This is a genomic window from Variovorax sp. V35 (assembly GCF_041154465.1).
Classification (GTDB): Bacteria; Pseudomonadota; Gammaproteobacteria; order Burkholderiales; family Burkholderiaceae_C; genus Variovorax; species Variovorax boronicumulans.
In genome coordinates, this window is the sequence record NZ_AP028666.1 from 5239948 (window position 1) to 5296817 (window position 56870).

The 56870-nt window shown below is 70.3% G+C and carries 47 protein-coding genes (2 of these 47 only partly in view); 25 read left to right on the top strand and 22 right to left on the bottom strand.

Features of this window, described 5'->3' with window-relative positions; genetic code table 11:
- The 4 genes from ACAM42_RS24085 to ACAM42_RS24100 form a co-directional block, all read left to right on the top strand.
- A protein-coding gene (locus tag ACAM42_RS24085) for a hypothetical protein (RefSeq protein ID WP_369629657.1) crosses the window boundary here: on the top strand, nt 1-178 show its 3' portion. It extends 1079 nt beyond the left edge of the window; only the last 178 of its 1257 coding nucleotides appear in the window; its start codon lies off the left edge, out of view; the stop codon is at nt 176-178.
- Nucleotides 179-279: 101 nt separating this feature from the next.
- Entirely contained in the window at nt 280-960 is a 681-nt protein-coding gene (locus ACAM42_RS24090) for a glutathione S-transferase family protein (protein WP_369629658.1), read from the top strand.
- A gap of 59 nt (nt 961-1019) precedes the next feature.
- A complete protein-coding gene (gene gloA / locus ACAM42_RS24095) occupies nt 1020-1433 on the top strand; it encodes a lactoylglutathione lyase (RefSeq protein ID WP_070062472.1) in 414 nt (137 codons plus the stop codon).
- Between the two features lie 25 nt (nt 1434-1458).
- Entirely contained in the window at nt 1459-2028 is a 570-nt protein-coding gene (locus ACAM42_RS24100; protein ID WP_369629659.1) for a DUF1697 domain-containing protein, read from the top strand.
- A 12-nt stretch (nt 2029-2040) separates the two neighbouring features.
- Here ACAM42_RS24100 and ACAM42_RS24105 read toward each other — a convergent pair whose 3' ends face one another.
- The 4 genes from ACAM42_RS24105 to ACAM42_RS24120 form a co-directional block, all read right to left on the bottom strand.
- On the bottom strand, nt 2041-2769 hold the full coding sequence (locus ACAM42_RS24105) for a haloacid dehalogenase type II (protein WP_369629660.1): 729 nt from the start codon (nt 2767-2769) through the stop codon (nt 2041-2043).
- A 2-nt stretch (nt 2770-2771) separates the two neighbouring features.
- Nucleotides 2772-3407, bottom strand: a complete 636-nt coding sequence (gene eda / locus ACAM42_RS24110; protein WP_070062470.1) for a bifunctional 4-hydroxy-2-oxoglutarate aldolase/2-dehydro-3-deoxy-phosphogluconate aldolase — start codon at nt 3405-3407, stop codon at nt 2772-2774.
- Nucleotides 3408-3448: 41 nt separating this feature from the next.
- Nucleotides 3449-5278 carry a phosphogluconate dehydratase gene (edd, locus tag ACAM42_RS24115; RefSeq protein WP_369629661.1) on the bottom strand — a complete coding sequence of 610 codons (1830 nt, stop codon included), beginning with the start codon at nt 5276-5278 and terminating at the stop codon, nt 3449-3451.
- Nucleotides 5279-5478: 200 nt separating this feature from the next.
- Nucleotides 5479-6030, bottom strand: a complete 552-nt coding sequence (locus tag ACAM42_RS24120; protein WP_369629662.1) for an OmpA family protein — start codon at nt 6028-6030, stop codon at nt 5479-5481.
- Nucleotides 6031-6165: 135 nt separating this feature from the next.
- Between ACAM42_RS24120 and ACAM42_RS24125 the strand changes: the two genes are divergently transcribed.
- Together ACAM42_RS24125 and ACAM42_RS24130 are read left to right on the top strand one after the other, a co-directional pair.
- Nucleotides 6166-6861, top strand: coding sequence for a gamma-glutamylcyclotransferase (locus tag ACAM42_RS24125; RefSeq protein WP_369629663.1), 696 nt, complete (start codon nt 6166-6168; stop codon nt 6859-6861).
- Nucleotides 6858-7397 (top strand): superoxide dismutase family protein, encoded by a 540-nt coding sequence (locus ACAM42_RS24130; RefSeq protein WP_369629664.1) that lies wholly within the window; start codon nt 6858-6860, stop codon nt 7395-7397. Before ACAM42_RS24125 ends, ACAM42_RS24130 begins: the two co-directional genes overlap by 4 nt.
- 17 nt (nt 7398-7414) lie before the next feature.
- Here the strand turns inward: ACAM42_RS24130 and ACAM42_RS24135 are convergent, their stop codons facing one another.
- Nucleotides 7415-7984, bottom strand: a complete 570-nt coding sequence (locus ACAM42_RS24135; RefSeq protein ID WP_369629665.1) for an NTP transferase domain-containing protein — start codon at nt 7982-7984, stop codon at nt 7415-7417.
- 29 nt (nt 7985-8013) lie between these two features.
- Here ACAM42_RS24135 and pdxH point away from each other — a divergent pair, with 29 nt between their 5' ends.
- The gene (gene pdxH / locus ACAM42_RS24140) at nt 8014-8670 is read left to right on the top strand and encodes a pyridoxamine 5'-phosphate oxidase (RefSeq protein WP_369629666.1); all 657 of its coding nucleotides are present in this window, start codon (nt 8014-8016) and stop codon (nt 8668-8670) included.
- Between the two features lie 7 nt (nt 8671-8677).
- Here the strand turns inward: pdxH and ACAM42_RS24145 are convergent, their stop codons facing one another.
- The 6 genes from ACAM42_RS24145 to msrA form a co-directional block, all read right to left on the bottom strand.
- A complete protein-coding gene (locus tag ACAM42_RS24145; protein WP_369629667.1) occupies nt 8678-9892 on the bottom strand; it encodes an OmpA family protein in 1215 nt (404 codons plus the stop codon).
- Nucleotides 9892-10275 (bottom strand): hypothetical protein, encoded by a 384-nt coding sequence (locus tag ACAM42_RS24150; RefSeq protein ID WP_369629668.1) that lies wholly within the window; start codon nt 10273-10275, stop codon nt 9892-9894. Before ACAM42_RS24150 ends, ACAM42_RS24145 begins: the two co-directional genes overlap by 1 nt.
- Nucleotides 10276-10408: 133 nt before the next feature.
- Nucleotides 10409-11359: an AEC family transporter gene (locus ACAM42_RS24155; RefSeq protein ID WP_369629669.1), complete on the bottom strand. Its 951-nt coding sequence runs from the start codon at nt 11357-11359 to the stop codon at nt 10409-10411.
- Nucleotides 11360-11402: 43 nt separating this feature from the next.
- Nucleotides 11403-13499, bottom strand: a complete 2097-nt coding sequence (locus ACAM42_RS24160; RefSeq protein WP_369629670.1) for a TonB-dependent receptor — start codon at nt 13497-13499, stop codon at nt 11403-11405.
- An 84-nt stretch (nt 13500-13583) separates the two neighbouring features.
- Nucleotides 13584-13979, bottom strand: a complete 396-nt coding sequence (locus ACAM42_RS24165) for a hypothetical protein (protein ID WP_369629671.1) — start codon at nt 13977-13979, stop codon at nt 13584-13586.
- Between the two features lie 19 nt (nt 13980-13998).
- Nucleotides 13999-14550 carry a peptide-methionine (S)-S-oxide reductase MsrA gene (gene msrA / locus ACAM42_RS24170; RefSeq protein WP_070062460.1) on the bottom strand — a complete coding sequence of 184 codons (552 nt, stop codon included), beginning with the start codon at nt 14548-14550 and terminating at the stop codon, nt 13999-14001.
- A gap of 103 nt (nt 14551-14653) precedes the next feature.
- On the opposite strand from msrA, the gene ACAM42_RS24175 reads away from it, so the two are divergent.
- The 4 genes from ACAM42_RS24175 (at nt 14654) to ACAM42_RS24190 (ending at nt 18027) form a co-directional block, all read left to right on the top strand.
- Nucleotides 14654-15331 (top strand): TetR/AcrR family transcriptional regulator, encoded by a 678-nt coding sequence (locus tag ACAM42_RS24175; RefSeq protein WP_070062459.1) that lies wholly within the window; start codon nt 14654-14656, stop codon nt 15329-15331.
- A 94-nt stretch (nt 15332-15425) separates the two neighbouring features.
- Entirely contained in the window at nt 15426-16103 is a 678-nt protein-coding gene (locus ACAM42_RS24180) for a protein-L-isoaspartate O-methyltransferase (protein WP_062469799.1), read from the top strand.
- 16 nt (nt 16104-16119) lie between these two features.
- Entirely contained in the window at nt 16120-16473 is a 354-nt protein-coding gene (locus ACAM42_RS24185; RefSeq protein ID WP_070062458.1) for a rhodanese-like domain-containing protein, read from the top strand.
- 24 nt (nt 16474-16497) lie between these two features.
- Nucleotides 16498-18027, top strand: a complete 1530-nt coding sequence (locus tag ACAM42_RS24190; RefSeq protein WP_369629672.1) for a TolC family outer membrane protein — start codon at nt 16498-16500, stop codon at nt 18025-18027.
- 16 nt (nt 18028-18043) lie between these two features.
- On the opposite strand, the gene ACAM42_RS24195 is transcribed toward ACAM42_RS24190, so the two are convergent.
- Together ACAM42_RS24195 and ACAM42_RS24200 are read right to left on the bottom strand one after the other, a co-directional pair.
- Nucleotides 18044-19435: a 3-deoxy-D-manno-octulosonic acid transferase gene (locus ACAM42_RS24195; protein WP_369629673.1), complete on the bottom strand. Its 1392-nt coding sequence runs from the start codon at nt 19433-19435 to the stop codon at nt 18044-18046.
- Nucleotides 19436-19442: 7 nt separating this feature from the next.
- The gene (locus ACAM42_RS24200) at nt 19443-20825 is read right to left on the bottom strand and encodes a phosphomannomutase/phosphoglucomutase (RefSeq protein WP_369629674.1); all 1383 of its coding nucleotides are present in this window, start codon (nt 20823-20825) and stop codon (nt 19443-19445) included.
- A gap of 110 nt (nt 20826-20935) precedes the next feature.
- Between ACAM42_RS24200 and ACAM42_RS24205 the strand changes: the two genes are divergently transcribed.
- The 3 genes from ACAM42_RS24205 (at nt 20936) to ACAM42_RS24215 (ending at nt 24073) form a co-directional block, all read left to right on the top strand.
- Nucleotides 20936-22540 (top strand): DNA-3-methyladenine glycosylase 2 family protein, encoded by a 1605-nt coding sequence (locus ACAM42_RS24205; RefSeq protein ID WP_369629675.1) that lies wholly within the window; start codon nt 20936-20938, stop codon nt 22538-22540.
- Nucleotides 22537-23034, top strand: a complete 498-nt coding sequence (locus ACAM42_RS24210) for a methylated-DNA--[protein]-cysteine S-methyltransferase (RefSeq protein WP_062469816.1) — start codon at nt 22537-22539, stop codon at nt 23032-23034. The genes ACAM42_RS24205 and ACAM42_RS24210 overlap by 4 nt, the downstream gene beginning before the upstream one ends.
- Nucleotides 23035-23110: 76 nt before the next feature.
- A complete protein-coding gene (locus tag ACAM42_RS24215; protein ID WP_369629676.1) occupies nt 23111-24073 on the top strand; it encodes a DMT family transporter in 963 nt (320 codons plus the stop codon).
- 7 nt (nt 24074-24080) lie between these two features.
- Here ACAM42_RS24215 and ACAM42_RS24220 read toward each other — a convergent pair whose 3' ends face one another.
- A complete protein-coding gene (locus tag ACAM42_RS24220) occupies nt 24081-24734 on the bottom strand; it encodes a DUF1345 domain-containing protein (protein WP_070062606.1) in 654 nt (217 codons plus the stop codon).
- Nucleotides 24735-24920: 186 nt separating this feature from the next.
- On the opposite strand from ACAM42_RS24220, the gene ACAM42_RS24225 reads away from it, so the two are divergent.
- Together ACAM42_RS24225 and ACAM42_RS24230 are read left to right on the top strand one after the other, a co-directional pair.
- Entirely contained in the window at nt 24921-25769 is an 849-nt protein-coding gene (locus ACAM42_RS24225) for a hypothetical protein (protein ID WP_369629677.1), read from the top strand.
- 115 nt (nt 25770-25884) lie between these two features.
- Nucleotides 25885-27492 carry a class I adenylate-forming enzyme family protein gene (locus tag ACAM42_RS24230; RefSeq protein ID WP_369629678.1) on the top strand — a complete coding sequence of 536 codons (1608 nt, stop codon included), beginning with the start codon at nt 25885-25887 and terminating at the stop codon, nt 27490-27492.
- A gap of 1 nt (nt 27493) precedes the next feature.
- Here ACAM42_RS24230 and ACAM42_RS24235 read toward each other — a convergent pair whose 3' ends face one another.
- The 3 genes from ACAM42_RS24235 to ACAM42_RS24245 are packed head-to-tail and all read right to left on the bottom strand — an operon-like array spanning nt 27494 to nt 31004.
- Nucleotides 27494-29038 carry a long-chain fatty acid--CoA ligase gene (locus ACAM42_RS24235; RefSeq protein WP_369629679.1) on the bottom strand — a complete coding sequence of 515 codons (1545 nt, stop codon included), beginning with the start codon at nt 29036-29038 and terminating at the stop codon, nt 27494-27496.
- 5 nt (nt 29039-29043) lie between these two features.
- The gene (locus tag ACAM42_RS24240; RefSeq protein WP_062469831.1) at nt 29044-30177 is read right to left on the bottom strand and encodes a DUF5938 domain-containing protein; all 1134 of its coding nucleotides are present in this window, start codon (nt 30175-30177) and stop codon (nt 29044-29046) included.
- Nucleotides 30178-30200: 23 nt separating this feature from the next.
- Nucleotides 30201-31004 carry an SDR family NAD(P)-dependent oxidoreductase gene (locus tag ACAM42_RS24245; protein ID WP_369629680.1) on the bottom strand — a complete coding sequence of 268 codons (804 nt, stop codon included), beginning with the start codon at nt 31002-31004 and terminating at the stop codon, nt 30201-30203.
- A gap of 241 nt (nt 31005-31245) precedes the next feature.
- Between ACAM42_RS24245 and ACAM42_RS24250 the strand changes: the two genes are divergently transcribed.
- From ACAM42_RS24250 to ACAM42_RS24260, 3 genes are read left to right on the top strand one after another with little or no spacing between them, the layout of a single operon-like run.
- The gene (locus ACAM42_RS24250) at nt 31246-31887 is read left to right on the top strand and encodes a TetR/AcrR family transcriptional regulator (protein WP_369629681.1); all 642 of its coding nucleotides are present in this window, start codon (nt 31246-31248) and stop codon (nt 31885-31887) included.
- Between the two features lie 7 nt (nt 31888-31894).
- Nucleotides 31895-32857 (top strand): TIGR03571 family LLM class oxidoreductase, encoded by a 963-nt coding sequence (locus ACAM42_RS24255; protein WP_369629682.1) that lies wholly within the window; start codon nt 31895-31897, stop codon nt 32855-32857.
- A 54-nt stretch (nt 32858-32911) separates the two neighbouring features.
- Nucleotides 32912-33616: a glutathione S-transferase N-terminal domain-containing protein gene (locus ACAM42_RS24260; RefSeq protein ID WP_062469843.1), complete on the top strand. Its 705-nt coding sequence runs from the start codon at nt 32912-32914 to the stop codon at nt 33614-33616.
- A gap of 17 nt (nt 33617-33633) precedes the next feature.
- On the opposite strand, the gene ACAM42_RS24265 is transcribed toward ACAM42_RS24260, so the two are convergent.
- The 3 genes from ACAM42_RS24265 to ACAM42_RS24275 all read right to left on the bottom strand — a co-directional run bounded on the left by ACAM42_RS24265 (nt 33634) and on the right by ACAM42_RS24275 (nt 36957).
- Nucleotides 33634-34884 carry a glutamate carboxypeptidase gene (locus ACAM42_RS24265; RefSeq protein WP_369629683.1) on the bottom strand — a complete coding sequence of 417 codons (1251 nt, stop codon included), beginning with the start codon at nt 34882-34884 and terminating at the stop codon, nt 33634-33636.
- 74 nt (nt 34885-34958) lie between these two features.
- Complete coding sequence (locus tag ACAM42_RS24270) at nt 34959-36638, bottom strand: cyclic peptide export ABC transporter (RefSeq protein WP_369629684.1); 1680 nt, start codon at nt 36636-36638, stop codon at nt 34959-34961.
- An 85-nt stretch (nt 36639-36723) separates the two neighbouring features.
- Nucleotides 36724-36957 carry a hypothetical protein gene (locus tag ACAM42_RS24275; protein WP_062469860.1) on the bottom strand — a complete coding sequence of 78 codons (234 nt, stop codon included), beginning with the start codon at nt 36955-36957 and terminating at the stop codon, nt 36724-36726.
- Nucleotides 36958-37119: 162 nt separating this feature from the next.
- On the opposite strand from ACAM42_RS24275, the gene fhuF reads away from it, so the two are divergent.
- From fhuF to ACAM42_RS24305, 6 genes are all read left to right on the top strand, one after another.
- Nucleotides 37120-37905 (top strand): siderophore-iron reductase FhuF, encoded by a 786-nt coding sequence (gene fhuF / locus ACAM42_RS24280; RefSeq protein ID WP_369629685.1) that lies wholly within the window; start codon nt 37120-37122, stop codon nt 37903-37905.
- A gap of 68 nt (nt 37906-37973) precedes the next feature.
- The gene (locus ACAM42_RS24285; protein ID WP_369629686.1) at nt 37974-39080 is read left to right on the top strand and encodes a GNAT family N-acetyltransferase; all 1107 of its coding nucleotides are present in this window, start codon (nt 37974-37976) and stop codon (nt 39078-39080) included.
- Nucleotides 39067-40386, top strand: a complete 1320-nt coding sequence (locus ACAM42_RS24290; RefSeq protein ID WP_070062440.1) for a lysine N(6)-hydroxylase/L-ornithine N(5)-oxygenase family protein — start codon at nt 39067-39069, stop codon at nt 40384-40386. Before ACAM42_RS24285 ends, ACAM42_RS24290 begins: the two co-directional genes overlap by 14 nt.
- A gap of 160 nt (nt 40387-40546) precedes the next feature.
- A complete protein-coding gene (locus ACAM42_RS24295; RefSeq protein WP_070062439.1) occupies nt 40547-41125 on the top strand; it encodes an RNA polymerase sigma factor in 579 nt (192 codons plus the stop codon).
- The gene (locus ACAM42_RS24300) at nt 41122-42150 is read left to right on the top strand and encodes a FecR family protein (RefSeq protein WP_369629687.1); all 1029 of its coding nucleotides are present in this window, start codon (nt 41122-41124) and stop codon (nt 42148-42150) included. Before ACAM42_RS24295 ends, ACAM42_RS24300 begins: the two co-directional genes overlap by 4 nt.
- A 205-nt stretch (nt 42151-42355) precedes the next feature.
- Nucleotides 42356-44803, top strand: a complete 2448-nt coding sequence (locus ACAM42_RS24305; RefSeq protein WP_369629688.1) for a TonB-dependent siderophore receptor — start codon at nt 42356-42358, stop codon at nt 44801-44803.
- A 95-nt stretch (nt 44804-44898) separates the two neighbouring features.
- Here the strand turns inward: ACAM42_RS24305 and ACAM42_RS24310 are convergent, their stop codons facing one another.
- Together ACAM42_RS24310 and ACAM42_RS24315 are read right to left on the bottom strand one after the other, a co-directional pair.
- Nucleotides 44899-52275, bottom strand: coding sequence for an amino acid adenylation domain-containing protein (locus ACAM42_RS24310; RefSeq protein WP_369629689.1), 7377 nt, complete (start codon nt 52273-52275; stop codon nt 44899-44901).
- A protein-coding gene (locus ACAM42_RS24315; RefSeq protein ID WP_369629690.1) for an amino acid adenylation domain-containing protein crosses the window boundary here: on the bottom strand, nt 52276-56870 show its 3' portion. Its footprint extends 3157 nt past the window's final position; 4595 of the gene's 7752 nt are visible here — the last part of the coding sequence; its start codon lies off the right edge, out of view; it ends in the stop codon at nt 52276-52278. It lies immediately after the preceding gene.

Here is a 56870-nt window from a genome sequence, read left to right on the forward strand (position 1 = left end):
CCAGTACCTGGCATTGCATTTCGAGCGCCCCCGCGGGCGCGATGCGTTGGCCGTCGCGGTCAGCGGCGTGCCGCATGCGCTCGGCGCCTGCCTCGGCACCACGGTGGCGCTGCCGTTCACCGAACTCAAGCCCCTTCTCAAGCCTGGGGCCGGCGCGTACCTTTTTCCTAAGCCGTAGCACCCGGGCGGCGCCCGAATGGGCTTTTCCAGAAAAGGTTGTTCAGGCCCGCAAGAATCGCGGCGACCCGACCACCCCTTTCTTCGAAGACGGAACGCCCCATGACCCAGGCCCTCACCCTCGTCAGCCACCTGCTGTGCCCCTATGTGCAACGCGCCGCGATCGCGCTGCACGAGAAGAACGTGCCCTTCGAGCGCGTCGTGATCGATCTCGCGAACAAGCCCCAGTGGTTTCTCGACATCTCGCCGCTGGGCAAGGTGCCGCTGCTGAAGGTGCAGCGCCCCGACGGCACCGAGGCCGTGCTGTTCGAGAGCAACGTGATCTGCGAGTACCTCGAAGAGACACAGCCCGGCGCCCGCCTGCACCCCGAAGACCCGCTCGCACGTGCGCAACACCGCGCATGGATGGAGTTCGGCTCGGCCATCCTCGCCGACCTGTGGGGCTACGAGACCACGCAGGACGCCGCCGTGTTCGCGCAGAAGCGCGAGGCGCTGGCCTCCAAGTTCGCACGCGTCGAAGCCGCGCTGGGGCAAGGCCCCTACTTCGCGGGCGAAGCCTTCAGCCTCGTCGACGCCGTGTTCGCGCCGGTGTTCCGCTACTTCGAGGTGTTCGATGCGATCAGCGATTCGCACCTGTTCGACGCGCTGCCCAAGGTGAACGCCTGGCGCCACGCGCTGGCGGCGCGCCCCAGCGTGCGCGCGGCGGTGGTGCCCGAGTACCCGCAGCATCTGATGGATTTCCTGAAGAAGTACCAGGCGCACCTGCTGACGCTGGCGGCTTGATCGCAAGAAGCAGAGGGCGACAATAGCCCCCTTCTCCCCATAACGACACGACCCACGAGATGCGACTTCTCCACACCATGCTGCGCGTTGGCAATCTCCAGCGCTCCATCGACTTCTACACGCAGGTGCTCGGCATGACGCTGCTGCGCACGTCGGAAAACCCCGAGTACAAGTACAGCCTCGCCTTCGTCGGCTACGGCAACGGCAACCCCGACCAGGCCGAGATCGAGCTCACCTACAACTGGGGCACCGAGAGCTACGAGCTCGGCACCGCCTACGGCCACATCGCGCTCGGCGTGCCCGACGCCTACGCAGCCTGCGACAAGATCAAGGCCGCCGGCGGTAACGTGACGCGTGAGGCCGGCCCGGTCAAAGGCGGCACGACGGTGATCGCCTTCGTGACGGACCCCGACGGCTACAAGATTGAATTGATCCAGCGCAACGAGAACGCCGCAGGCGGCGGCCTGCGCTGAGCCGTTTCGGGCCGCACCCCACGCCATGGCAAGCCCGAAGAAAAAGAAGAAAGACGCGCCGCTGACGCGCTACGTCGCCCTGCTGCGCGGCGTGAACGTCAACGGCATCACGATCAAGAGCGCCGACCTGAAGGCGCTGTTCGTCGACGAACTCGGCTTCGGCGCGGTGCGCACGGTGCTCGCCAGCGGCAACGTGCTGTTCGACACCGACGCGCCCGATGCCGCCGCGCTGCGCACGCGCATCGAGCAGGCGCTGCGCCAGTGCTTCGGTTATGAGGCGTGGATCGTGCTGCTCATGCAGCAGCGGGTGGCCGACATGGCCGCGAGCTACCCTTTCGAACGCATCGACGACACGCACCATCCGTACCTCGTGTTCGGCTCCGACCCCGCGATGCTCGACGAAATCATGGACAAAGCCGGCACGGTCGATGCCAAGGTCGAGCAGCTGGTGCGCGGCGACGGCGTGCTGTACTGGCAGTGCCCGCGCGGCGAAAGCCTGGAGACGCCGGTGGCCAAGCTGCTCGCGAAGACCCGCTACAAATCGAGCACCACCACGCGCAACCTGCGCACGGTGGAAAAGCTCATCACCGACTGATCAACAGCGCGATCAGCAGCCCAGCCGGTCGGCCAGCGCGACGATGTCGCGCACATGCAGGTTGTTGTCCGGCTGCGGCGACACGTCCTTCGGCTGGTTGCGGCCGAACTCGTGGGGCCGCTCGATGTACACCGTCTTCAGGCCGCACACGCGCGCAGCCGCCAGGTCGTCGTGGTGCGCTGCGGCGAGCATGACCTGCCCGGGCGTCGCGTCGAACACGCCCGCCACGCCGAGGTAGGTGCGCGGGTCGGGCTTGTAGGCCTTGAACACCTCGGCCGACAGCACGCAATCCCAGGGCAGGCCGGCGCGCTTGGCCATCTCGGTGAGCAGGCCGATGTTGCCGTTGGAGAGCGTGCAGATGGTGAACTTCTTCTTGAGCCGCGTGAGCCCCTCGACCGCATCGGGCCAGGCCGGCAGGCGGTGCCAGGCGCGGCTCAGGTCGCGCTTGGCGGCGCTGTCGAGGTGGTCGGCCAGGCTGAAGTCGTGCAGCACCTGTTCGAGCATGCTCAGGTGCAGCTCGTCGAGCAACGTGAAGCCGCCCTCGCCGGCCGCGATGCGTTCCATCACGGCCTTCATGGCGGGCTGGTAGCCGGCGCGCCAGGCCAGCGCAAAGGCCGCGCCGTCCACGCCGGGCAGCACGCGCTCGACCTCGGCCGCGATGCCGCTGTGCCAGTCGACCACCGTGCCGAACACGTCGAACGCGATGACCTTGAGGTCGCCCGCGTCGAAATCGGCCGACATGCTCAGCGCGGCAACTGGCTCGCGGCGCGCGCCAGTTGCTCGATGCGGGTCCAGTCGCCGTCGCGGATGGCGTCGGTCGGCACGATCCACGAACCGCCCACGCAGGCCACGTTCGACAGCGCGAGGAACTCGGCTGCGTTGCCCGCATGGATGCCGCCCGTGGGGCAGAAGGTGACGTCGCCGAACGGGCCCTGCCACGCCTTGAGCATCGGCAGGCCGCCGGCCTGCAGCGCGGGGAAGAACTTCAGCTGGGTGTAGCCGTCTTCCTGCGCCGTCATGATCTCGCTGCCGGTGGCCACGCCGGGCAGCAGCGGCAGGCCGAGGTCGTGGCAGGCCTTGCCGACCGCGCGCGTGTAGCCCGGGCTCACGCCGAACTTGGCGCCGGCCAGCGCCGAGGCCTGCGCGTCGGCCGCGCTGCGGATGGTGCCCGCGCCGGCGACGGCTTCGGGCACTTCCTTGGCGATGGCTTCGATGCACTGCAGCGCCTGCGGCGTGCGCAGCGTCACTTCGAGCATGCGGATGCCGCCTGCGACCAGCGCGCGCGCCAGGGGCACGGCGTCTTTCACGTCGTTCAGCACGATGACCGGAATGACGGGTGCGTCGCGCATCACGTCGAGGGGGGTGAGTCTGTCTGTCATCTCATGGCTCCAAAAATTTCTTGCGGCCCGCGTGGGCCCTGTCACATCCAGGTGCAGGCGCCCTCTTCGGCGGTCAGTGCGTTGCGGCGCATGCCGGCGAACAGTTCGCGGCCCAGGCCGTGCCCGTCCGCGATGCGTTGTGCGTCGGACAGCGTCGCGGTCTCGCGCGCGGCCCATTCGTCTTCGGGCAGCAACACGGCGAGCGTACCCGCTACGGCGTCGAGACGGATCAGGTCGCCGTCGCGCACCTTGGCCAGCGGGCCGCCGGCGGCCGCTTCGGGCGACACGTGGATGGCCGCGGGGATCTTGCCCGAGGCGCCGCTCATGCGGCCGTCGGTGACCAGCGCCACGCGGAAGCCCTTGCCCTGCAGCACCGACAGCGGTGGCGTGAGCTTGTGCAGCTCGGGCATGCCGTTGGCCTGCGGGCCCTGCCAGCGCACCACGCAGACCACGTCGCGCTCCAGCTCGCCGGCCGTGAACGCTTTTTGCAGCGCGGCCTGCGAGTCGAACACGCGCGCCGGCGCTTCGATCACATGGCGATCGTCGGGCACCGACGACACCTTGATCACGCTGCGACCCAGGTTGCCGCTGAGCAGCTTGAGGCCACCGGTGGCGCTGAAGGGGCTGGCCACCGGGCGCGTGACGGCTTCTTTCTGCAGCGGCGCAGCGGGCGTCCAGTGCAGCGTGTTCTCGCCGGCCAGCGACGGGATGTTGGCGAATTCGCGGATGCCGCCGGCGCGCACCGTGAGCACGTCGGCGTGCATCAGGCCGGCCTCGACCAGCTCGCCGATCACGAAGCCCGGGCCGCCGCAGGCCTGGAACTCGTTCACGTCGGCGCTGCCGTTGGGGTACACGCGCGTGAGCAGCGGCACCACGTCGGACAGCTGGGAGAAGTCGTCCCAGTCGATGAGGATGCCCGCGGCGCGCGCCACGGCCACCCAGTGGATCAGGTGGTTGGTGGAGCCGCCCGTGGCCAGCAGCGCGACCATGGCGTTGACGATGCAGCGCTCGTCGACCATCTCGCCAATGGGCGGGCAGTTGAAGGCCGCGTCGCTCGCCTTGCCGAGCACCGAACGCACGGCCTCGCGCGTGAGCGTCTCGCGCATGGCATCGCCGGGCTGGATGAAGGCCGTGCCGGGCACGTGCAGGCCCATGGCCTCCAGCAGCATCTGGTTGCTGTTGGCGGTGCCGTAGAAGGTGCAGGTGCCGACCGTGTGGTAGGCAGCCATCTCGGCCTCGAGCAGACCCTGGCGTCCCACGAGGCCCTGCGCCGCCTGCTCGCGCACCTTCGACTTGGCGGTGTTCGACAGGCCCGAGGGCATCGGCCCGGCGGGCACGAAGACGGTGGGCAGGTGGCCGAAGTGCAGCGCGCCGATCAAGAGGCCCGGCACGATCTTGTCGCACACGCCGAGCATCAGCGCGCCGTCGAACATGTCGTGCGTGAGGGCGACGGCGGTGCTCATGGCGATCAGGTCGCGGCTGAACAGGCTCAGCTCCATGCCGGGTGTGCCCTGCGTGACGCCGTCGCACATGGCGGGCACGCCGCCGGCGACCTGCGCGGTGGCGCCGTGGCGGCGGGCCTCGTGCTTGATGATGTCCGGGTAGCCCTGGTACGGCGCGTGGGCCGAGAGCATGTCGTTGTAGGCGGTGACGATGCCCAGGTTGGGCGCGCGCTCGGCCACCACCTTGAACTTGTCGTTGGCCGGGATGCCGGCCACGGCGTGCGCCACGTTGGCGCAGCCCATGCGGTCGGAGCCGCGGTCGCGGGCGCGGATCTCGGCCAGGCGCGTGAGGTAGGTGCTGCGCGTGTCGCGGCTGCGCGCGCGGATGCGATCGGTGACGTCGCGGACGGTGGGGTGTGTGCTGCTCATGGGGAAGTTGGCTCTTGCTGCGTGTCGCCGGCGCGACTGTGGGCCTGGAGGCCCATCGTACCAATTCGAGCGCGACGCCCCGATGAAATCCGGCCGCAGAACGATACGAAATTACTCAGGCATGCACCCGGTCGCGTGCAGGCACAAAAAAACCCGGCCATGCCGGGTTTTTCCTTGGGGGATGCAAAAGGCCGGATCGCTCAGTCGACCAGACGGACTTCGACGCGGCGCGCCTCGGCGTTGTTGCCCGATCCGGCGGTGACGGCGGGCTTTTGCAGGTCGATCTTCTCGGCCGGCACGCCCAGGCCCGCGAGCACCTCGCGCACCATCTGGGCGCGCTTCTTGGCCAGTTCCTCGTTCACGACGGCGTCGCCGGTGGTGTCGTGGAAGCCCGAGACCACCGCCTTGCGGCCACCCTCGACGCCCTTGATGACCAGGGCCAGCGCCTCGGCGGCGCCCGGTGCGAGGTCGGCGCTGCCGGTCGCGAAGTAGAAGTTCACCACGCCGCCGACCACGCGGATGCTCGCGCCGTCGGGGATCACCACGGTGACGGTCTCGGTGACTTCGGTCACCTGCACCGCGCCGCCCGGCGCCGCTGAAGCCGAAGCCGCGACAGCGGGCTTGGCCTGCGCGGCCGTCGCGCCCAGGCCCTTGTGCCAGAAGGCGACGCCGATCACGAACATGATCACGAGCGCGATCAATGCCACCAGGAAGCCGAGGGCGAAATTCTGCTGGCTGTCGTCGTTGTTCATGGAAGCGCGGTCTCCGTAGGAAAGGGGTCGGTAAATAATGGTGCGGTGAACCATGATCACGAAATTGTAGGCGCCACCCCCGACACCCCCGTGTCAGCCGGCGCGCCGGACCCCGGTCCGCCGGGTCTCGACCCCATGCCCCGTCCGCTGCGCGACCCGCAGCCGATGCTGGAACGCGCGATCGCCGACTGGGGCGGACGCGACGATCTCTGGCTGTTCGGCTACGGCTCGCTGATCTGGCGGCCCGAGTTCGGCTTTGCGGAACGGCGCGCGGCCTCGGTGCACGGCTGGCACCGCGCGCTCAAGATGTGGAGCCGCGTCAACCGCGGCAGCGTGCAGACGCCGGGCCTGGTGTTCGGGCTGCTCTCGGGCGGCAGCTGTCGAGGCGTGGTGTTCCGCGTGCCGAAGGCCGAGGGCCTGGAGACGCTCAAGCGCCTCTGGCTGCGCGAGATGCCGACCGGCGTGTACGACCCCAAGTGGCTGCAATGCGGCACCGCCGAAGGGCCGGTGCGCGCGCTGGCCTTCACGCTGTCGCGGCGCAGCCCCAACTTCACGGGCGAGCTCAGCGACGAGCGCTACCGCCACATCTTCGCGAATGCCGTGGGCCGTTACGGCAGCTCGCTCGACTACGCGCGCCAGACCCTGCTCGAGCTGCAGCGCCACGCGATCCACGACGCGGCGCTGGCCCGGCTGGTGGCGCTGGCCACCGAGCCGCCATTTCAGACACCCGCCGATTGCGGGACAGCCCCGGCTCCGGTATACGTTGCGGGGTCTTCGGACACCGCGTCCTCTCAACCCTCCACCCCGTTCATCAATAAGGAAAACCAATGATCCATCGCCGTCTCCTCGCCACTGGCACCGCCCTCCTCGCCACTGCCGTGCTCGCCGCCTGCGGCAGCATGGGCGGCAAGCCGAGCACCACGGTCGAGCTGACGCCGACCGCCGCCGTCACGCCCAACCCCGCGCGCGGCTCGGTGACGCTCACCGCCCTCGACCACGGCGTGCGCGTGTCCGGCGAGGTGCGCGGCCTGGCGCCGGGCAGCGAGCACGGTTTCCACATCCATGAAAAGGGCGACTGCGGCAACAACGGCAACGCCTCGGGCGGCCACTTCAACCCGGCCGGCGGCACACACGGCAAGTTCTCCGCGCCCGGCAGCCATGCCGGCGAGCTGCCCAGCCTCGTGGCCGATGCCAGCGGCGTGGCGCGCTTCAGCGTCGACAACCACGCGATCTCGTTGACCGACGGCACCGCCAACAACGTGCGCGGCCGTGCGCTCGTGGTGCACCGCGACCGCGACGACTTCACGACGCAGCCCGCCGGCAACTCCGGCCCGCGCGTGCTCTGCGCGGTCGTTGCCACGAACTAAGCAAAAAGTGTGAGTGGTCAGGCGCCCGCGCGCGCCTGCCAGAGCGCCTCGGCCCGCGCCAGGGCCTCGGGCGTGTCGATGTCGGTCACGACGCCGGCATCGTCCACGGCCAGATCGATGACCGAATCGATGGCACGCATCGCCCGCAGCACGGACGATGCGCCCAGATTCCCCTCCAGCGCCGCCAGCTGCGCCCCGCAGCCCGCCGCAAAGCCCACCGGGTGCCCGCGCTCGCCCCGGTACTGCGGCTGCACAGCATTCACCCGCCCGCCGAGCGCGGCGGCCACCGCCCGCAGCGTGGCGGGCAGCACCAGCGGCAGGTCGCCCGGCAGGATCAGCCAGCCCGCCGCGTCGGGCGTGGCGCGCACGGCGGCGGCGATCGAATCGCCCATGCCGGGGTGACCCGCGTCTTCCAGGTGCCACGGCAGGCCGCTCGCGCGCACCGCGTCGAGCGTGCGCTCGAGCACCGGCCGGCCCGCGAGCAGCGCCTTCAGCTTGGAGCCCGTGCCGCCGGCCGCGATGAAACGCTCGCCACGGCCCGAGGCCAGCACGATCACGGTCGGGGAGTTCGCCTCTGTCGTCGTCATGGGCCGAGTATGTGCGCAACAATCCCGGCATGACTTCTTCTCCTCTTTCCAAGGACGCGCTGGCCGCGCTGCGCAAGAGCTACGAGCGCGCCGAGCTCGACGAGACCCGCAGCGCCCCCGACCCGCTCCAGCAGTTCGAGCGCTGGCTCACCGAAGCCGTCGACGCGCACATCCCCGAGCCCAACGCGATGACGCTGTGCACCGTGGGCAGCGACCTGCGCCCGTCCAGCCGCATCGTGCTGATCAAGGGCTACGACGCGCGCGGCATCGTCTGGTACACCAACTACGACAGCCGCAAGGGCCGCGAGCTGTCGGGCAACCCGTATGCGTCGCTGCAGTTCCACTGGGTCGAGCTGGAGCGCGTGGTGCGCATCGAGGGCCGCGTGGAACGCGTCAGCGCCGAGGAGAGCGACGCCTACTACGCCAGCCGACCGCTCGATTCACGCATCGGCGCCTGGGCCAGCCCGCAGAGCGAAGTGATCAGCGGGCGCGACGTGCTGGTGAAGAACGCCGCCGTGTACGCCGCCAAACACCTGCTCTCGCCGCCGCGCCCGCCGCACTGGGGCGGCTTCCGTCTGGTGCCCGACCGCTGGGAGTTCTGGCAGGGCCGCAAGAGCCGGCTGCACGACCGGCTGCGCTACCGGCTCGAAGGTGCGGACTGGGTGCGCGAACGGCTCGCGCCCTGAGCCTGCCTCAGGCCTCGCAACCAGCTACCTTGAATTCGACGCGCCGGTCCAGCGCGTCGCTCGCATCGTCGGCGCCCGTGCCGACGATGTTCTCGCGAAAGCCCATGCCGGCTTCGCGCAGCTTCCTCGACAGCGGCGGCGCCTCGCCCACCAGTCGCGCCTTGACGCTGGTTGCGCGCTGCAGCGACAGCCGCTCGTTGACCGCCTCCGAGCCCGTGCGGCTCGTGTGGCCCGTGACCACCACGCACGAATCGATCTGCGCAGCCTGCCGCGCGATCTGGCGCAGCCACATCGGGTAGGCCGCGCTGATCTTCGGGTCGGCCAGGAAGTCGGTCGAGCCCGGCTTGAACAGGAACTTGACACTCAGGTTGTTGCTCTCGAGCCCCAGCCGCGCCAGCGTGCCGAAGGTGCGCTCGGCATCGGCCGTGCGGCCCAGCTGCGACTGCGTGAGGTACAGCCCGCTGTAGATGCGCAGCTGCTGACCATCGGACCGCTTCGACGCGGCCTCGTAGCGGCTCAGGGCCTCGCTCATGCGGCCGGCCTCGTAGGCGGCGGTGGCCTCCTGCAGCACCGTGGCGGTCGGCAAGCGCTCCAGGTACAGCGCGTCGGCGGCCTGCCCGGCCGGCGTCTCGGCGGTGCGGATGTAGCCTTCCACGCCGCGGTCCTTGCCGTTCACCGGGCTGTCGCGGAAGAAGGCGGTGGGCCGCGTGTCGAGCGAGGCATCGCTGATGCGCGCCACCGACTGCGCGATCACCATGCCGCTCTTGATCTCGGTCATGGCAAGGTTCAGCCGGTACGGCGCGCCCGAGGCGTCCTTGTCGCGCACCAGCGTGCCGTTGAGCACGTACTGCGCGTTGCCGATCTCGTTGGCGTTGAACGGCGTCACGGTGAACTGCTTGAACTGCGCCTGCATGCGCTGCACGATGCGCTGCTCGGCCACGCGCGTCACCTCGGTCTGCTGGCCGCTGGCGCCTTCGAGCAACGGGTCGATCACGATGCGCCGCTGCGTCAGCGTCGATTCCACCTTCGCCAGGAAGGCCGGCAGTTTCTGCGTCTGCACCATGAGGTCGTCGACCGCCTGGGTGACGGCCTGATCGAAGGGCATGGCGCTGCTGGGCGCGGGGCGGTGCGCGCAGGCGGCGGCCAGCAGCGCGGCGGTGCACAGCGCCAGCACGCGCCACAGGGTTCGGGGGACGGCGGTGTTCGTGTGGGTCGTGGTCATCAGCACTGGCTCCTCAAAATGGTCATGTCCTGGTCCGACAGCGGCTCGCCCACGGCGGCGCGCATGTTGATCTCGCTGCAGCGTTTCGATGGCGCAGGGCGCCGCTCGGCCGGTTCGCGATGCACCTCGGGCGCCGGGGCCGGCGCTGCGGTGGCGGTGATCTGCGGGCGTGGCTTCGGCGCCGGCCGCACGACGGCGGGCTTGGGCTCCGCTTCCCTGGCCGGCGGTGCCTCCGCCGGCACAGGAACGGCCAGGCAGGGCGTGCGGCACGGCTTGGCCTCGCCCGCCGCATGCGCGCGCGCGCCGTGCAGCGCGATCATCGTCGCGACCACCGCCGTCACTGCAAGGGCAAGGGGCGAAACACGCGCCGGGTAGATCGTCATCAGCCGGCAAATGTAGGGGCGCGAACGCCGCTCGCCAGCCCACCAAACGGCCACCCCTGCCAAACGGCATAGGGCTAGCGCTGTCGCTCAGTCGGGCAAAAGTTCGCGAAAGGCGCGGAAGAAATGGGGGCCGTCAGGGCAACCACTGCACCCAGGTCATCACCAGGGTGAGCGTGCCCAGCGCCAGCACGGTCGACACGGCGACGCTGGCCGTGACCAGGTCTTCGGCGCTGCGGTAGCGCTGCGAGAACAGGAACACGTTGGCGCCGATGGGCAGCGCCGCCGCCACCACCATCACGGTGAGCGGAATGCCGCGCACGCCCAGCAGCCAGCCGATGAGCGCCACCAGCAGCGGGTGCACGAGGTTCTTCACCAGCGCCTGCGCCAGCGCGCCGCGCCAGTGGCGCCCGATGGGCGTGAGCGCGAGCGTGATGCCCACCATCACCAGCGCGACCGGCCCGAAGGCCTGGCCCAGCAACTGGATCGGCTTGTCGATCACCTCGGGCATCACGAGGCCCGTCTGCGCGAACAGCAGGCCCGCGATGATGGGCAGCGGCACCGGATGGATGATGGCGTTGCGCAGCGCGCGCCCCACGGTGCGCGCCATGGAGCGCCGGTCGGCGCCGCTCACCGCCGCGTGCTCGCGCGCCACGGCCAGCTCGAGCACCACGGTGGCGCTGGTCATGAGCACGAGCGAATGCAGCGAGATCAGCGTGAGCAGCACCACCATGCCGGGCTCGCCGTAGGCCAGGCCGATCAGCGCGATGCCGATCATCACGGTGTTGCTGTAGGTGTTGGCCAGCGCGAGCACCGCGCCCGTGCGGTTGAAGCCGCGCCACGCGAGCGTGGCCGCGAACAGCAGGCCCGAGGCGATGAAGTACGCCGCCACGGGCTTCAGGCTCAACTCCTGCACGTGCACCGTGCTCATGGCGCGGAACAGCAGCGCGGGCGCGAGCAGCAGGAAGATGAGGTTCGACAGGTCTTTCACCGCATTGCCGCCGATCCACCGGCGCCGTCCGGCGAGGTAGCCGGCGGCAATGAGAAGAACGACGGGCAGCAGGGAAGAAATGACGAACGAATTCACCCGGCGAGGATAGCGCGCGCCCGCCGCTCAAAAGGTCGGAACGTCAGAACGTGACGCGCAGGCCCACCTTCAGCGAACGCCCCGGCAGCGGCGCCTTCGGGAACACCGTGGTCGTCAGGATCGAGGTCGGCGTGTAGGCCAGCGTGTTCCCGATGTTGTCCATGCGCGCATACCAGGTGAGGTTGGCGCGCTGCACCTTCATGCGGTAGCTGATGGACGCGTTCCACAGCGTGTATGCGTCCGTCTCGCGCGCGCCCACGCTCGGCACCCGGCGCTGCGCCGCGTTGTAGTCGAAGCCGACGCGCGCGGTCCATGGCCCGTTGCCGTAGGCCAGCGTGGCGCCCAGGCGCAGCGGCGCGATGCGCGGCAGCGGCTCGCCGGTGTCGAGGTTCTTGGCGCGCACGATGTCGCCGCGCCATTCGAGGTCGAGCGTGCCCGCGTCGGCCATGCGCGCGAAGCCGTCGGCGCCCAGCAGCCGCAGGTTGCCGTTGGCCTCGATGCCGGTGAAGCGCGCGCGCATGCCGCCGTAGCGGTACTCGGCCAGCGTGTCGGTCGCTTCGGGGTCGGTGACGACCTGCCCTTCCTCGTCGAGCGTGCGGCCCGACGCGGTCAAGCCGATGTAGTTGCGAAAGCGCGTGACGTACGCGTTCACGCGGGCCGTGTTCGGGCCCGACTTCCACTGTGCGCCCAGGTCGAAGCCGGTGGACTTTTCCTTGCCCAGGTTCGGGTCGCCCACTTCCCAGGCCGCCGTGGCCACGTGCGGTCCGTTGGCGAGCAGTTCGTAGTCCTTCGGTGCGCGCTCGGTGTAGGCCAGGTTCGAGGTCAGCTGCCACTGCGGCGTGAGATTGACCAGCGCGCCGAACGCCGCGCTGTGCGGGTTGAAGGTGCGCTCGCCGATGGCGAAGCGCGTCACCGACAGGTCGTCGGGGTAGCCCAGCGAGCGCACCGTGACCTTCTCGGTGCGCGCGCCGAAGCTCAGGCGACCCCACGAGGTGCCGAGCTCTTCGTGCAGGAACAGCGCGTTGGAGCGCGTGCGGCTGTGCGGCGCGAAGGCCTCCGAGCCGTCGGCGGCGAAGCGGTTGGTCTCGCGGCTGAAGCCGATGAGGCCTTCGAGGTTGCCTATCTTTTCGTGCCGCGCTTCGATGCGCAGGTCGTTGCTCAGGTTCGAGAAAGTGGTGCCGACTTCGGCGCCTTCGAACTCGGTGTGGCGGTAGTCGGTGCGGCTGACCTTCGCGTGGATGCTGCGGATGAAGCCACCCGGGCGCCATTCGCCTTCCAGCGCGTAGCGGTCGGACTTCATGCCGATGGTCACGTCGTCCTCGGCCACGGTGCCGTAGTTGCTGCGGTAGGTGCTGGCCGAGGCGCCGATCCAGCCCTGGCTGAAGAACAGCGTGCCGCCGACCGCGCCGCCGTGCGCCTCGTTCTGGGAGTTGCAGATGCGACGCGCGAGCGACAGGCGCCCGGGCTTGCTGCATTCGAGGTCGACCGGCACCGCCACATCTTTCGAATCGCGGTTGAAGGCGTCGACGTGCAAGGCGAAGCGGTCGTTGCCGCCTTCGAGCAGCACGCCGCCGCTCTTTTCCTTGTTGCCGCTGGCGTAGCCCAGATCGGCACGGCCGCCGAAGCCGTTGATGGGCTCGGTGGGGATGCGGTTGTCGATCACGTTGACCACGCCGCCCACGGCGCTGCCGCCGTACTGCAGCGCCGAGGGGCCGCGCAGCACCTCGATGCGCTCGGTCACCAGCGCGTCGATGGGCACCGCGTGGTCGTAGCTCAGCGCCGAGGCGTCGGGCGCGCCACCGCCGTTCTGCAGGATGCGGATGCGGTCGCCGTCCTGCCCGCGGATGCTGGGTCGGCTGGCGTTGGGGCCGAAGTAGCTGCTGCTCACGCCGGGCAGGTTGTTCAGCGTTTCGCCGAGCGTCGATTCGGAGCGCAGCAGCAGCTGGTCGCCCGACAGCGAGGTGGTCGGCGCGATCAGGTCGCTCGCGCCCAGCGGGTTGCCGGTGACGGTGACTTCGCGCAGGCTGGTGGCGTCAGCGGCTGGGGCGGCGGCGGTGTCGGCGGTCTGGGCCAGGCTCGCCACCGAGGCGAGCGAAAGAACAGCAGCGCCGATGGCGTTGCGACGGAATTGGGGGGTCATGAAAAAGGAACACTCGTTGAATCGGGGAACGACCGGCCGCCCTCACCCGCCCGAAGGGGGTGCGGCAACCGGAACACGGGGGATTCAGCGAGTGGAAGGCGGGCCGCGCGCGTCGAAGAGCGCGACCCAGCGGGCGATGGCTTCGCCCTGCAGGTAAGCAAACGTGGCCGCCGGCAGCAGCATCGGCAGCACCACCAACGGCACGCCGGGTACGCCCGTGCCGTGCGCGAGCTGGTCGTACAGGCGGCAGTCGGCGTCGTCGTGCACGCCGAACAGGCTGGCCAGCGTATGGCCGGTGACGTGCCGATGTTCGGCCTGTGCCGTTGCGGCTGCTGCAGCGGCGGGCAGGCCCGGCACGTGCAGCGAACGGTGCATGAGCCCCATCGTGCCCGCGAACCAGAGCGCGAACGCCAGCGCGACGACGAGCGCGCGGGTGGCGCGCGTCATGCGGGTCGGGGTCTGGCGCAGGGTGGCGGACACGGGGCGTGAAAGAAGAGGCTCAGGCCTTGACGCGCGAAGCGAAGGTCTTCTGAAACTTCTCGACCTTCGGGCCGACCACGAACGCGCAGTAGCCCTGGTTCGGGTGGTTCAGGAAGTAGTCCTGGTGGTAGGCCTCGGCCGTCGAGTAGTTGGCCAGCGGCGCCACTTCGGTCACCACGGGCGAGCTGTAGGTCTTGCTGGCCTCGATCTCGCGGATGACGGAGTCGGCCACCTCTTTCTGGGCGTCGCTCGTGGTGTAGATGCCGCTGCGGTACTGGGTGCCGACGTCGTTGCCCTGGCGGTTGAGCGTGGTGGGGTCGTGCACCACGAAGAAGATCTCGAGCAGCTCGCGCAGGCTGATCTGCGCCGGGTCGAACTCGAGCTTCACGACCTCGGCATGGCCGGTGCGGCCGGTGCAGATCTGCTCGTAACTCGGGTTCAGGGTCTGGCCGTTGCTGTAGCCCGACTCGACGTCCAGCACGCCCTGCACCCGGTCGAACACCGCCTCGGTGCACCAGAAGCAGCCTCCACCGAGCACGATGGTTTCGGTGGGCGACGGTGAGGAAGACATGGCGCGGCTCCGGGTGGGTTGGAAAAAGCGGGGACCGGTATTGTCGCGGCTTGACGGGCCGGATGCCGGTCACTACATTACTAACCCGTCAGTCATTAACACCATGGCCTCCCCCCGTTCCCTCGTCGACAAGTTCTGCCCGCTGCCGTCCAAGCGCGAGCGGCGCAAGGAGGCGCGTCCGGGCGAACTGCTGGCGGCGGCGCTCGACCTGTTCGTCGAAAAGGGCTTTGCCGCCACCCGCTCGGAAGAAGTGGCGGCCCGCGCCGGCGTGTCCAAGGGCACCCTCTTTCTTTACTTTCCGAGCAAGGAAGAGCTGTTCAAGGCCGTGGTGATCGAAAACCTCGGTGGCCGTTTCACAGAGTGGAACGCCGAGTTCGAGGCCTTCGAGGGCACGACGGCCGAAATGCTGCGCTACTGCATGAACGTCTGGTGGGAGCGCGTCGGCCTGACCAAGGCCTCGGGCCTGACCAAGCTGATGATGAGCGAAGGCGGCAATTTCCCCGAGCTGGCGGAGTTCTACCGCGAGCAGGTGGTGCGCCCCGGCCACGAACTCCTGCGGCGCATCCTGCAGCGCGGTATCGACCGCGGCGAGTTCGTGCAAATGGACATCGACCACGCCATCTATTCGGTGGTCGCGCCCATGGTGTTCCTCATGCTCTGGAAGCATTCGGCCATGGTCTGCGTCGACGGCGTGAGCACGCTCGACCCCGAAAAATTCATCGCCACCCAGTGCGAAACCGTGCTCTACGGGCTCTGCGTGCGCCCCGGGAGCCCCGCATGACGCCCGCCGGATGGCCGACTGGCGCGGTGGCGTCATCGACGCGACCTAAAATTGAAGGTTTGTCCCGTCCAGAGCCTTCAAGGAAAGCCACGCCATGAACCCCACGCCCACCCTCGAGCGCTTGCGCTTCAACATGATCGAACAGCAGATCCGTCCCTGGGACGTGCTGGAGTCGGACATCCTCGAGCTGCTGGCCGAGATTCACCGCGAAGACTACGTGCCCGACGCGCACCGCACGCTGTCCTTCTTCGACATGGAACTGCCGCTGCTCGACGGCTCGGTGCCCGGCGAATTCATGCTGTCGCCCAAGGTCGAGGCCCGCACGCTGCAGGACCTGCACATCCAGAAGCACGAATCGGTGCTCGAGATCGGCACCGGCTCCGGCTTCATGGCCGCCCTGCTCGGCGCCCGCGCGGCCCAGGTGCTGTCCCTCGAAATCAACCCCGTGCTGGCCGCCCGCGCCGCCGAGACGCTGCGCAGCAACGGCGTGACCAACGTCGAAGTGCGGCACGCCGACGGCGCCGTGCCCCTGGCCAGCGGTCCGAGCTTCGACGTGATCGTGCTCAGCGGCTCGGTCGCGCGCATTCCGCAGAACCTGCTCGGCTCGCTCAAGGTCGGCGGCCGCCTGTCGGCCATCGTCGGCGACGAGCCCATGATGCGCGCTCATTTCGTGACCCGCACCAGCGAAAGCAAGTGGGAGACGATCCAGCCCTGGGACACCGTGGCGCCGCGCCTGCTGAACTTCCCCGAGCCCTCGCGCTTCGCCTTCTGATCGAGCGGCCCACCGAATGATCGATCAAGTCCGCCCCGCCGACCTGGCCGCCTGGTTCGCACAGGACGCCGACGCCGCCCCCGTGCTGCTCGACGTGCGCGAGCCCTGGGAGCTGCAGACGGCGAGCGTCGCGCCGCAGGGCTTCACGCTGGTCGCGATCCCGATGAACGAGATCCCCGGCCGGCTGGCCGAACTCGCCGCCGGCGACGGACAGCCCGCGCCCCGCATCGCCTGCCTGTGCCACCACGGCGCCCGCAGCCAGCGCGTGGCCGCTTTTCTGCACCAGAACGGCTTTGACTCGCTCGCCAACGTGGCGGGGGGCATCGACGCCTGGTCCGCGCAGCACGACCCGAGCGTGCCGCGCTACTGATTCTTTCCCTCCCAAGGACGTTCAATGCCTCCCAGGCCCCGGCTTCTGCCTCTTTCCGCAGCCCTCGCAAGCGCCATTGCGAGCCTGCTCGCACTGCCGGCCCAGGGCCAGACACTGAACGAACTCTACGATTCCGCGCGCGGCTTCGATGCCACCTACCAGGGCGCGCGGGCCCAGTACGAGGCCAACCTGGCGCGCGCCGCGCAGGCCAAGGCGGGCATCCTGCCGGCCGTCGGGCTCACCGCGGGCGTGAACCGCAGCAACCTGGACATCGACACCCTGACCGGCACCGGCCGCGGCAGCAGCGCCTCGCGCGACTTCACCACGCAGAACGTCGGCATCAACGCCACGCAGCCGCTGTACCGCCCCGCCAACTGGGCCGCCTACGAGCAGGGCAAGCGCCAGGCCGAAGTGGCGCAGGCGGTGCTCACCATCGCCGAGCAGGACCTCATCGTGCGCGTGAGCCAGGCCTACTTCGACGTGCTCGCCAGCCAGGACAGCCTGGCCCTGGTGCGCGCGCAGAAGGTGGCCGTGGCCGAGCAGTTGGCCTCGGCCAAGCGCAACTTCGAGGTCGGCACCTCCACCATCACCGACTCGCGCGAGGCCCAGGCCCGCTACGACCTCGTGATCGCCCAGGAAATCGCCGCCGAGAACGACCTGCAGGTCAAGAAGGTGGTGCTCGACCAGCTGGTCGGCCGCCCGGGCAGCGTGCCCGTGCCGCTGGCCGCGCCGGTCGTGCTGCCGACCGCGCAGCCCGCCGACATCAACGCCTGGGTGGCGCAGGCCGACGAGGTGCATCCGGCGATCCGCCAGGCGCGCCTGGGCCTGGACGTGGCCGGGCTCGAGGTGCAGAAGGCGCAGGCCGGCCACAAGCCCACGCTCGATGCCAACCTGGGCTACAACGTCACGCGCAACCCGACCGGCACCAGCACCAGCACCGTGGGCACGCGCGTCAACGCCGCCACGGTCGGTGTCACCTTCAACCTGCCGCTGTTCGCGGGCTTTGCCACCGAGAACCGCATCAAGGAAACGCTGGCCCTCGAAGACCAGTCGCGCAGCGTGCTCGAGGGCACGCGCCGCAGCGTGGCGCAGGCCACGCGCGCGGCCTACCTCGGGCTGGTGTCGGGTGCGGGGCAGGTGAAGGCGCTCGAAGCGGCCGAGTCCTCCAGCCAGAGCGCGCTCGACGCCAACAAGCTGGGCTACCAGGTGGGCGTGCGCATCAACATCGACGTGCTCAACTCGCAGAGCCAGCTGTTCCAGACCAAGCGCGACCTCGCGCAGGCGCGCTACAACGTGCTGCTGGGCAACCTGAAGCTGCGCCAGGCCAACGGCACGCTGACCACCGACGACATGAACGCGATCAACGCGACGCTGGCACGCAATGGCAGCACACCTGCAGTGCCTGCCGCGACGACGGGCGCGCCTGTGGTGCCCGTGACGCCGCCGGCCATTCCGGTGGTGCCGCCGGTGCCGGTGCAGCCGTTCAACCCGCCCGCGCCGACGATGCCGTCGGCACCGCCGCCGCCGGTGATCCTGAATCCGCCGGTGCGCTGACCCGGCAACGGGCCGCTCAATCCAGCGTGGGCTCGGCCCGCGCCGCTTCGGGCGGCGCGCCGTCGTCGCCGGCCACAGGTGTCGTCACCGGCTCCGCCGCCTGCGCAATCGCCAGCACCGCCGCCGCCGTCCGTTCGGCTGCACCGCGGTTCGACGACGAAAACGCCAACGCGGCCTGCGCCATCACCGCACGACGCTCGGGGTTCTCGACCAGCTTGAGCGCGGCCGTCACGGCCTGCTCCATGCCCTCGACGCGCAGCGACGCGCCCGCCGCGAGCGACAGCTGCGCCGCCTCGGCAAAGTTGAAGGTCGAGGGGCCCATGACCACCGGGCAGCCGCAGGCCGCCGGCTCGATGAGGTTCTGTCCGCCCAGGGGCTCGAAGCTGCCGCCGAGCAAGGCCACGTCGGCCAGGCCGTAGTACAGCGCCATCTCGCCCAGCGAATCGCCGAGCCAGATCTCGGCCTCGGCCGGCTGGCCGGCCGCGCTGCGGCGCGCCACCGCGAAGCCTTCGGCCTCAATGAGCGCCGCCACTTCGTCGAAACGCTGCGGATGGCGCGGCACGATCATCCATTGCACGTCGTGCACGCGCTTGGCGATCGAGCGGATCGCGCCCTGCTCGGGCGGCACCGGCGAGGTGGCGCCGAAGCGCTTGAGCACCTCCAGCAGCAGCCGCTCCTCACCGTCGCGCGAGCTGGCCAGCACGACCATCGGCCGGGGCAGGTGCTCGCGCAGCGACACGGCCGTGGCCAGTTGCCGCGCGTCGGGCGTGGCGTCGAACTTGAGGTTGCCGTAGATCCCGGCCACCTTGGCGCCCAGCGACACCAGCCGGTGCGCGTCGGCCTCGGTCTGCGCCCAGACGGCGGCGAGCGCCGAGTACGCCGGCCGCGCCAGCCCGCTGAGCCGTTCGGCCGCGGCGCGCGATTTCTCGTTGAGCCGCGCATTGGCCAGCACCAGCGGAATGCGGCGCTCGGCGCAGGCGGCGGCCATCTCGGGCCAGACCTCGGTTTCCATCAGCACGCCGATGCGCGGCTGGAAGCGGTCGAGAAAGCGGGCGACGGCGCCCGGCGTGTCCCACGGCTGCCAGACCTGCGTGTCGCCGGGCTCGAGCAGCTTGGCGCCCTCTTCGCGGCCCGTGGCGGTGCCGTGCGTGAGCAGGATCGGAATGCCCGGGTACTGGCGCCGCAGTTCGGCGATCAGGATGGCGGCGGCGCGCGTCTCGCCCAGCGAGACGGCATGCACCCAGCACTGGGCAAAGCCGGTGGTGGCGTCGTCGTAGTGGCCGAAGCGCTCCTCGACGGCCACGGCATAGCCGGGCTCGGCGATGGCGCGGCGGCGCAGCTTGCGGCGGACCAGCGGTTGGACGGCGGTGGTGAAGACGCCGTAGAGGCGAAGCAGCAGGGAACGCACAGGTTCTTCAGTGGGCAGCAGCGGCCAGCGTGGCGTCGGGCTTGACCGTTCGCAGCACCGCAAGCATCTCGGTCTCGATGCGTTGGAGCGCCGCCTCGGTCTGGCCTTCGAAGCGCAGCACCAGCACGGGGGTGGTATTGGAAGCGCGGATCAGCCCGAATCCATCGGGCCAGTCCACGCGCAGGCCGTCGATGGTCGAGACCTGGGCGGGCGCGTCGAAGCGCGCGTTCTGCACGAGCTGGGCGACCAGCGCGTGCGGCTCGCCTTCGGCGCAGGCGACGTTCAGTTCAGGGGTCGAGAAGCTGGTGGGCAGCGCATTGAGCACGGCGTTCGCGTCCGGGTGCTTGCTCAGGATCTCGAGCAGGCGGCAGCCGGCGTAGGTGCCGTCGTCGAAGCCGTACCAGCGCTCCTTGAAGAAGATGTGGCCGCTCATCTCGCCGCCCAGCGGCGAATCGATTTCCTTCATCTTCGCCTTGATGAGCGAATGGCCGGTCTTGTAGATCATCGGCGTGCCGCCCGCGGCCACGATGGCCGGCGCCAGGCGCTGCGAGCACTTCACGTCGTAGACGATGGTGCCGCCGGGCACGCGCGAGAGCACGTCCTGCGCAAAGAGCTGCATCTGGCGGTCGGGGAAGATGTTCTGGCCGTCCTTCGTGACGATGCCCAGCCGGTCGCCGTCGCCGTCGAAAGCCAGGCCCAGCTCGGCCTGGCCCTTGGCCAGTTCGGCCATCAGGTCCCGGAGGTTGTCGGGCTTGCTCGGATCGGGGTGGTGGTTGGGGAAGTTGCCGTCGACCTCGCTGAACAGCTCGACCACGTCGCAACCGATGGCGCGGAAGATGGCCGGCGCGGTCGCACCCGCGATGCCGTTGCCCGAATCGACCACGATCTTCATGGGGCGTGCGAGCTTAATGTCGCCCACGATGCGCTGCACGTAGGCGTCGGTCACGTCGACCTTGCGCACGCTGCCGCCGGGGGCCAGCGTGGCGCTGCCGTCTTCCATGGTCTTGCGCAGGCCCTGGATCTCGTCGCCGTAGATCGCGCGGCCGGCCAGCACCATCTTGAAGCCGTTGTAGTCCTTCGGGTTGTGGCTGCCCGTGACCTGGATGCCGCTGGTGCACAGCGTGTGGGCCGCGAAGTACAGCATCGGGGTCGTGACCGCGCCGATGTCGATCACCTCGACGCCGGTGGCGACCAGGCCGTCGATCAGCGCGTCCACCAGCGCCGGGCCCGACAGGCGGCCGTCGCGGCCCACGGCCACCGCGGTCTCGCCGGCCGCGCGTGCTGCGCTGCCGAAGGCACGGCCCAGCGCCTCGGCCACTTCGACATCGAGACTGAGGGGCACGACGCCACGGATGTCATAGGCCTTGAAGATCGATGCGCTGAGCTGCATGAAGGGCGGGGTCACTGTTGGTTCGGAGTCGGGCATTGTAGGCAACGCGTTGTAGACATCGATGTCCGAAAACGGCCAGTTGAAACGAGTCGAAACCGTATCATTTCCCCATGTCTACCGCCCACGCCCCCTCCGAAGTGCTCGAGAGCGACGCCTGCTACCTGGCGATGAAGACGCACGACGCGCGCTTCGACGGCTCGTTCTTCACGGCCGTGACCTCCACCGGCATCTACTGCCGGCCGGTGTGCCGCGTGAAGCTGCCGCGGCGCGAGAACTGCCGCTTCTTCCGCCACGCGGCCCAGGCCGAAGCGGCGGGCTTTCGCCCTTGCTTGCGGTGCCGGCCCGAACTGGCACCGCGCGCGGCCAGCTGGTCGACCGAAGATGCCTCGCGCATCCTGGCGCTGCAGGCGGCGCGGCTCATCGACGAGCCCGATGCCTGGTCCGAGGAAGGCCCCGGCGCGGCACAGATCGCGGCCCGCCTGGGCGTGAGCGACCGCCACCTGCGGCGCATCTTCGAGGCGCAGTTCGGCGTGTCGCCGCTGCAGTACCTGCAGACGCGCCGCCTGCTGGCCGCCAAGCAGCTCATCGCCGACACCCGCCTGCCGATGACGCAGGTGGCGCTGGCCAGCGGCTTCGCGAGCGTGCGGCGCTTCAATGCAGCCTTCGTGGAGCACTACGGGCTCAACCCGAGCGCGCTGCGCCGCGCGGGCGGCACCGAGGGCGGAGAAGGCAAGGCGATTGAAGTGCGGTTGGGCTTTCGCCCGCCCTACGACGCGAACGCCATGCTCGGCTTCTTCGCACGGCGCGCGCTGCGCGGCGTCGAGACCGTGCACGCCGCCGACGGCAAGGAGCCCGCCAAGGGCAGCACCCCCACCTACGTGCGACTGGCGCGCACGCTGCGCGTCCAACAAGGCGGGCAGGCGCATGCCGGCTGGCTGCAGCTGCGCTTCGACCTCGAACGCGAGCAGGTGCTGCTGGCCGTGAGCGATTCGCTGGCCGCGGTGCTGCCGATCGTCATCAGCCGCGCACGCGCGCTGTTCGACCTCGACGCGGAGCCGATGGCCATCAACGCCGCGCTGCATGCCGCCTTTCCGCACGGCGACGGGCTGCGCGTGCCGGGCACGGTCGACGGCTTCGAGCTCGCGGTGCGGGCGGTGCTGGGCCAGCAGATCACCGTGGCCGCGGCGCGCACGCTGGGCTCGCGGTTGGTCGAGGCCTTCGGCGACGCCATCGACACGCCCATCGAAGGCCTGAGCCGCCTGTTCCCCACGCCCGCCGCGCTGGCGGCGGCCAGCGGCGACGCGCTCGGGCAGCTGGGCATCGTGCGCCAGCGGCAGGCCGCGCTGCAGGCCATCGCGCGCGAAGTGGCCTCGGGCCGGCTGGCGCTGCATGCGGGCGCCGACGTGCCCTCGACCCTCGCGGCGCTGCAGGAACTGCCCGGCATCGGCGCCTGGACCGCGCAGTACATCGCGATGCGCGCGCTGCGCTGGCCCGACGCCTTTCCCGCCGGCGACGTGGCCCTGCAGAAGGCGCTGGGCGTGACCACCGCGCGCGCCGCGGGCGAGGCCTCGCAGGCCTGGCGCCCCTGGCGCAGCTACGCGGTGCTGCGGGCCTGGCACACGCCGCCCGCGCCCGCCGAACCGGCACCGGCCGCCGCGCCGACCGCCACTTCTTCCGACCTCGCAACGGCAGGCCCCGTGCCTGAAAGACCATGAAATTCAAACGCACCGTCATCTACACCTCGCACACCGACACGCCGCTGGGCGGCGTCACGATGGCCGCCACCGACCAGGGCCTGGCCGGCGTCTGGTTCGACCACCAGCGCCACTGGCCCGACACCACGGGCTGGCAGACCAAGGACGACCACCCCGCGCTGGTCGAGGCCGCCGCGCAGCTGCGCGACTACTTCGCGGGCCGCCGCAGCCACTTCGACATGCAGCTCGACCTGTCGCACGGCACCGCCTTCCAGCAGGGCGTGTGGCAGGCGCTGCTGGCCATCCCGGCCGGCGAGACCACGACCTACGGCGCGCTGAGCCAGCGCGTGGGCAACCCGGCCGCGGTGCGCGCGGTCGGCGCGGCGGTCGGGCGCAACCCGATCAGCGTGATCGTGCCCTGCCACCGCGTGCTGGGTGCAGACGGCTCGCTGACCGGTTACGCTGGCGGGCTCGAGCGCAAGACGGCCTTGCTCGAACTCGAGACCGGCAAGTAAGACAGAAGAAAACACCGCCCATGGCGCAGCGCCACATCCCCTCGATGTGGCGCCGCGCCAATCCCCAAAGAGACGCATGACCACAACGAACAACAACAGCACCGTCGCCCCCTCGCCTTCGCCCGCCCCCGCCGCGCTCGCGCCCAAGGCGTGGCTCGTCGATCTCGTGCTTCTGGGCGCGCTGTGGGGCGCCTCTTTCCTGTTCATGCGCATCGGCGCGGCGGAGTTCGGCGCGCTGCCGACGGCCGCCGTGCGCGTGGCCATCGCGGCGCTGTTCCTTCTGCCGATCGCGCTGCTGCGCGGCCAGGGGCCGTCGATCGCGAAGCACTGGAAGGCCAGCCTCACGGTCGGCATCTTCAACTCGGGCATGCCCTTCGCGCTGTTCTGCTTCGCGCTGCTGACCATCAACACCGGCCTGGCGGCGGTGCTCAACGCCACCACGCCGATGTTCGGCGCGCTGGTGGCCTGGGCCTGGTTCCGCGAGCGGCCGAACGGCTCGCGCCTCGTCGGCCTGGTGATCGGTTTCGCGGGCGTCGCGATGCTCGCCAGCCGCAGCGCCGGCCTGCATGCCGGCGCCAGCAACCATGCCGCGCTGTGGGCCGTGCTGGCCTGCCTGGCGGCCTGCCTGTGCTACGGCATCTCGGCCAGCGCCACGCGGCGCCACCTGTCCGGCGTGCCCGCGCTGACCACGGCCACGGGCAGCCAGATCGGCGCCAGCCTGTTCCTCGCGCTGCCCGCGATCTGGCTCTGGCCCGCGCAGATGCCCAGCCTGCGCGCCTGGCTGGCGCTGCTGGCCCTGGGCATCGCCTGCACGGGCGTGGCCTACATCCTGTTCTTCCGGCTCATCGAGCGCGCCGGCCCGGCCCGCGCCCTCACCGTGACCTTCCTCGTGCCGGTGTTCGCGCTGTTCTACGGCGCCGTGTTCCTCGGCGAGCAGATCACGCAGTGGATGCTGATCTGCGCCTTCGTGATCGTGTGCGGCGTGGCGTTGTCGACCGGCATCGTCAAGCTGCCGTCGCTGCGCAAGGCCGCGGGCTGAGTTTTCTTCAAACCACGCCGGCCACCACGTTCACGGACAGGGCCAGCACGAGCATGTTGAAGGCGAAGGCAAGCACGCTGTGGACCAGCGTGATGCGCCGCATCTCGTGCGAGGTGGCCTGCACGTCCGACACCTGCGAGGTCATGCCGATCACGTAGGCGTAGTACATGAAGTCGAAGTAGTCGGGTGCTTCCTTGCCCGGAAAGTCGAGCCCGCCGTCGGAGGCGCTGTCCTTGCGGTCGATGTAGTAGCGGTGCGCGTAGTGAAAGGCGTAGATCGTGTGCATCATCAGCCACGAGCCCGCCAGCGCCACCAGCCCCAGCGCCACGTGCGCGCCGCGCGCCCAGCCGCTGAGCTGGCGCACCTGCTGCAGCAGCATCGCGATGGCGACCACGCTCACGCCCACTGCCACCAGCATCGACACCAGGATCACGACGTTGGGCTGGTCCAGCTGCTGTGCGCGCTCGCGCGTGCGCTGGGCATCGAAGGTCTCGGCCAGCCACCAGCTGAGCACCTGGTACACCGCCACGCCCGCGCACCAGCCGGCCAGCGCGCGCGCCGTGAGGCCCATCGGCCAGGGCACGAGCGCCACCGCGACGGCCGCCGCGGCCCCGTAGAGAAGACGTTGGGGACCGGTGGTGGTGGAAAGGTGTTCGCGCATGGGCGGACTGTAGCGCCGCGGCATGCATCGGCGCGCGATCGGCAATTTCCTACAGGCACATCGGCCAACGGCGCATGCGCAGCGCGGTGCCGCGTCACTAAGGTGATGCGGTTTCAGGGAGCCTCAGCCCGGAGGCATCGCGCCATGCACATGCCCGAGGCATCTTTCACCCGAAGGATTTCTTTCATGCTGTTGCTTCGTTCGCGTCCGTTCGACCGGACCGCGAGATTCGGCGCCCTGGGCGCCCTGGCCGGAACCGGCGCCCTCTGCCTTCTTTGCTTCGCGCCCTTTGCTGCGGCCGAGCCCTCCCCGGCGCTGGACCGTTTCAGCTTCTCGGTGGGGGCCTTCAGTGCCGACCCCAAGTTCAGCGCCTCGGTCGAAACCCCCTATGGCGTGCTGCGCTCGAACGAGCTCAAGCCGGGGCGCGTGACCATGCCGCGCATCTCGGCCGATGTGCTGATCGGCGACAGCCAGGGCCTGTCTTTCGACTACTACCGCTACAAGCGCGACTACGAAGGGCAGGTGGCCGGCAATACCTCGTTCGGCAGCTTGGGCTCGCTGAGCGCCATCGGCAACGCGAACCTCTCGGCCCAGCTGGACTTCGCCAAGCTCGCCTACAAGTGGTGGCTCGGTTCGGGCAACACCGTCTTCGGGCTGGGCGCCGGCGCGGCCTACTACCGCGCGACGCTCGGTGCCAGCGCGCTGGTCGGCGTGAACGGACAGGTGCGCTCGGTCAGCGAGCGCTCGAGCGATAACGCCATCGCGCCCCTGCTCGAGGTCGGCGTGCGCCACGCGATCACGCCCGACCTTCGGTTGTTCGCCGACGCCTCGGGCGTGTGGAAAAGCAGCGGCCGCTTCCACGGCAACATCTACAACGCCGCAGCCGGCGTGGAGTGGTTCCCGGTGAAGAACGTGGGCCTGGTGCTGTCGTATGGCGTGACCAACATTGACCTCACGCGCGAAGGCGGCTTCGCCGATTCGCGCCTCAAGGTGCGGCTGCAGGGGCCCTCGGCCTTCCTCAAGGCCCGCTTCTGACGCGGCCCCGGCGGGCGGCCGGCGCCGCATAGCCACTCTTCGCAAGACCGGCAGGCGGTGCCGGTCTTAGTCTGCGCTCCGATCGAGCACCCCCAACGACCGGAGACACGCCCCCATGCCCGCCGCCCGCCCCGAGCCCACGCCCTCCTCCTTCCAACGCATCGCCCGCATCGCGCTGGGCGACGTGATCCACCGCAGCACGCGGCGCTTCGGCGCGCGCACCGCGCTCATCGAAGGCGAGCACCGCATGAGCTACAGCGAGCTCGACGCCGCATCGAACCGCTTCGCGCACCACCTGCTGGGCCTGGGCCTGGCCAGCGGCGAGCGCGTGGCCATGCTGTGCAACAACTCGATCGAGATGGTGGTCGCGCTGCTCGGCATCCAGAAGGCCGGGCTGGTGTGGGTGCCGATCAACACGGCGCTCGCGGTCGACGCCATCGGCTACATCCTCGAACACGCCGAGGTGCGGCACCTCGTGATCGACACCGTGCTGCACGCCAAACCCGAACTGCGCCAGCTGCTCGACACAGCGGGTGTCTCGCCGCTGCTGTGCGTGCTCGACGGCGACACGCCGCCGCCCGGCGTGCCCACCGTGGCGCAGGCCATCGCGCAGGGCCCCGCCACGCTGCCCGACGTGGCCATCGACACCAACCAGCTCGCGCTCATCATGTACACCAGCGGCACCACCGGCCGGCAGAAGGGCGTGATGCATTCGCACGCCTCGGTGCACTCGGTGCTCCAGAGCAACATGCTCGAATGGGGCGGCGGCCCCGCGCACCACGACGTGTGGAGCAATGTGCTGCCGCTGTTTCATTGCGGGCAGCACACGGTGCTGATGTCGGCGCTCGCGGTGGGCGGCACGAACGTCATCCTGCGTGGCTTCGACCCCGGCGCGATGCTCGCCGCCATCGAGCGCCACAGGATCACCGTGACGGTCGGGCTGCCCATGATGTACGGCGCGCTGCTGGCGCACCCGCAGCGCGAGTCGCGCGACCTGTCGAGCCTGCGGCTGTGCGTGTATGCGATGGCGCCGATGTCGCGCACGCTGCTGCTGCGCCTGCTCGATGCGCTGTGCCCGAACTTCGCGCTGGCCTCGGGGCAGACCGAGATGTACCCCGGCGCCACCATCTTCGAAACGCACCAGCAGCGCGAGCGCTTCGGCTCGTACTGGGGCGTGGGCACCCTGGTGAACGAGGTCGCGGTGATGGGCGACGAGGGCGAGCTGCTGGCGCCGAACCAGGTCGGCGAGATCGTCTTTCGCGGACCGAACGTGATGCTCGGCTACTACAAGGACCCACAGGCCACGGCGCACGCGCAGCGCTTCGGCTGGCACCACTCGGGCGACCTGGGCAAGCTGGACGACGACGGACAGCTGATCTTTCTCGACCGGCTCAAGGACATGGTCAAGTCGGGCGGCGAGAACGTGCCCTCGCTCAAGGTCGAGGAGGTGCTGCTGCGCCACCCGGCCGTGCTGAACGCGGCAGTGGTCGGCCTGCCGCACGAGCGCTGGGGCGAGGCCATCACGGCCTTCGTCACGCGCCGGCCCGATGCGCCGGCAGAGTTCTCGGAAGCCACGCTCACGGCGCACTGCAAGGAACACCTCGGCGGCTTCGAGGTGCCCAAGGACATCGTCTTCCTGCCCGCGCTGCCGATGACCTCGACGGGCAAGATCCAGAAGTTCGAGCTGCGCCAGACGCACCAGGGGCACTACCAGCGCGACTGAATCAGGGTGACGACAGCTTCTGCAGCAGCGACGCCCGCACTTCCTTCTTGAGCACCTTGCCGACCTTGGAGCGCGGCAGGTCGGCCCACACCTCGACCTGCTTGGGCGCCTTCACGCTGCCGATGCGCGACTTGACGAAAGTCTTGATCGCCTCGGCGTCCACGCTGCGGCCCGCATGCAGCTGCAGCACGGCCACCACGCGCTCGCCCCACTTCTCGTCGGGCAGGCCGACGACGGCGCTGTCCTGCACGTCGGGATGCTGCATCAGCACCTGCTCCACCTCGGCGGAGTAGACGTTGAAGCCGCCCGAAATGATCATGTCCTTCGCGCGGTCGACGATGTACAGGAAGCCGTCGCCGTCGAGGTAGCCAATGTCGCCCGTGTGGTGCCAGCCGTGGCGCGAGGCCTCCTGCGTGGCCTTCGGGTCCTTGTAGTAGCCGCGCATCACGAGCGAGCCGCGCACCACGATCTCGCCGCTTTCGCCCGTGGGCAGCAAGGCGCCCTCGCCGTTCATGATGCCGACCTGCACCAGCGGCCCGGGCCGCCCCGCCGAGGCCAGGCGCTGGCGCGCCACAGAGCCATCGGCATTGAAGTGGGCGCGCGGCGGCATCATCGAGACCATCATCGGCGCCTCGGTCTGGCCGAAGAGCTGGGCCATGACGGGGCCGATCTTGTCGAGCGCTTCTTCGAGCCGCGCGGCCGACATGGGCGCGGCACCGTACCAGAAGCACTGCAGCGAGTCGCGCTTCGTCTGCGCCAGGTCCGGGTGCTGCAGCAGCATGTAGATCAGCGTCGGCGGCAGGAAGGTGTGGGTGACGCGCCGGCGCTCGATGAGCGCGAGGAACTCGCTCAGGTCGGGCTTGGGCATGATGACCACGCGCCCGCCCAGCGCCATCACCGGCAGGCACAGCACGCCGGCCGCGTGCGTGAGCGGCGCGAGCGCCAGGTACACGGGCCGGCCCTCGAAGGGATAGCCCATGAGGGTCAGCGCCGACATGGCCTCCAGGTTGCCACCCGAGAGCATCACGCCCTTGGGCTGGCCGGTGGTGCCGCCGGTGCCGGCGATCATGGCCACGTCGTCGGGCGGTGCGATGTCGATCGGCGCATCGTCCAGCCCGTCGAGCCACTCGTCCATGGCTGGCGCGAAGGCCTGCCGCTGGTCGAGGCACACCAGCGCCTTCAGTTTCGGCAGCTGCGCGCGCATCTGCTCGACCATGGGCGCGTAGTTGCTGTGGAACACGAGGCAGGCGCAATCGAAGGCATCGAGCACGAAGGCGTTCTCGCTGGCCTCGTTGCGCGGGTTGATCGGGCACCACACGCCACCGGCGCGCGAGATGCCGAACACCGTGGCGAAGGCCAGGGCGTCGTTGCTCGAGAGCACCGCCACCTTGTCCCCGGGCTGGATGCCCGCGCGCTGCAGGCCGCGCGCCACGCGCCAGCTGATGCGTTGCACCTGGCCGTAGCTCAGGTCGGCGTCGCCCATGGTGAGGCACGGCGAATCGGCGCCCTGCTGGGCGCCTTTGTCGAGGTAGTCGACGAGGCGCATGCGCGTCAGCCCATCCGCGTGAGCACGGGTTCCTGCACCAGCCCGAAGCTGCGCAGCGCGCCCAGCAGCTCGCGGTGCCCGAAGGCCTGGCAGCCCGAGGCAAAGCCGGCGCGGCGCGGGGCCTGCTGCAGCAGCGAAGCCGCTGCGTAGGCCTGCAGCAGGCCGGTCTGCTTGTAGTTGCAGTTGCCGAAGATCACGCAATGCGCGCGCCCCAGCGGACCGGAGGCATGCACCGAATCGACCGACTTGTTGATGCGCGGGTTCTCGCGCGGCGGCATGGTGTTCATCACGCCCGCGGCCGTCTGGGCCAGCGCGGCATAGCGGTCTTCGTCGTTCATGCCTTCGGTGGCCTTGAGCGCGGCGGCCACGATCTGCGGCACGCCCAGCATCAGCGGCTTGTTGAAGACGCCGCCGAGCACCTTCACGTTGGCCACGCGCGGGTCGCGCTTGAACCACACCGGGTGCGAGGTGCCGCCCCAGGGCAATGCCAGCGCGGCTTCATGCTGGCCGGGAATCGACAGGTGGTACAGGCCCGCGTCGGGCTGCCATTCGACGTACTGGTTCTGCTCCAGGTAGAAGGCCTTGGACGTGGCCGCGTTCACCAGGATGGTCTGCGTCGACGCGATGGTCGGGCTGCCGCCCCAGAACACGGCGATGTCGAGCGTGTCCAGGCCGGGCGTTTCCAGGCACAGCTGCGCCGCGATTTCGCCGGTGGTGTACATCTGCGCCAGGCCGGGCGACAGCAGCAGGCCGGCCGCCGCGAACTTGGCACCGTATTTCTGGTCGAGCGTGATGAGCCAGTCTTGTTCACCGGTGGTGTCGGTGTAGTGGCAGCCGGCGGCCAGGCAGGCATCGACCACCTCGGGACCGAACTTGGCGAACGGGCCCACCGTGTTGAGCACGACCGAGGCGCCGGTGAAGAGCTCGGTGAGCGCCTCGACCGTGTGCGCGACCTCGACCACTTCGTAGTCGGCGGTCTCGATGCCGGGCACGTTCGACTTCATCGCCGCTTCGAGCTTCTCTGCGCTGCGGCCTGCTGCGATGAAGGGGATGTGGTACTCGCGCAGGTACTCGCAGACCAGGCGCCCGGTGTAGCCGGAGGCGCCGTAGACGATGACGGGTTTCTTCTTGCTGCTCATGTTTCTTGCTCCTTGTTGATCGCTCACATGCCCATGCCGCCGTCCACCGCGAGGCCCGCGCCGGTGATGAACCGGGCGGCGTCGGAGCAGAGGAAGACCACCACGTCGGCCATGTCGCCGATCTCGCCGAGGCGGCCCAGCGGCGTCTGGCCGATGACATCGCCCACGGCGGCCTCGACGCTGGGCGCGAGCCCCGCGGCCACGATGTCGTTGGCGAGCTTCATGCCCATGTCGGTGGGCACGAGGCCGGGGTAGATGCAGTTGACGCGCACGCCGTAGCCCAGCTTGCCGGACTCCATGGCCGCCACGCGCGTGGCGCGGTCGACCGCCGACTTGGTCGCCGAGTAGCCGGCGATGGCGGGAAAGGCGATGGTGGCCGCGACCGACGCGATGTTGACCACCGCCCCGCCGCCGCCCGCGCTGCCGCCGGGGCGCATGGCGCGAAAGGCGTGCTTCATGCCCAGCAGCGTGCCGGCCACGTTCACGTCGAGCATGCGGCGCAGGTCGTCGCCGTCGACATCGACCACCAGCGAGGTGATCTCGATGCCGGCGTTGTTGACCAGGATGTCGAAACCACCCAGCGCCTTCACCGTGGCCTCGGTGGCAGAGGCCCAGTCGCCGTCCTTCGTGACGTCGAGCGGGACGAAGCCCACCTTCGCCCCTTCGGCGGAGAGCCGCTGTGCAGTCTCCTTGCCCAAATCGGCGAGCACGTCGCCGATCATCACCGACGCACCCGCTTGCGCCAGTGCCTGTGCGATGCCCGCGCCGATGCCGCGCGCACCACCCGTCACCAGGGCCTTGCGCCCCGTCAAGTCGAACTTGGCCATCACTTGTCTCCTGTGGATATGTGTATGAGATGGAGCGGCCATGCTAGGAATCGACTTGACGAGTGTCAAGAATTTTTTTGACGGCTGCCCAAATTTCGTAAAATGCCTTTGGAATGCACGTACGAGGGATTTCCCACGCCGCGTGCTATGGTTTGCAATCACCAGGAAACACAGCGGCCGGCACTCTGCGGCCTGGCTAGAAATGACCACTCATTCACGGGTAAAGAAGCACGCCGGACGGATGCAGAAGGCACCGGCCGACAAGTTCGAGCAACGCCGCGCCGAGCTCGGCGAAGCCGCCCTCACCACGCTGGCCACGCTCGGCTACGCGCGCACCAGCCTGCGCGAGATCGCGCAGAACTCCGAGTTCTCGCATGGCGTGCTGCACTACTACTTCAGCGACAAGGTCGACCTCATCGTCTGCAGCGTCAAGCAGTACAAGGCGCGCTGCGTCACGCGCTACGACCACGCGGTCGACACCGCCACCACTTACGACGAGCTCATGGAAGGCTTCCTGCAGAGCCTGGGCGACACGCTGCTGGGCGAAGGCCACGTGCACCGGCTCTGGTACGACCTGCGTTCGCAGGCGCTGTTCGAAGCGGCCTTCCACGACGACGTGGTACAGATCGACAAGAGCCTCGAAGACATGATCTGGCGCATCATGAGCCGCTTCGCCGAACTCTCGGGTCAAGCCCCCGGCCTGCCGCCCTCGGCCTGCTACGCCCTCTTCGACGGGCTGTTCCTGCAGGCGCTGCTCAAGCACCTCTCGGGCGACACCAAGGCCATCGCCGACATGCAGGCTGACGTGCGGCAATCGATCGAGCGGCTGTTCACCGCCCCCGCCGCAACCACCGCGCCGGCCTCCCGCAAGCGGCGCGCCTGACGCCGCCATGGCGCCGTTCAACACCGCCTACCGGCAGACGCTGCTCGCCGGGCGCCTCACCCTGGGCTTGATGACGCCGCTGGCGCGCCCGCCCGACGCGATGGCCGACCCCGCGTCCGAACTGCAGCTGGCCCGGCTGGCCGACACGCTCGGCTTTGCTGCGCTGTGGACGCGCGACGTGCCCGTGATGGTGCCGCAGGGCGAAGAGACCGCGGTGCTCGACGAGCCCTTCCTCTGGCTCACCGCGCTGGCCGCCGCCACGCAGCGCATCGCGCTCGGCACCGCCGCCGCCGTGCTGCCGCTGCGCCATCCGCTGCACGTGGCCAAGGCCGCGCTCTCGCTCAACCGCCTGTCGAACGACCGCTTCATCCTCGGGCTGGGCTCGGGCGACCGCGAGGCCGAGTTCGCCATCTTCCAGCAGGACATCGCGCTGCGCGGCGACGTCTTCCGCGAACGCTGGAACCTCGTGCGCTCGGCGCTCTCGCCCGATGCACAGGAGCGCGCCGCGCTGCACGACGCCACCGGCGGCCACGACCTCATGGCACCGCCCGCCGCGCGCATCGGCATGCTGGTGGTGGGCTCGGCGCGCCAGTCGCTGCAATGGACCGCCGCCCACGCCGACGGCTGGGCCACCTACCACCGCGACGAGGCACGCCAGCAGGGCCGCATCGGCCTGTGGCAGACCGCGCTGCGCGAACGCGCGGGCGGCGAGGCCAAGCCCTTCATCCAATCGTTGCAGCTCGACCTGCTGGACGATGCCGACGCACCCGCCGAGCCCATCGAACTCGGCCTGCGCGCCGGGCGCCATGCGCTCGTCGACTACCTCGACCGCATGGAAGACGCCGGCGTCGCCCACGTGCTGCTGAACCTCGTGCGCAGCAGCCGGCGGCCCGCGCAGGACGTGGTCGACGAGCTCGGCCGCGAGGTGCTGCCGCGCCTGCAAGGCCATGCGCGCACGCCGCCCCCCTGACCCGTGCAGAATCCGGCGCTCGCCGTTGTCGCCCCTCTTCCAAGGACTTTCCCCATGACCGATCTCTCGCACTTCCCCATCACGAAGAAATGGCCCGCGCAGCACCCCGAGCGCCTGCAGCTGTACTCGCTGCCCACGCCCAACGGCGTGAAGGTGTCGATCCTGCTGGAGGAAACCGGCCTGCCCTACGAGCCGCACCTCGTGAGCTTCGAGACCCAGGACCAGATGTCGCCAGAGTTCCTGTCGCTCAACCCGAACAACAAGATCCCCGCCATCCTCGACCCCAACGGCCCGGGCGGCCAGCCGCTGGCGCTGTTCGAATCGGGCGCGATCCTGCTGTACCTCGCCGAGAAGACCGGCCAGTTCATTCCGAAGGATGCGGCGGCCCGCTACGAGACCATCCAGTGGGTGATGTTCCAGATGGGCGGCATCGGCCCGATGTTCGGCCAGCTCGGCTTCTTCAACAAGTTCGCCGGCAAGGACTACGAAGACAAGCGCCCGCGCGACCGCTACGTGGCCGAATCGAAGCGCCTGCTCGGCGTGCTCGACAAGCACCTCGCCGACCGCGCATGGATCATGGGCGACAGCTACACCATCGCCGACATCGCCACCTTCCCGTGGGTGCGCAACCTGATCGGCTTCTACGAGGCCGGCGACCTCGTGGGCTTCAGCGAGTTCAAGAACGTCGCGCGCGTGCTCGAGGCCTTCGTGGCGCGGCCGGCGGTGGTGAAGGGCCTGGGCATTCCGAAGCGGGGCTGAGGCCCCGACAGCAGGCCCTAGTTTGCGCTCAGGTCCATGAGCATCCGCGACAGCAGATAAAGCCGCGGCACCACGCTCTCGACCTCGGCGTACTCCTCCGGCGTGTGGATGCCGCCACCCACGATGCCAAAGCCGTCGAGCACAGGCACGCCGACACCGGCCACGAGGCTGGCGTCGGCGGCGCCGCCGCTGCTCTCGATGGTGAGCTTCTTTCCGATCTCGCCGTAGATGCCCTCGGCCATGCGCACGAGCTTGTCCGATGCGGGCGAGCGCGGCATCGGCGGCAAGCCGCGCACGAGGCGCACGCGCACCTCGGTCTCAGGGATGAGCTTGTTCTGCGCGATGCGCGTGAGGTCCTTCTCGACACGGTCGAGCTCCTCGGGCGTGGCGGCGCGCACGTCGCCCTTGGCGCTGGCCGACGCGGGGATCACGTTGGTCGGTCCGTTGGCCGTGAGCACCGTGAAGTTGACCGTGGTCTTCTTCGCCGCATCGGCCACCTTCGACAGTTGCAGCACCTGGTGCGCGACTTCCATGGCCGCGTTGCGGCCCGCTTCGGGCGCGACGCCCGCGTGCGACGCGAGCCCCTTCACCTCGATGAGTGCCGTGGCCGAGCCCTTGCGCTCGACCACGAGGCCGTCGGCCGGGCGACCCGGCTCGAGGTTCAGCGCCACGTCGTGCTGCTTGGCCACGCGCTCGATGAGCGCGCTGGTGCCGACCGAGCCCGTCTCTTCGTTGGTGTCGATCAGGAAGGTGATCTGGCCGTAGTCCTTGAAACCGATCTTCTGCAGGATCTTCAGCGCCTGCAGGCCGGCCACGACACCGCCCTTGTTGTCCATCACGCCAGGGCCGTAGGCGCGGCCGTCCTTGATGTAGAAGGGCTTGGCCGCGGCCGTGCCGTCCTTGAACACGGTGTCGATATGGGCCAGGATCAATATCTTCTTCTTGCCCTGCCCCGTCAGCGTCGCGACCAGGTTGGTGCCCGGGTGCGGCTCAGCGGGAAAGCTCTCGATGCGCGCGTCGAGCTTGCGCAGTTCGTCCGCCACCATCTCGCGCACCTTGGCCAGGCCTTCGGTGTTGGTCGAGCCGGAGTCGATGTTGACCATGCGCTCCAGCAGCTGCAGCGTCTCGTCCTTTTGCTGCGTGGCGGCGTCGAGCACGCCCTGGTGCGGCTTCTGGGCCAAGGCGTTGACGGCGAGCAAGGCACTGGCCAGCACGGCGCCCTGGCAGGCGGCGCGCGTCCATGAACGCGGGGTGGAGCGAAGGTGCATGAGGAGGCCTGTTCTTTCTGTTGTGGAGGTTCGTTCGAAGCGAACCCCACACTAGCACCCGCTTCGCGAACGGGTCAAGCCGCGAGGCTCGGCGCCGGCGCCTCGGTGGCCTGCGCGATGCGCCCGGCCTTCATGTGGACGATGCGGTCGGCCACATGAAAGTAGCGGTCGTCGTGCGAGATGACCACCAGCGAGTGCCCCTTGGCGCGCAGCTCGGGCAGCAGCTCGGTGTAGAACAGGTGGCGAAAGGCGGGGTCCTGGTCGGCGGCCCATTCGTCGAACACCAGCACCGGCCGGCCTTCGAGGTAGGCATGCACCAGCGCCAGCCGCTTGCGCTGGCCGGTCGACAGGTCGGTGGTGCTGAAGGCGCCGTCTTTCACCGACACCTTGTGCGCGATCTCCAGCCGTTGCAGGTAGGGCAAGGCGGTTTCGGGCAGCGCCTGGTGGCCGCCCTCTTCGCCGGCCACGAGGTCTTCGAACAGGTAGAAGTCGGAGAACACGGTGGTGAAGAGCTGGCGGTAGTCGTCGCGCGTCTGCGGCGTCACGGCCTTGCCGTCGAGCAGCAGCTCGCCATCCACCGGCGCGTACAGGCCCAGCAGCAGCTTGATGAGCGTGGTCTTGCCCGAGCCGTTGTCGCCGACGATGAAGACGATCTCGCGGCGGCCGATGCGCAGGTCCACCGGGCCGAGCACGAAGGGCTCTGCGCCCTCCACCGCCGGGAACGCATAGCGCGCGCCACGCAGCTCGATGGCGTCGTGCAGCACGGGCGTGGCGGGCGGTGCGTGCAGGTCCAGGTGCGGCTCAGGCGTGGCGAAGCGGGCCGACAGGTCACCGATGCGCTCGAAGGCCACCTTCGCGCGCCCCAGGTGCGGCAGCGCCGCCACCACCTGGTCGAGCGGGCCCTTCAGGAACAGCAGCACCAGCACGAAACCGCTGAGCACGACCGGCGCGGTGTCGCGGAACGCGGCCCAGCCGAGGATGAGTGCAATCAGCAGAAAGAACAGCGCCGAGCCGAAGGACGAGGCCAGCACGAAGATGTTGATGGCGCGGCGGTTGATGTCGTGGATGCGTTCCACCGTGTGCGCCACCTGCTGCTCGTACACCTTGGCGCGGCGCGCGCGGTGCATGCGCAGCTCCTTCGCGCCTTCGCTGATGCCGCGGTAGGCCTTGTGCAGCGCCTCTTCCTGCTCGCGCGCCTTGAAGAAGCCCGAGATGCCGCGCGCATGCGCCAGGCTCTGCACGGTGATGCCCACGAGCAGCGCCGCCAGCAGCAGGCCGAACAGCGGCGGCGAAAGCCACGCCAGGTAGCCCAGGCAGCCGAGGGAGACGGCCAGCGCGATCATGGTCGAGGCCAGCATGAAGGCCACGTCGCTGATCATGTCGACGTCCTGCGTGAGCACGGGCATCAGGCGGTGCATGCGGTAACGCTCGAGCGCATCGATCGGCGCCGCGAGGATCTTCAGCGCCAGGCTCTTGCGCACTTGCGCCACGAGCCGCTGGCCGACCACGTTGTTCGACATGTCGGAGGTGGCGCGCCCGACCAGCGCCACCACGCACAGGCCGATGAAGGTCAGCAGCAGTCCGCCGGCCAGGCCGCCGGGGCGATGCAGCACCTGGTTGATGGTCGCCAGCAGCGCGACGGTCGCGATGCCCGCGCCGATGCCGGTCACGGTCGACAGCGCGATCCACGGGAAGTAGGGCCGCAACAGCCGGACGAGTTCGGACGCGGGGGCGCTGGCGGGTGTGAGGTTCATGCGGCGGACGGTTCGTTGCAAAGGGAGACGGGCTCCCTGCAATGACGTTCGGCGCGCCTGCTTGTTTAGCAGGAAGGCGCAGCGCCTATTGCAGCAGCGGCTGCGCCCCCGCCTCGCGCGCGGCCTCCACCACCGAGGCGCCCGCCAGCGCCCACAGCGTCAGGGCCTCGTCAAGCGCGCGCACGTGGCCCGGGTCCTGGCCGAGCCAGGCCACAAGCTGCTCGGCGCGCTCGGGCGACGGTGCGTCGTGCAGCTCGCGAAAAAGCCGCCAGGCCATGCTGAAGGCCGGATCGGAGGGACGGTGTCTCGGGAAGCTCATGGGGATTCGCACGCCTGCACTGCTGTCGATGAGTGAGTAGACGCTCCGTGGGGCAGGCTGTTTAGGCACGGGCCTCGTGCGGACTAAATTTCTGGCCCGCCGGCGCGTCTTCTGCTGCATGCCTGTGCGCCTTCTTCTTCACGCCACCTTCGGCCCCGCCCCGTGATCCCGCTGCTCGCGCCGATCTTCCAGGGCGAGTGGGCGCCCTACGGCGAAACGCTGGCCTGCGCCCCGCACCCGCCGCCCAACGCCGTGCGCGTGGCCGACCTGCTGGCCGATCCGCCGCGCCTGCTGGCGCTGCTGCGCCTGAAGGCGCGCACGCTGAACATGCCGGAGCGCGACCTGCGCGCGGTCGCTTCCGCCTGGAGCATGAACTACCTGCACGCGCTGCTGCCGCCCGTGGCCGCCGCGGCGAGCCTGCTGCAGCACGGTTTTCCGGTCAGGCCCGAGCAGGTCTGGGTCAGCCTCGATGACGAAGACGGCGACCCGGAGTGCTTCCACATCGTCGAGCTCGGCACGCCGCGCCCCGGCACCGACACGGCGGCGCGCTACGACGTGCTGCTGTGGACGCACCTCGCGCCCCTGTTCGCGCGGCTGACGCAGCTCACGCGGCTGGCACCCAAGATCCTCTGGGGCAACGCCGTGCGCTACCTCGAGCCGGTGCTGGAGGAAGGCCTGCGCATGAGCAGCCAGGCGCCCGCCGTGGCCGCCGATCTCGAGCACCTGCTGCACCGCCCGACCTGGCCGCAACCGTGCGGCACGCTGCGCGACAACCCGATGTTCATGCCCGCGCGCCGCGGCGTGCGCGTGGCCGATCGCAGCGCGCCGCCGGTCACGCTGCACCGCCAGTGCTGCCTCTACTACCTCGTGCCGCGGCTGGGCTACTGCGGCGCGTGCCCGCTCTCGCCCGAGTTCGAGCGGGAGCGCTATGCAAGCACCGCCGACTAAACATCCGGCCGCAGCCCGCGTCTTCCTTCTGCATCCCACACACATCGACCACACCCCGGAGGTTTTGCTTGACCGCCCACGACACTGCATGGCGCTTTCACGCGCATCCCGAAGGCCGGGTGCTGAACGTCCGGCTGGAAGGCACCGTGCTCAAGGTCACGCCGCACGACGGCGACCGCCACAGCAGCACCTGGGCCCTGCGCGCGCAGCCCGACACGCCGCGCCTCGAATGGCTGGGCGCTTGCGCGGGCGAGCCTGACGAAGCGCACCTGCTGGCGGCGATCGAGGCGGCCTTCCAGCGCCACCCGGCCGCGCGGCAGCTCGCGCTGCAATCGCCGCTGCCGACCGGCACGCGGCTGGTGGACGCGGGCATCGTCACGCCGGCCGAGGGCGCGCTGCCCACGGTCGCGCGCGAGGCCTTCTGGCAATGGCCGCGCGCCTGGCTGCCGCAGCCGCGCGAGCCTTTCGCGCAGCGCTTCGTCGTCACGCAGGGCAAGCGCCACCCGCTGCGCCCCGCCAAGCCGCAGGGCACGGTGTACCGCCGCCACATCCCGTGGCTGAACCAGACGCTCACGCTCGACACGGTCGACATCGAACGCGACCTGCCTGCCTTCCATCGCTGGATGAACGACCCCGTGGTCGCCCATTTCTGGGAAGAGGAAGGCGACCTCGCGCGCCACCGCCAGTACCTGGAAGGCATCGCGGCCGACCCGCGCGTGACCGGCCTCGTCGGCCGCTTCGACGGCGAGCCCTTCGGCTACTTCGAGGCCTACTGGGCCAAGGAAGACCGCATCGCGCCCTTCTATGACGCGACCGACCATGACCGCGGCTGGCATGCGCTGGTGGGCGAGGCACGCTTTCGCGGCAAGCCCTTTCTCACCGCCTGGATGCCGTCGGTGTCGCACTACCTCTTCCTGGACGACCCGCGCACGCAGCGCGTGGTGATCGAGCCGCGCGCCGACAACGAAAAAATGATCCGGAGCCTGGGCCGCTGCGGCTACGCCCATGTGAAGGAGTTCGACTTTCCGCACAAGCGCGCCCTGCTGGGCGTGCTGTGGCGCGAGCGTTTCTTCGGCGAGGCGCTGTGGATTCCGCGCGCCGACCCCACCGCCGCTTCGCCGGCCCCGGCTCGTCGACACGAGCCATCCCTGGAGGACATCCATGCAAATCCATGACCTGATCGGCGTCGGCTTCGGCCCGTCCAACATCGCACTGGCCATCGCGCTCGACGAGAAACGCCAGAAGGGCCACTTCGTCGACGCGCTGTTCATCGAGAAGCAGCCTGGCTTCGTCTGGCACCGCAACATGCTGCTGGACAACGCGCACATGCAGATCTCGTTCCTGAAGGACCTGGCCACGCTGCGCAATCCGTCCAGCCGCTTCACCTTCCTGAACTACCTGCACGAAAAGCAGCGCCTGCAGGACTTCATCAACCTCAAGACCTTCTTCCCGAGCCGCCACGAGTTCAACGACTACCTGGGCTGGGCCGCGGCGCAGTTCGAGGACCGCTGCGCCTACGGCGAGGCCGTGTTCGAGGTGGTGCCCGAGATGAAGGGCAACGAGGTCTCGCTGCTGCGCGTGCGCTCGCGCGACGCCAACGGCGCGGTGCGCGAGCGCCTGGCGCGCAACCTGGTGGTGAGCGTGGGCGGCGTGGCCAACATCCCGGCGCGCTTCCAGCCCCTGCGCGACGACGGCCGCGTTTTCCATTCGAGCACCTACCTGGAGGCCATCGCCCGCCATCCCGGCGCCGACCGCATCGCCATCGTGGGCGCGGGCCAGAGCGCGGCCGAGATCTTCATGGACCTGCAGTCGCACCCGGCCAAGCCGCAGGTCGACCTGATCATGCGTGCGCGCTCCATCAAGCCCTCGGACGACAGCCCGTTCGTGAACGAGATCTTCAACACCGACTTCACCGACTTCGTGTTCAACCGCTCGGTGAACGAGCGCGCCGAGCTGCTCGAGGAGTTCTGGCACACCAACTACGCCGCGCCCGACCTGGAGCTGATCCAGCAGATCTTCAACGTGTTCTACCGCCAGCGCGTGGCCGGCTCGACGCGCCACAGCTTCCTGCGGCGGCACGAGGTGTCGGCGGTGCGCGCCGCGCAGGACGGCATCCACCTGTCGCTGCACGACCTGAACACCGGCGCGCGCCACGACAAGGCCTACGACGCCGTGGTGCTCGCCACCGGCTACGCGCGCGACGCGCACCGCACGCTGCTGGCACCGCTGGCGCCCTACCTGGGCGATTTCTCGGTCGACCGCGACTACCGCGTGCAGGGCACGCCGGCGCTGCGCCCGGGCATCTTCCTGCAGGGCGCCTGCGAGACCAGTCACGGCCTGAGCGACACGCTGCTGTCGGTCACCGCCATCCGCTCCGACGAGATCGGGCAGGCGCTGCTGAACGCCACGCCGCGGCACACGGCGCAGGCGCCGCAGGCCCCCGCCGCGGAGCGCCCCGCCCACGCAGCCCCCGTGGTCTAGCCACGGAAACGCAAGGCTTCGGTGCTACACTCAATAAGAATAGTTCTTATTCACCCCATCCCCGGGGTCACCGAAGCCAGCGCCCTCGCCTCCTCTTCACCGGCGCGCACCAGCCATCGGCCCAGGGGTCCTTTGTCGATGCTTGCGAGAAGGCGACCGGATGCGCGACCTCGTCCAGGAACTTGTGTCTCACTACGCGGACTTGCGCCGGCAGCTCACGCGCGACCTGCGCGACCCGCACCATGCGGCCGACATCGCGCAGTCCAGCTTCGAGCGCGTGTACACGCACACCCTCGGCCTGCGTGACGGCGCTGCCATCGAGTCGCCGCGCGCCCTGCTGTTCCGCGTGGCGCGCAACCTGTGCATCGACGAAGCGCGCCATCGCAAGGTGGCGCAGGAGTGGGCCGTCTCGCATGCCGTCGTCGGCACGCACCTCACGGCCCCCTCGTCCGAATACGTCGTGGCGCAGCACCGTGTGCTGCGCCGCGTGGTGGAAACCATGGAGCAGCTGCCGCCGCGCCGGCGCGAGGTGTTCCTGCTGTTCCGCGCCTATGGCCACTCGCGCGCCGAGATCGCGCAGCGCCTGGGCATCACCGAGATGGCGGTCGCCAAGCACCTGCTGCGCGCCACCATCGACTGCTCGCGCGTGTTCGCCGAGCTGCGCCATGAACTGATCGAGCCGCAGGCGGTGAACAGCCACGCCGGTTTCGACACCGCACTGGCCGAAGACTTTTCATGAGCCGTGCGGCCACAGCGGTCGTTCCGCGTGAACGGCTGATCGAACGCGCGCTCGCGCTCATCGTCGAGGACGAGATCGCGCCGCCGAGCCCGGCCGCCAACAGCGCCCGGCTCGCGCTCGACCAGTGGCGCACGCGCTCGCCCGAACACGCCGCCGCCGTGCGCGAGGCGCGAGAGCGCTGGAACGCGCTGGGCGGCATGGCCGACGATCTGCGCGCGCACTTCGACGAACCCGTGCCCGCACCGGCCCCACGCAACCCCTCGCGCCGCAAGATGCTGCTGTCGGTCGCCGGGCTGCTCGGCGCCGGCGTGGTCGCCGGGCGCGGCGTGCAGTGGTACTGGCAGCAGCCGGTGTTCCAGGCCGCGTATCGCACGCCGAACGCGCGGATGCTCAAGGTCACGCTGGCCGATGCCGCCGATGCCTCGGCCGGCAGCCGCCTCGACCTGGCGCCCCAGAGCGCCGTCGACGTCACGCTCTACCGCCGCCGCCGCATGATCGACATGGCGCGCGGCGAGGTCCGCTTCGACGTCGCCCCCGACGCCGACCGTCCCTTCGTGGTGCGCACGCGCGAGGCGATCATCGAAGTGGTCGGTACCGCCTTCACCGTGCGCGACCGCGGCGGCCCGATCACCGTGGGCGTCGAGCACGGCCATGTGCGCGTGCAGGTGCTGCGCCACGCCGGCACCGAACGCAGCGGCGAAGTGGTCGACCTGCGCGCCGGCGACATGCTCGAGGTGCGCGACGGCCACGCCGACCCGGTGCGCCAGGCCGACACCGCCGCCCTCTCGGCCTGGCGCGACGGCTGGCTGGTGTTCGACAACACGCCGCTGGGCGACGCGCTGGCCGCGGTCAACAGCTACCGCAGCGCGCCCATCGTCGGCGCCGACGCCCGCATCGACGCGATGCGGCTCTCCGGGCGCTTTCGCACCAACGACTCGGCCGGCCTGCTCGACGCGCTGCCGGCCATCCTGCCGCTGGTGGCGGTGGCCCGGCCCGACGGCAGCGTGCGCCTGCAGGCGCGCTGACCCGGGTGCGCCCGCCGGCGCGCCGCTCCCTCTTTCCGCTCGTTTTTAGCCCCGCATCGACGCGGCGGCCGATGCCTTGTCACGGGCCTGTCTCTCTTTTTCGAGTTCAAACGTCTTACATCCAGAAGCACCCCGCATCCGATCGACGGCTGCGGCGCGCCCCCGTTTCATGCCGCACCGATTTATTTGTCTGGAGCCTTCACCCATGCGTTTCTCGCCTCGCCACCGACTCCTGAGCGCCGCGCTTGCCGCTGCCTTCGGAACCGCCCTTGCCAGCTGGAGCGGCCTTGCCGCCGCCCAGGGCGCCGACCAGCCCGCTGCACAAGCACGCGACATCAACGTGCCCGCCCAGCCGCTGGGCGCCGCGCTCAACGAGCTGTCGCGCCAGACCGGCGTGCAGGTGCTCGCCGCCGGTGACGTGGTCTCGGGCCTGGCCGCACCGGCCGTGTCGGGTCGCCTGAGCTTCCAGCAGGCGCTCGACCGCCTGCTGGCCGGCAGCGGCCTCGTGGCGGTGCGCAACGGCCCCACGCGCGTCACCATCCAGCGCCAGAGCACGGCCGGCGCGTCCACGCTGCCGGCCGTGACCGTGGCCGCGCAGGCCGCCACCGACGGCACCACCGAAGGGACGGGCTCGTACACCACGCGCGCCGCCGCCGGCGCCACGCGCATGGACCTGTCGCTGCGCGAGACGCCGCAGTCGGTCAGCGTCATCGGCCGCCAGCAGATCGACGACCAGAACCTCGTCACCCTCGAGGACGTGCTGCGCCAGACGCCCGGCATCGTGGCCGACCGCAACGACGAGCGCGTGACCTTCTCCTCGCGCGGCTTCGCCCTGAGCACCATGATCGACGGCGTGCCCACGCTGGGCTTCAACAGCGTGGCTGGCGAGTCGAGCATGATCAGCACCGCCTTCTACGACCGCGTCGAGGTGATCCGCGGCGCGGCCGGCCTGCTCAACGGCGTGGGCTCGCCCGGCGGCGCCATCAACCTCGTGCGCAAGCGCCCGACCTCCGAATTCGCCGGCCACATCTCGGGCGGCATCGGCAGCTGGAGCCGCTACAACGCAGAGATCGACGTGGGCGGCCCCCTCAACGCCGACGGCACCGTGCGCGGCCGCTTCATGGCCTCGCGCACCGACGGCAAGAGCTTCATCGAGAACAAGAAGCGCAGCGAGGACGCGCTGTACGGCATTCTCGAAGTCGACCTCGCGGCGGGCTCGCGCCTGTCGGTGGGCTTCGAGCACCAGAAGACCGCCATCGACGGCGCCAACTACGGCCAGAGCCCGCTGTTCTTCAGCAACGGCCAGCGCACGAACCTGCCGCGCTCGTTCAACTCCAGCGCCCCGTGGAGCTACTGGGACATGTACAGCGACAAGCTGTTCGCCAACCTCGACCAGCGCCTGGGCGCGGGCTGGCAGCTCAAGGTGGACGCCAGCTACCTCAAGAGCAAGCGCGAACGCGCCTCGGGCGACCTGAGCATCTACCGCGCGATCAACGCGCGCACCGGCGCCTCCACCATCGACATCCGCGAGAACCCCGCCGAAGGCGCCAACAAGGCCCTCGACGTGCACCTGAAGGGCCCGTTCGAGGCCTTCGGCCAGACGCACGAGGCCGTGGTGGGCATGAGCTACAACACCTACGACGCCACGGTCTACACGCGTGGCGCCGTGCCGCGCATGATCGACCGCCGGCCGCTGAACTTCTACCAGCTGCAGAGCTTCCCCGAGCCGACCTCCTTCTCGTACCCGCTGTACACGGCGCCGCTGAACACCACCGAGAAAGCCATCTACGCCTCGACCCGCCTGAAGCTGGCCGAGCCGCTGTCGCTCATCGTCGGCGCGCGCGGCACCTGGTACAAGTCCGATGCGTCCACGCTCGACTGGACCACCTGGCGGCGCACCGGCGTGAGTTCGATGCGCGAGAACGGCGTGGTCACGCCCTACCTGGGCGTGGTGTTCGACGTGAGCAAGGAACTCTCGCTGTACGGCAGCTACACCGACATCTTCCAGCCCAACACGGTGCGCGACCGCAACAACTCGCTCATCGCGCCGCAGCGCGGCAAGAACATCGAACTGGGCCTGAAGGGTGAGCACTTCGGCGGCAAGCTCAACACCAGCGCCGCGATCTTCAAGACGCGCGAGACCAACCTCGCCGTGATCGACACCGGCGCCGGCTCGCTGCTGCCCGACGGCGGCATTCCGTACCGCGCGGTGCAGGGCGCCAAGAGCAAGGGCTTCGAGCTCACCGCCGCCGGCGAGGTGCTGCCGGGTCTGCAGATGCTCGCGGGCTACACCTACCACGCCAAGCGCGATGCCGACGGCGTGCTGCTGAACCCGCAGTACCCGCGCCGCCTGCTGCGCGTGGCCACCAGCTACCGCCTGCCGGGCGAGTGGAGCAAGCTCACCGTCGGCGGCAGCGTGAGCTACCAGAGCGGCATCTACTACGACGAGTTCAACGAACTCGGCCGCGCCTCGCAAGGCGGCCTGACGCTGTTCGGCCTGATGGCGCGCTACGACATCAACAACCGCCTGAGCGCCTCGCTGCACATCGAGAACCTGGGCGACAAGCGGTACTACAACGGCCTGGGCGCCTACAACGGCTACACGCAGGGCAATCCGCGCAACGCCTGGCTGAAGCTCAGCTACAAGCTCTGACACGCACCAACGAATTGACTTAGGGCGGCACCGGCAGAAGGTGCCCTTGACGCACGACCCGGCTTCCGGGTCGTGCGTTTTTTTATGCCTGGGTCTCAGGCCGCAAGGGCTTCGACCTCGCCCAGTCGCTCGCCAAGTTGCGTCAACAACACCGGGCTGCGCAGGATCGCGTGGTGATCCTCGTCGAGCGCCGCGGCGCTCGCGAGGTCCGGCTGCCCCAGCTGCAGCGCGAGCGCGGCGCGGTCCGCCGCCGGGCGCCGCGCGATCCACCAGCACTCGGCGTGGCAACGCAGCGGCACGAGCGCCTCGGTCTCGATCGCCTTCAGTTGCTGGCTCACGAGGAAGATGCGGGCCAGCTCGTCGTCGGGCAGGTTCGCGTGCGCCGGCATCTCCAGCGCATCGCCACGGGCCTGCGCCCTGGCACGCGCCTGGGCGATCAGCGCGGCCACCGTCGCCTCGTCGCAGACGAAGTCGTCGATGTCCAGCAGCCCGTCCAGGCGCGCCGCCGGCCAGGCCGAGGCGACAAAGCCAGCAAAGTCGCGGCGGCCGTCGTCATCCACCGTCTGCAAGGGCGCGTCGGGCTCGGGCACATAGGGATCGACCAAGCCGAGGAACGCCACCGCCTGCCCTTCGCCCTCGAGCCGCGCCGCCACGGCCGCCGCGAGCGCGCCGCCGAGCGACCAGCCCAGCAGGTGGTACGGCCCCTGCGGCTGCACGCCACGGACCATGCGGGCGTAGTCGTCGGCCATGCGCGCCAGCGACACGTCGCGGTGCGCGGGGTCGGCGAGCATGCGACACGGCAGGCCGTACACGGTGCGCACGCCCTGCAGGCGGCGCGCCAGCGGCGCGTAGTCGTACACCGTGCCCAGCGCGGCGTGCAGGCAGAACAGCGGCGCCGCTCCGGGCACCACAGCATTCAGCACGACCAGCGGCGGCGCCTCGGCACGCCCGCCCAGCAGCCCCGCGATGGTCGGCGCGCGCAGGAAGTCGTGCAGCTTCAGGTCCAGCGCCGGCAGGCCCAGGCGCCGTGCCTGCGCCATCACCTTCAGGCTCAGCAGCGAATCGCCGCCGAGTTCGAAGAAGTTGTCGTCACGGCCCACGCGTGCCACGCCCAGCACCTCGGACCAGATGCGCGCGAGCGCCTGCTCGGCGCTGCCGCGCGGCGCGTCGTAGCCGTCGCCGCCGGCGAACACCGGCGCCGGCAGCGCATGGCGATCGACCTTGCCGCTCATGTTCAGCGGCAGCGTGTCGAGCACGACGATGGCGGCCGGCACCATGTGCTCGGGCAGCAGCGCCGCGAGGCTGGCACGCAGCTGCGCAGGCTCGATGCGCTCGCCCGCCAGCGGCGACACATACGCCACCAGCCGCGCGCCGCCCGCGCCCTGGCTGGCGACCACCACGGCCTCGCGCACCTGCGGCAGCGCCAGCAGCTGCGCCTCGATCTCGCCGAGTTCGATGCGAAAGCCGCGGATCTTCACCTGGTGGTCGATGCGCCCCAGGTAGGCCATCTGCCCGTCGGCCTCCCAGCGCACGAGGTCGCCCGTGCGGTAGAGCCGGCCGCCCGGCGCGCCGAAGGGGTCGGCCACGAAGCGTTCCGCGCTCAGGCCCGCGCGCTGCAGGTAGCCGCGCGCCAGGCCGTCGCCGCCCAGGTACAGCTCGCCGGCCACGCCGGGCGGCACCTGGTTCATGGCGCCGTCGAGCACATAGGCCGTGCGGTCGCCCACGAGGCGGCCGATGGGCATGTAGGCCGCGTCGAAGCCCTCGCCCGGCGCGGCCTTGGCGATCATCGGCGTGATCACCGTCTCGGTCGGCCCATAACCGTTGACGATGCGCGGCGGCTTCAGCACCGACTGCACCAGCGCGAAGCTGGTGCGCGGCATCGCCTCGCCGCCCACGGTGTAGGAGCGGATCGGCAGCCGGCTCGCGGCCTCGCCCATCAGCTCGGCCATCTGGTGCAGGTAGCCGGGCGTGAAGCAGGCAATCGTGATGCCGTGGCGCGCGATCTCGGCGCAGGTGCGCTCCACCGGCCAGACCTCTTCATCGCGCGGCATCAGCGCCGCGCCGAAGGCCAACGGCACCCAGGTGCGCTCGTGCGCACCGTCGAAGTTGATCGACGCGAACTGCAGCTCGCGGTCCTCCGGCGTCATGCCGTAGGCCTCGCCGATGGACTGCACGTGCATGGCCAGCGGGCCGTGCGCCACGGCCACGCCCTTGGGCTTGCCGGTCGAGCCTGAGGTGTAGATCACGTAGGCCAGGTGGTCGCGGTGCACCGCCACGCCGGGATCGTGCGACGGGCCGTTCGACAGGTCGAGCCTGTCGAGCGTCAGTGCCTTCACCTCGGGCAAGCCGATGCGGTCGAGCACGACGGCATCGTCGGCCAGCAGCAGCGCAACACCGCTGTCTTCCACCATGTAGGCCAGCCGCTGCGGCGGGTAGGCCGGGTCGAGCGGCACGTAGGCGCCGCCCGCTTTCAGGATCGCGAGCAGCGCCACGACCATGTCGGCCGAGCGCCGCACCGCAAGGCCCACGCGCACCTCGGGCCGCACACCCGCGCGCACGAGGTGGTGCGCCAGCCGGTTGGCGCGCGCCTCCAGCGCGGCGTAGCTCAGCGTGTGGTCGCCGAAGATCAGGGCCGTGGCCTCGGGCCGCAGCGCGGCCTGGCGTGCCACCAGCACATGCACCGGTGCGGTGTCTTGGTAGGCGGGCGCGTTCACGCCCCAGGCCTGCAGGCGCTGCGCCTCGTCGGCGGTGTGCAGGTCGAAGGCGACGACCGGGTGCGTGGCCGCCTGAGCGAGGTCGTCCGCCACGCGGCGCACCGCATCGTGCATGTACTGGCACACACGCGCGGCGCCCACCGCCGCATCGACCTGCGCGGTCAGCGCGAAGCCGTCGGCGCGTTCGTTCACCGACAGCGCGAAGGCGTAGTTCGAACGCTCCTGCGCGCCGAGCGTCTCGATGCCTTCCCAGCCGCCGGCACCGGCACCCGCCTCGGGCGCCTGCGCCACGTAGCGGTAGTTCAGCAGCGTCGAGAACAGCGGCGTGCCCTTGGGCACAGCGCTGCAGCGCTGCGCGAGCGACAAGCTCGCATGCTCGTGGTGCAGGAGGCCAGCCAGCGCGGCGTGCGTCTGGCGCACGCAGGCCAGCGCGTGGCTGCGGCCCAGCGTCACGCGCAGCGGCAGCGTGTTGATCATCATGCCGAGCGCGCGCCCCGCGCCCTCGCCGCCTGCGAGCCGGCCGAACAGCACGGTGCCGAACACCACGTCGTCCTTGCCCGTGGTCTTGGCCAGCACCAGCGCCCACGCCAGGTGGAACAGCGTGGCCGCGCTCACGCCGCTGCGCTGCGCCTGCGTGCGCACGGCCTGCGCCAATGCCGCGTCGAGTTCGAGGTGCGCCTCCTCCACGGCCGTGCCGTCGCCGCGCGCATCGAACAGGTCGAACGGCGCGGTCGGTTCACGCACGTCGCCGAGTATGCGGCGGAAGAAGGTCTCCTGCTCGGCCACGTCGGCACCGAGTCGCGCCTGCGCGACGAAGCTGCGGAACGGCACGGGCGCGGGCAGCGCGTCGGCGCGGCCCTGCAGCAGCAGCGTGATCTCCTCGACCAGCAGGTCGCGCGACACATGGTCGAGCGCCAGGTGGTGGCTCGGCAACTGCAGCAACCAGCCGTCGCCCGCCGCATCGTGCGCGGCGATGGCGCGCAGCATAGGCGCGCGGCGCACGTCGAGGCGGTAGTGGCCGGGGCGCACATGCGCTTCGACTTGCGCGGCGACATCGCCTGCGGCGGCGTCGATCGGCAGCCATTCGATCTCGGCGGGCGCATGGCGGTGCACCACCTGCACCGGCTCCGCCAGCCCTTCCCACAGCACCGCGGTGCGCAGCATGTCGTGACGCGCGATGACGCGGTTCAGGCAGTCCATGAACGCGTGGAGCCGCGCTTCGCTGTCGAAGCGCATCTGCAGCGACTGCACGTAGACGTCGCCCTCGGCCTGCATCAGGTGGTGGAACAGCAGGCCTTCCTGCAGCGGCGCGAGCGGGTAGATGTCCTGGATGTTGGCCGCGCCGCCCGGCACGGCGGCTTCGATGCGGCGCAGCTGCGCGTCGTCGAGCGCGACCAGCGGCAGCATCTGCGGCGTGAGCCGTGTGCAGCCGTCGGGGATCGCGTTGTCGGGCACCACCGGCGCCAGGCGCGGCGACACGCCGGCCTCCAACGTGGCGCGCGCGAAGTCGGAAAAACGCGGGTTCTGGAACAGCGTGCGCACCTGCGCGCCGAAGCCCTGCCGGCGCAGTCGCTCGAGCAGCTGCATGGCCAGCAGCGAATGGCCGCCGAGTTCGAAGAAGTTGTCGTTGCGGCCCACGCGCGGCGCGCCGAGCACCTCGGCCCACACGACGGCCATCGCCTCCTCGGCCGCACCTTGCGGCGCTTCCCAGGTGTCGGCCGCCGCAGCGAACACGGGCTCGGGCAGCGTGGCGCGGTCGACCTTGCCGTTGGCGTTCAGCGGCAGCGCCGCGAGCACCGTGATCGCCGACGGCACCATGTACTCGGGCAGCACCTGCGCCAGGCCGTCGCGCAGCGTGAAGGCCTCGACCGGGCGCTGCGCATCGAGGCTCGACACGTAGGCCAGCAAGAGCGCACCGCCTGCACGCTCGCGCGCGACCACCACGGCCTCGCGCACGCCGGGCTGCGCGCGCAGCCGCGCCTCGACCTCGCCGAGCTCGATGCGGAAACCGCGCACCTTCACCTGGTGATCGAGCCGCCCCAGGTACTCGAGCTGCCCGTCGGCGCGCCAGCGCACGAGGTCGCCGGTGCGGTACAGGCGTCCGCCCTCCGTGTCGAAGGGGTCGGCCACGAAGCGCTCGGCGCTCAGGCCCGCTCGGTTCAGGTAGCCGCGCGCCAGCCCCGAACCGCCGAGGTACAGCTCGCCGGCCATGCCGGGCGGCACCAGGTTCATGTCGGTGTCGAGCACCACGGCGCGGCGGTCGCCCACGGGCGCGCCGATGGGCAGGTAGGCGGCGTCGAAAGCAGTGCCGGCATAGGCCTTGGCGATCGTTGGCGTGATCACCGTCTCGGTCGGGCCGTAGCCGTTGATGAGGCGCGGCGGCTGCAGCGTCTGCATCACGCGCTCGCAGGCCACGCGGCCCATGGCCTCGCCGCCCACGGTGTACGAGCGCAGCGTGGGCACGCGCCCGTCCTCGCCGAGCTCGTCGGCCATCTGCTGCAGGTAGCCCGGCGTGAAGCAGGCGACGGTGATGCCGTGACGCCGCATCTCTTCGCGGCTGCGGTGCACGGTCCACAGCTCCTGGCTGCGCGGCATCAGCGTGGCGCCGAAGGCCAGCGGCGTCCAGATGCGCTCGTGCGCGCCGTCGAAGTTGATCGACGCGAACTGCAGCTCGCGGTCGTCCGGCGTCATGCCGTAGGCGCGGCCGATGGTCTGGATGTGCATGCTCAGCGGGCCATGCGCCACGGCCACGCCCTTGGGCTGGCCGGTGGAGCCCGAGGTGTAGATCACATAGGCCAGGTGCTCGGGATGCACCGCGACATCGGGCGCGCTTTCAGGACCCCTGTCGAGCACGCCGCCATCGAGCAGCAGCGCGGGCAGCGCCTGCATCGATGCGGCCAGGCGTTCGCGCACACGCGCCTGCGTGAGCAGCAGCCGCACGCCGCTGTCGGCCGCCATGAAGTCGAGCCGGTCGGGCGGGTAGTCCGGGTCGAGCGGCACGTAGGCCGCGCCGGCTTTCAGCACGCCGAGCAGCGCCACCACCATCTCGGGCGACCGCTCCACTGCGAGGCCGATGCGGTCCTCGGGCTGCACGCCCTGCGCGATGAGGGCGTGCGCGAGCCGGTTGGCACGCCGATCGAAATCGCGGAAGCACATCGGCACGCCATCGACGATCAGCGCCGTCGCCTCGGGCCGCAGCGCGGCCTGGCGCTCGACGAGGCGGTGCACGGGCACCTCGTCCCAGTCGGTGTCCCGGCCCTCGCCCCATTCGCGCAGCTGGGCATGCTCCTGCGGACCAAGCAGCGCCACCTCGCGCAGCGTGCGCGACGGGTCGTCGGCCAGCTGGCGCAGCACCGCGACGTAGTGCGCGGCCATGCGCTCGATGGTCGCGGTCTCGAAGATCGCGCGGGCGTAGGTGAAGCTCAGGCCGAGCGTTCCGTCGGCCTGCTCCAGCGTGTCGAGCGCAAGTTCGAAGGGCGCCGCCTGCTCGTCGAGTTCACAAGGTTCGATGCGCAGGCCTTCGAGCCGGTCGAGCGCGCCCAGGTCCTGCTGCCGGTGGTTGAAGATCACCTGGAACAGCGGCGGGTGGCTCAGGCTGCGCTCGGGCTGCAGCGCCTCGACCAGCTGTTCGAACGGCAGGTCCTGGTGCGCCTGCGCGCCCAGCGCCGCCTCGCGCGCCTGCGCCAGCGCCTCGGCCAGCGTGGTGTGACCGGCCAGCTCGGCGCGCAGCACCTGCGTGTTGACGAACAGGCCGAGGATGCCGGCCGTCTCGGGCCGGTCGCGGTTGGCCACGGGCACGCCGAGCCGGATCTCGCCCTGCCCCGTGTAGCGGTGCAGCAGCGCCTGGAAGCCGGCCAGCAGCACCATGAAGAGCGTCGCGCCCTCGGCGCTCGCGCGGCGGCGCAGCGCCTGTGCCAGCTCGCCCGGCAGGTCGATCCGATGGCGTGCGGCCAGGTACGGCCCCTGCGGCGGACGCGCGCGGTCGGCGGGCAGTTGCAGCAGCGGCTGCTCGGCGCCCAGGTGCTCGGTCCAGTACGCGAGTTGGCGTTCGCCCTCGCCTGCTTCGAGCCAATTGCGCTGCCAGGCGGCGTAGTCGGCGTACTGCAGGGCGGGCGCGGGCGACACGGCGGCGGCATTTCCGTGGCGATGGGCCTGGTACAGCGCGCCGAAGTCGTCGACCAGAAGCTGCATCGACCAGCCGTCGGACACGATGTGGTGCATCACCAGCACCAGCAGGTGCGCGGTCTCTCCGGTGCGCAGCAGGCCCACGCGCAGCAGCGGGCCGCGCGCGAGGTCAAAGGGCGTGCGCACGAGGCGCGCGGCCTCGTCGCGCACCTGCGCGGGGTGGGCGCGCAGATCGGCTTCACGCAGGTCGAGCACCACTTCGGGCGACACGGTCTGCTGCGGCACGCCGTCGTCGCTCACGCCGAAGCGCGTGCGCAGCGACGGGTGCCGCACCACCAGCGCCTGCAGGCTCGCGCGCAGCGCCGCAGGGTCGAGCGCGCCGTGCAGCGTGAGCGCGGCCGTGATGTGCTGCGCCGTGCTCTCGGGGTCCATCTGCCAGAGGAACCACTGGCGCGCCTGCGCGTACGAGGCGGGCCGCGGCGCACCGGGCACGGCGGCCGGGTCGGGCACGATCGGCAGGCGGCCGAAGTCGATGCCCTGCGCACGAAGCGCGGCGATGAATTCCTTCTGCCGCGCCGGTGGCAAACCCGCCAGCCGTTGGGCGATGGCCCTACTGCGTTCGCTACTGCTCACTCAACCCCCCAGACTTTCCAACAATGCATCCATGCGATCGAGATCGCTCTCGGCCTGCGCGGCCTGCTGCGCCTGCGCCGGCCCTTGCGCGTCGAGCGCCTGCGCACACGCCGCCAGGTCTGGCAGCTCGAAGTAGCGCTGCAACGGCAGGTCGATGCCCATCTGCGCCTTGACCTGCTGCCGCAGCTTGAGCACCGCGAGCGAATGCCCGCCCAGCTCGAAGAAGTTGTCGCCGCGCCCCACGCGCGACAGCCCCAGCACCTGCGCCCACAGGCCCGCCAGCGCGGTTTCGGTAGCGCCCTGCGGCGCCACGTGCGCGCGCTCTTCCGCCGCTTCGGGCGGCGGCAGCGCCTGCCGGTCGACCTTGCCGTTGGCGTTCAGCGGCAGCCCCTGCGGCATCGCGACGATGACGCTCGGCACCATGTAGTCGGGCAGCGCCGCCGCCAGCCCCGCACGCAGCGCCGCGGGGCGCAGCGGCTGGCCTTCGGCACCGGCCGCATAGGCCACCAACCGCGCGCCACCTGGTCCTTCCTGCGCCAGCACCAGCGCCTGTCGCACGCCGGGCTGCGCGAGCAGCTGCGCCTCGACCTCGCCGAGTTCGATGCGGAAGCCCCGCACCTTCACCTGGTGGTCGAGCCGGCCGAGGTACTCGAGCTGGCCGTCGCCACGCCAGCGCACGAGGTCGCCGGTGCGGTAGAGCCGCCCGCCATGCCCATCGAACGGATCGGCGACGAAGCGCTGCGCCGTCAGGCCGGCGCGGTGCAGGTAGCCGCGCGCCAGCACCTCGGCGCCGACGCACAGCTCGCCAGCCACGCCGACGGGCACGGGGTTCAGTTGCGCATCGAGCACATGCAGGCGTGCGCTCGATGCCGGTGTGCCGATGGGCGGCAGGTCTTCATCGCCCGCGCCGTCGAGCACGAACTCGCTCACCACGTGCGTCTCGGTCGGCCCGTACTGGTTGATGAGCCGACACTGCGATTCGCGCGCCAGCCACTCGGCCAGCGCGGGCGTGCGCTTGAGCTGCTCACCCGCCGTGACGACCTGGCGCAGCGCCGGCAACCGACGGCCCGAGGCCAGCGACTGTTCGGCGAAATGCTGCAGCACCGAGAAGGTGAGGAACATGCGCTCGACGCCCTCACGGTGCACCAGCTCTTCCAGCGCGTCGAGATCGAGCCGCTGCGCGTCGGTGGTCTGCACTAGGCAGCCGCCGCCGGCCAGCCCGCTGACCATTTCCTGGAACGCCACGTCGAAGCACGGCGAGGCGAACAGCAACGTGCGGCTCGCGCCCGGCAGGCGTTGCAGCTGCCACGCGATGAGACGCGCGACCGCGTCGTGACGCATCGCCACGCCCTTGGGACGGCCGGTGGAGCCCGAGGTGTAGAGCACGTAGGCCAGCTGCTCGCCATGCACCGGCACCGCCGGGTCGTGGTCGGGCCAGTCGGCGATGCCGTCGTCGGTTGCGTCGAGGTCGAAGGCCAGCCGCTGCACGCTCGCTGCGTCGGGCAAACGCGGCATCAGCGCGCGGCGCGTGAGCAGCAGCGAGGCGCCGCTGTCCTCGACCATGTAGGCCAGCCGCTCGGGCGGGAACGCCGGGTCGAGCGGCACGTAAGCACCGCCGGCCTTGAGCACGGCGAGCAGGCCGACCACGGTCTCGGCTGAGCGATCGACCGCGATCGCGACCGGCATGTCGGGCCGCACGCCCTGCGCGATCAGGCGATGCGCCCAGCGGTTCGCAAGTCGGTTGAGTGCCGCGTAGGTCAGGCGATGCTCGGCCGTGACCAGCGCCAGTGCATCGGGGTTCGCCCTCGCCTGCTGTTCGATGAGGTGGTGGACGGACACGACCGCCTGCGGTGCGAATGCACCGCGCGACCAAAGCGACAACCGCTCGCGCTCGGCCGCATCGGCCAGCGTCAGCTGGCCCACAGCCTGCGCCGTATCGCCGGCCAACGCCAGCAGCGCCGCACGCAACTGGCCCACCAGCGCCGCGGCCTGCGCCTCGTCGCACACGTCGAGCGCATGCACGAGGTCGATGTGCAGCGCTGCATCGTCGTGCACCATCAGCGTCAGCGGGTACGAGGTTTCTTCCTTCGTATGCACCGCGCCGAAGCTCAGGCCGGCCGCAGCGTCGCCTCGCAAGGCCGCATCGACCGGGTAGTTCTCGAACACCACCAGCGTGTCGAACAGGCCCTGCCCGCCCAGCCCGGCCCAGGCCTGGATCTCGTGCAGCGGCGTGTGCTCGTGTTCGCGCGACGCGACCTGCGCCCCCTGCAGTTCGCGCAGCCAGTCGCCCACGGGCTGGCCGGGCCGCAGGCGCGCGACCACGGGCAGCGTGTTGATGAACAGGCCCAGCATGCGCTCGGCACCCGGCATCTCGGCGCTGCGGCCGGCGACGGTGGCGCCGAACACGACGGTGCCGGTGCGCGTGCGCTGGCCCAGCAGCAGCGCCCAGGCGGCCTGCACGAAGGTGTTGAGGGTGACGTGCGCGGCGCGCGCGGCCTCGCGCAGGCTGCGCGTGGTTTCGGTGTCGAAGGCCAGACGTTGGTGGGCCTTGCCGGGGCGTGGTGCCACCGGCGGCACCAGTGCGGTCGCCAGGCGCGTCGGTTCTTCCACGCCGGCCAGCACGCGGCGCCAGTGCGCCTCGCCGGCCTGTGCGTCGCGCGCGGCGAGCCACGCGATGTGGTCTCGGAAGCGCCCCGGCACAGGCTCGCCGGCCTGCCCCGCGTAGCTGCGCAGCACCTCGGCCAGCAACTGCGCCACGCTCCAGCCGTCAAGCAGCAGGTGGTGGTAGGTCCAGACGAGGTGATGGCGCTGCGCCTGCGTGCGCGCCAGGGCGATGCGCATGAGCGGCGGGCGCGCGAGGTCGAAGCCGCTCGCACGCTGCGACGCGGCCAGCCGCGCCAGTGCACCTGGCACATCGGCGCTCTCACGCAGGTCTTGCACCACCCACGGCATCTCGGCGCTGCGCGCCACCCATTGCAGCGGCGTGGCCCCGTCGGCCAGGAAGCCGCTGCGCAGGATCTCGTGGCGCGCCAGCACGCGCTGCCATGCGGCGCGGAAGCGCTCGGCATCGAGACCGTCGATGTCCATGCACAGCTGGTTGATGTAAGCCTCGCCCTGCGCATCGACCAGGCTGTGGAACAGCATGCCCGACTGCATCGGCGACAGCGGGTAGAGGTCTTCGAGGTGCGCCACGGGCAGCGGCAGCGCGTCGAGTTGCGCGGCGTCGAGCCCGGCCAGCGGGAAGTCCGACGGTGTGACACCGGAAGCGCCCGAGGTGCAGTGCGCGATCAGCGCTTCGAGTTCGTCGCCGAAGCGGTTCACCCAGCCCTGCACGTCCTTCTGCGCATGCCGCGCCGCGCTGAAGTCCACCGTCAGTTGCAGCGCACCGTCGCGCACCTGTGCATTGACGCTGAATTCGTGCAGCAGCGGTGCGCTCGCGGCGACCGGCTCGCCCGCGTCTTCAGGCGCGAGCGACCACGCAGCCTCGGCCGCACCATCCACCTGCCCCAGGTAGTTGAAAACCAGCTGCGGGCGCGGCAGCGCGCGCAACGCCTGCTGCTGTGCGTCCGTGCCCAGGTGCCTCAGCACGCCATGGCCGAGCCCGCGTTGCGGCAAACGGCGCAGGTCTTCCTTCACGCGCTTGATCGCGTCGCCCCACGCGCCCAGTGGATCGAGCCGCACGGGGAACAGACTGGTGAACCAGCCCGTGGTGCGCGACAGGTCGAGCGCTTTCTGCGCGGGGAGGATGTCTTCGCGGCCGTGCCCTTCGAGCAGGATCGCGAGCTGCGCATGCCCGCTCCAGCCGCACAGCGCGCGCCCGAGCGCGGTGAGCAGCAGGTCGTTGACCTGCGTGCGGTAGGCGGCCGGCGCCGCCTTGAGCAGCGCCTGTGTGCGCTCGCGGTCGAGCTGCCACGCGATGCTGGCGCGGCGCGCCACGGTGTTCACGCCCTCGGGCCGCGCGCAGGGCAACGCCACCGGCACGTCGGCGAAGGCCTGCCAGTGCGCGAGTTCGCCATCCATCGCGGCAGCCTCGCCCTGCAGCGTGCGCGCCCAGGCCTGCAAGCTGGCGCTCTTCGGTGGCAGCACGACCGGCCGGCTGTCGCGGCACTGCGCGTACGCGGTGGCCAGGTCGTCGAGCACGATGCGCCACGACACGCCATCGACCACGAGGTGGTGCGCCGCCAGCAGCAGGCGCCAGTCGCCGCCGGGCAGGCGGATGACCAGCGGACGCAGCAGCGGCCCGTGCGCGAGGTCGAGGCTGCGCTGCGCTTCGTCGCACAGTGCGGCGATCTGCGCGGGGTTCGCTGCATCGCGCACCCAGAGCCATTCCTCGCGCCAGCGCGCCGGCAGGGCCTCGTAGGCCTGCCGCCAGCGGCCATCGGCCGCGCGATGGAAGCGCAGGCGGAAAGCATCGTGGTGCTGCACCACGGCCGCCAGCGCGGCTTCGAGCGCGGGCAGCGCCAGTGGCTCGCGGCCTTGCAGCAGCAGCGACTGGTTCCAGTGATGGCGCTCGGGCATATCGGCCTCGAAGAACGCGGCCTGGAACGGCAGCAGCGGCACCTGGCCTTCGGCTGCGGTCTGCTCGGCTTGCACCG

Coding starts and splice junctions, on each gene's coding strand:
- ACAM42_RS24275 (WP_062469860.1), bottom strand. CDS start 36,957: ATGAGCTTCCCGAGACACCGTCCCTCCGATCCGGCCTTCAGCATGGCC.
- ACAM42_RS24250 (WP_369629681.1), top strand. CDS start 31,246: ATGCAGAAGGCACCGGCCGACAAGTTCGAGCAACGCCGCGCCGAGCTC.
- msrA (WP_070062460.1), bottom strand. CDS start 14,550: ATGTCTTCCTCACCGTCGCCCACCGAAACCATCGTGCTCGGTGGAGGC.
- ACAM42_RS24175 (WP_070062459.1), top strand. CDS start 14,654: ATGGCCTCCCCCCGTTCCCTCGTCGACAAGTTCTGCCCGCTGCCGTCC.
- ACAM42_RS24300 (WP_369629687.1), top strand. CDS start 41,122: ATGAGCCGTGCGGCCACAGCGGTCGTTCCGCGTGAACGGCTGATCGAA.
- pdxH (WP_369629666.1), top strand. CDS start 8,014: ATGACTTCTTCTCCTCTTTCCAAGGACGCGCTGGCCGCGCTGCGCAAG.
- edd (WP_369629661.1), bottom strand. CDS start 5,278: ATGAGCAGCACACACCCCACCGTCCGCGACGTCACCGATCGCATCCGC.
- ACAM42_RS24265 (WP_369629683.1), bottom strand. CDS start 34,884: ATGCACCTTCGCTCCACCCCGCGTTCATGGACGCGCGCCGCCTGCCAG.
- ACAM42_RS24270 (WP_369629684.1), bottom strand. CDS start 36,638: ATGAACCTCACACCCGCCAGCGCCCCCGCGTCCGAACTCGTCCGGCTG.
- eda (WP_070062470.1), bottom strand. CDS start 3,407: ATGACAGACAGACTCACCCCCCTCGACGTGATGCGCGACGCACCCGTC.
- ACAM42_RS24090 (WP_369629658.1), top strand. CDS start 280: ATGACCCAGGCCCTCACCCTCGTCAGCCACCTGCTGTGCCCCTATGTG.
- ACAM42_RS24185 (WP_070062458.1), top strand. CDS start 16,120: ATGATCGATCAAGTCCGCCCCGCCGACCTGGCCGCCTGGTTCGCACAG.
- ACAM42_RS24225 (WP_369629677.1), top strand. CDS start 24,921: ATGCTGTTGCTTCGTTCGCGTCCGTTCGACCGGACCGCGAGATTCGGC.
- gloA (WP_070062472.1), top strand. CDS start 1,020: ATGCGACTTCTCCACACCATGCTGCGCGTTGGCAATCTCCAGCGCTCC.
- ACAM42_RS24220 (WP_070062606.1), bottom strand. CDS start 24,734: ATGCGCGAACACCTTTCCACCACCACCGGTCCCCAACGTCTTCTCTAC.
- ACAM42_RS24215 (WP_369629676.1), top strand. CDS start 23,111: ATGACCACAACGAACAACAACAGCACCGTCGCCCCCTCGCCTTCGCCC.
- ACAM42_RS24230 (WP_369629678.1), top strand. CDS start 25,885: ATGCCCGCCGCCCGCCCCGAGCCCACGCCCTCCTCCTTCCAACGCATC.
- ACAM42_RS24190 (WP_369629672.1), top strand. CDS start 16,498: ATGCCTCCCAGGCCCCGGCTTCTGCCTCTTTCCGCAGCCCTCGCAAGC.
- ACAM42_RS24135 (WP_369629665.1), bottom strand. CDS start 7,984: ATGACGACGACAGAGGCGAACTCCCCGACCGTGATCGTGCTGGCCTCG.
- ACAM42_RS24125 (WP_369629663.1), top strand. CDS start 6,166: ATGCCCCGTCCGCTGCGCGACCCGCAGCCGATGCTGGAACGCGCGATC.
- ACAM42_RS24180 (WP_062469799.1), top strand. CDS start 15,426: ATGAACCCCACGCCCACCCTCGAGCGCTTGCGCTTCAACATGATCGAA.
- ACAM42_RS24245 (WP_369629680.1), bottom strand. CDS start 31,004: ATGGCCAAGTTCGACTTGACGGGGCGCAAGGCCCTGGTGACGGGTGGT.
- ACAM42_RS24105 (WP_369629660.1), bottom strand. CDS start 2,769: ATGTCGGCCGATTTCGACGCGGGCGACCTCAAGGTCATCGCGTTCGAC.
- ACAM42_RS24120 (WP_369629662.1), bottom strand. CDS start 6,030: ATGAACAACGACGACAGCCAGCAGAATTTCGCCCTCGGCTTCCTGGTG.
- ACAM42_RS24160 (WP_369629670.1), bottom strand. CDS start 13,499: ATGACCCCCCAATTCCGTCGCAACGCCATCGGCGCTGCTGTTCTTTCG.
- ACAM42_RS24305 (WP_369629688.1), top strand. CDS start 42,356: ATGCGTTTCTCGCCTCGCCACCGACTCCTGAGCGCCGCGCTTGCCGCT.
- ACAM42_RS24145 (WP_369629667.1), bottom strand. CDS start 9,892: ATGACCACGACCCACACGAACACCGCCGTCCCCCGAACCCTGTGGCGC.
- ACAM42_RS24290 (WP_070062440.1), top strand. CDS start 39,067: ATGCAAATCCATGACCTGATCGGCGTCGGCTTCGGCCCGTCCAACATC.
- ACAM42_RS24130 (WP_369629664.1), top strand. CDS start 6,858: ATGATCCATCGCCGTCTCCTCGCCACTGGCACCGCCCTCCTCGCCACT.
- ACAM42_RS24200 (WP_369629674.1), bottom strand. CDS start 20,825: ATGCAGCTCAGCGCATCGATCTTCAAGGCCTATGACATCCGTGGCGTC.
- ACAM42_RS24240 (WP_062469831.1), bottom strand. CDS start 30,177: ATGAGCAGCAAGAAGAAACCCGTCATCGTCTACGGCGCCTCCGGCTAC.
- ACAM42_RS24150 (WP_369629668.1), bottom strand. CDS start 10,275: ATGACGATCTACCCGGCGCGTGTTTCGCCCCTTGCCCTTGCAGTGACG.
- ACAM42_RS24295 (WP_070062439.1), top strand. CDS start 40,547: ATGCGCGACCTCGTCCAGGAACTTGTGTCTCACTACGCGGACTTGCGC.
- ACAM42_RS24205 (WP_369629675.1), top strand. CDS start 20,936: ATGTCTACCGCCCACGCCCCCTCCGAAGTGCTCGAGAGCGACGCCTGC.
- ACAM42_RS24100 (WP_369629659.1), top strand. CDS start 1,459: ATGGCAAGCCCGAAGAAAAAGAAGAAAGACGCGCCGCTGACGCGCTAC.
- ACAM42_RS24210 (WP_062469816.1), top strand. CDS start 22,537: ATGAAATTCAAACGCACCGTCATCTACACCTCGCACACCGACACGCCG.
- ACAM42_RS24235 (WP_369629679.1), bottom strand. CDS start 29,038: ATGCGCCTCGTCGACTACCTCGACAAAGGCGCCCAGCAGGGCGCCGAT.
- ACAM42_RS24255 (WP_369629682.1), top strand. CDS start 31,895: ATGGCGCCGTTCAACACCGCCTACCGGCAGACGCTGCTCGCCGGGCGC.
- ACAM42_RS24260 (WP_062469843.1), top strand. CDS start 32,912: ATGACCGATCTCTCGCACTTCCCCATCACGAAGAAATGGCCCGCGCAG.